This window comes from Actinocrispum wychmicini, from assembly GCF_004345645.1.
Classification (GTDB): Bacteria; Actinomycetota; Actinomycetes; order Mycobacteriales; family Pseudonocardiaceae; genus Kibdelosporangium; species Kibdelosporangium wychmicini.
In genome coordinates, this window is sequence record NZ_SLWS01000001.1 from 398714 (window position 1) to 456384 (window position 57671).

Genomic DNA, 57671 nt, shown 5'->3' on the forward strand with positions numbered 1-57671 from the left:
CGACCAGGGTTACGGCCAGCAAGGTGGCTACGGCCAGCAGCCCGGCGGCTACGACCAGGGTTACGGCCAGCAGGGCGGCTACGGCGGCCAGCAGCCCGGCTACGACCAGGGCTATGGCCAGCAAGGTGGCTACGGTCAACAGCCCGGCGGCTACGACCAGGGTTACGGCCAGCAAGGTGGCTACGGCCAGCAGCCCGGCGGCTACGACCAGGGTTACGGCCAGCAGGGCGGCTACGGCGGCCAGCAGCCGGACCCGTACGGCCAGCAGGGCTATGCGCCGCCTGCCGTGCAGACCGGTCCGCGCCAGCTCGCCGCGAGCCTTCAACTGGACGACGGTTCGAACCGCACGTACTCCCTGAAGCAGGGTGGGAACGTGGTCGGCCGGGGCCAGGACGCCGACTTCCGGCTGCCGGACACCGGGGTGTCCCGTCGACACCTGGAGATCACGTGGGACGGCCAGAGTGCCACACTTGCTGATCTCGGTTCGACGAACGGGACCACGGTGAACGGCACTCCGGTGCAGACGTGGCAGCTCGCGGATGGCGACGTCATCCGCATCGGTCACTCGTCACTGGTGTTCCGCACCCAGGGCTGACGTTCGATCGCTCACGGGACTCGAATACAGTTCGCGTGTTCGAGCGGTGTCGGCTGCGTTTTTTAGGGAGCGGTCACTTCAGGTGCCAGAGCTGGTGATGCAGCTGACCAGAGCAGGGTTCCTCGCCCTGCTCTGGTTGTTCGTGCTGGCTGCGCTGCGGATTGTTCGTTCGGACCTGTACGCGGCCTCCGGCCTCAAGGTGGCGATTCCCGGGTTTCGCCGGCAGAAGGGTGGCCACGGCAAGGCGCCCCGCCAGCTCGTGGTGACGCATGGCGCGCTGGCCGGCACCCGGATCTCGTTGGACGGGCGGCCGATCATGATCGGTCGGGCCGACGACTCCACCCTCGTGTTGGACGACGACTACGCCTCCACCAGGCACGCGCGCATCTCGCTGCGCGGAACGGACTGGTACGTGGAGGATCTCGGGTCGACCAACGGAACTTATCTGGACCGGGCGAAGGTGACGGCGCCGCTGCGGGTGCCGCTCGGGGTTCCCATCCGGATCGGCAAGACGGTGATCGAGCTGCGCTCATGACCCTTGTCCTCCGTTACGCGGCCCGCAGCGACCGGGGTCTGGTGCGTTCGAACAACCAGGACTCCGTGTACGCAGGCCCGCGCCTGCTCGCGCTGGCCGACGGTCTCGGAGGGCATGCCGCCGGCGAGGTGGCGAGCAAGGTGGTTGTCGGCGCGTTGGCGCCGTTGGACGACGACACGCCAGGTGAGGACCTCCTCACCCAGCTCCGCACGGCGACCATCACCGGGAACAACGCCATCTCCGAGCTGGTGGCCACCGACCCGGACCTGGACGGCATGGGCACGACGTTGACCGCGATGTTGTTCGCGGGCAGCCGGATCGGCCTGGTGCACATCGGCGACTCGCGGGCGTACATGCGCCGGGGCGAGCAGTTCTCGCAGATCACCCACGACGACACGTTCGTCCAGTCGTTGATCGACGAGGGGCGGATCACCGCGGAGGAGGCGACCAGCCATCCGCAGCGCAGTTTGTTGTTGCGCGCGTTGACCGGTCACGACGTGGATCCGAGCCTGACCATCCGCGAGGCCAGGGTGGGCGACCGGTACCTGCTGTGCTCGGACGGCCTGTCGTCGGTGGTCAGCTACGAGACGCTGGCCGAGGCGATCACGATCGAGGACCCGCAGGCCTGCGCGGACCGGATGATCGAGCTGGCGCTGAAGGGCGGTGGTCCGGACAACGTCACCGTGATCATCGCCGACGTGGTGGACGTGGACTACGGCGACGACGACCCGATCGTGGGGGGCGCCGCCGGGGACGGCAGTGCCGACCCGCCGCCGCCGGACTCGTCGGCCTCCCGGGCCGCGGCGATGACCGCGCCGAAGCCGGCGGCGCCGCAGAAGGTCGACCCGGTCAAGCCGGAGGACCCGAAGGCCAAGCGCCGCAAGCGCTTTCGCCTGTTCGCGATCCTGGCGGTCGTGCTCGTGCTGCTGGTCGGCGGGCTGTTCGCGATCAGGTACTTCGTGCTGCAGAACTACTTCGTCGGTGAGGGCACCGACAAGTACAAGGGCGAGATCGCGATCTTCCAGGGCGTGTCGGGCAGTGTGCTGGGCATCCGGCTGAACCACGAGGTGGAGGGGTCGTGCGACCCCGCGCTGGGCAAGTGCAACAAGCGCTACGTCGACCAGCTCGACCCGGTCGGCCGGGACACCGTGCTGACCGGCCGGAACACGTATTCGAGCCTGCGTGAGGCGCGGGAGTTCATCAACCGGCTGCGAACCGAGAACGTGATGGACCCGTGTACAGACGTGGCCAAGCAACAGGAGAGTTCGACCTCGGCGACACCGCCGCCGCCGTCGACTCCGCAGTCCACCTCGGCCGACCCGTCCGCGGTTGCTGGCAGCCTGCAGGGCAAACCGGCCCCGATCCCCGGCGTGAACTGCCGTCCCGAGCACAGCGAAGGTGGCGGTGGCTGATGGCGCAACCGGCCCCCGCCGGGGCGGGCCCGGCGGGGGCGACCGGGTCGGGCTCGCCCCCGAACACCGCTCCGACCAGGCGCAACACCGAGCTGGGCATGCTCGGCTTCGCCGCGGTTCTCGTGGTCAGCGCGCTCACGCTGGTGACGGTCAACCAGGAGCAGCAGCTCAGCGTCCAGATCATCTGGTACGGGCTGGCGTTCCTGGGGATGTTCGGCACCGCGCACATGGCGATCCGCCGGTGGGCGCCGTACGCGGACCCGCTGATCCTGCCGTGCGTGGCACTGCTGCACGGGTTCGGTCTGGTGATGATCTACCGGATCGACCTGGCGGCGGCCGAGAACGCGGCGAAGTCGCAGAAGGCGTTCGCGCCCGCGACGCCGAAACAGCTGCTGTGGACCGTGATCTCGCTGGTGCTGTTCCTGGTCGTGCTGAGCCTGGTGCGCAACCACCGCACACTGACCAAGTACGGCTACACGGTCGGGCTGGTCGGCCTGTTGGCGCTGGCCCTGCCGGCGATGCTGCCGGCCAGCCTGTCCGAGGCCGGCGGCGCCAAGGTGTGGCTGAAGTTGGGGATCTTCTCCATCCAGCCGGGTGAGTTCGCGAAGATCCTGCTGATGGTGTTCTTCGCGTCGTTCCTGGTGTCCAAACGCGACTTGTTCATGGTCGCCGGCCGGCGGTTCCTCGGGTTGGAGCTGCCCAGGGCGCGTGACCTCGGGCCGATCCTGCTGGCGTGGGGGGTCGCCATCGGCGTCCTGGTCTTCGAGAAGGACCTGGGCACGTCGCTGCTGATCTTCGGCATCGTGCTGGCCATGCTGTACGTGGCCACCGAGCGCGTCGCGTGGGTCGTGATCGGCCTCGTGCTGTTCCTCGGCGGCGCCTACATCGCGTACACGATCTTCACGCACGTCCAGCAGCGCGTGGCGAACTGGCTCACGCCGATGGACCAGGTGGTCTACGACCGGAAGGGCGGCAGCTTCCAGATCGCGCAGGGCCTGTTCGGCCTGGGCACCGGCGGGGTGGGTGGCACCGGTCTCGGTGCCGGCCGGCCGGACATGGTGCCCGCGGCGAACACGGACTTCATCACCGCGGCGATCGGCGAGGAGATCGGCTTCATCGGGCTGGCCGCGCTGCTGATGGTCTACCTGATCCTGGCCATGCGCGGCCTGCGCAGCGCGGTTGCGGTCCGGGACAGTTTTGGGAAGCTTCTCGGCGGGGGCCTGTCGTTCGCGATCATCATGCAGGTGTTCGTCGTGGTCGGCGGGGTGACGGCGTTGATCCCGATGACGGGCCTGACCGCGCCCTTCCTGTCCTACGGCGGTTCGTCACTGCTCGCGAACTACATCCTCGTGGCCCTCCTGCTGCGGATCTCGGACGCGGCACGACGGCCACAGACCGGGTCGCGGCCGCGGCCGGTTCAGCAGGCGCCGATCGCGGAGGCCAACACGGTGATGGTGGAGCGGCCGACATGAACACTCCTCTCCGGCGGGTCGGCCTCGCCATGTTGGCGATGCTTGTGTTGCTGCTGGGCAACATCACCTACATCCAGCTGTTCGACGCGGACAGCTACCGTGCGGACTCGCGGAACCAGCGCGTGCTGTACGACGAGTACTCGCGGCAGCGTGGCCAGATCATCGCCAACGGCGACGGCCGGGAACTGCTGGCCAAGGTCACGCCGACCAACGACCGGCTGAAGTTCCAGCGCCAGTACCCGATGGGCCCGGCGTTCGCGCCCGTCACCGGCTTCTACTCGACCCGGTACGGCTCCCGTGGCCTGGAGCGGGCCGAGGACGAGATCCTCAACGGCTCGGACGACCGGTTGTTCGTCCGCCGGTTGTCGGACCTGATCACCGGCCGGGACCCGCGCGGCGGCAACATCCAGACCACGATCATCCCGCAGGTCCAGCAGGCCGCGTACGACGCGATGACGGCGAAGGGCTACACCGGCGCGGTGGTCGCCCTCAAGCCGCAGACGGGCGAGATCCTCGCGCTGGTCTCGACGCCGTCGTACGACCCGAACCCGCTCGCCTCGCACGACAAGGACGTGCAGGAGCAGGCGTGGAACAAGATCAGGGACGAGAACAACCCGGCCAAGCCGGTGCTGGACCGGGCGATCCAGGAGTACTACCCGCCGGGTTCGACGTTCAAGCTGGTGGTCGCGGCGGCGGCGTTGGCCGACGGCAAGGACCCGAACTACATGCTGACGGCGGACGCGTCGATCACGCTGCCGGGCACCAGCACCGACCTGGAGAACTTCGCGCACAGCCACTGCGGTCCGGACGCCGGCGCGAGCCAGGTGACGATGGCGACCGCGTTGCAGTTCTCGTGCAACACCGCGTTCGCCACCCTGGCCGACCAGGTGGGCAAGCAGAAGCTGGAGGACCAGGCGGCGAAGTTCGGCATCGGCCAGACCGACCTGCAGATCCCGTTCGGCGTGGTCACGTCCACCGTCGGCAAGCTGCCGGACCGGGCGTCGCTGTTCCAGAGCGGCATCGGCCAGCGGGACGTGCTGCTCACCCCGTTGCAGGACGCGATGATCGCCGCGGCGATCGCGAACAACGGTGTCGTGATGCAGCCGCAGCTGGTGGAGAAGGTGCTCGCGCCGGATCTGCAGGTCATCTCGGACTTCCGGTCGAACGAGCTGAGCCGGGCGATGACCGGGAGCAACGCACAGGCGCTGCGCGACATGATGAAGCTGTCCGAGGACCACACCAAGGGCGACGGCAAGGTGCAGGGCCTGGTGATCGCGTCGAAGACAGGGACCGCCGAGCACGGCAGCGACCCGAAGAACACGCCCCCGCATGCTTGGTACGTCGCTTTCGCCCCGGCGGACAACCCACAGATAGCCGTGGCCGTCGTAGTAGAGAACGGCGGCGACCGCGGGCTGGCCGCGACGGGCAGTTCGGTCGCCGCCGGTGTCGGTCGAGCCGCGATCAACGCGTTGCCAGGACTCGGAGGTAGGTGAGCATGCTGACGTCGGGGCAGCTGCTCGCCAACCGCTACCGGTTGGCGAGGCGCATCGCCGTTGGCGGCATGGGCGAGGTGTGGGAGGCCGCCGACACACGGCTGGACCGCGCGGTCGCCGTGAAGGTGCTCAAGCCGGAACTGTGCGGCGACGCGGAGTTCCTGCACCGGTTCCGGACTGAGGCCCGGACCATGTCGTCGCTGAACCACCCAGGCATCGCGTCCGTGCACGACTACGGCGAGACGGCGGCGATCCCGGACGGCCCGCAGGACACCGCGTACCTGGTGATGGAGCTGGTGGAGGGCGAGCCGCTGGCCGGGATCCTGGCCAGGGAGCGCCGGATCAACGCCGAGCGGGCCCTGGACATCCTGGAACAGGCCGGGATCGCGCTGCAGGCCGCGCACGCGAGCGGGTACGTGCACCGGGACGTCAAGCCGGGCAACATCCTGATCACGCCGGCCGGTGTGGTGAAGCTGACCGACTTCGGCATCGCCAAGGCGGCCGACGCGGCGCCGGTGACCAGGTCCGGCATGGTGATGGGGACAGCGCACTACATCGCCCCTGAACAAGCGCTTGGTCACGACGCCGAGCCGGCCAGCGACGTCTACTCGCTGGCCGTGGTGGGCTACGAATGCCTGGCCGGACACCGGCCGTTCCTGTCGGAGAACGCGGTGACCGTCGCGATGATGCACATCCGCGACATGCCGCCGCCCCTGCCGCCGGACGTCCCGCCGGGCGCGCGCGCCGTCATCGACGCCACGCTGGTGAAAGACCCCCGTCGCCGCTACAGCAACGGCGGGGAGTTCGCTGCCGCGGTTGCCGCGGTACGCGCCGGCCGTCCGCTGCCGACCCCGTCCGGACTGGTCATGGCCGCGGCGCACACGGGTACCCACCCGAGGATCGCCCCGACCGCGATGCCACCGCAGATGGGCCCTGGCACAGGGGCGTTCCCGATGCCACCGCGGCCACGCAGGCGCAGCGGCCGGGCGTGGCTGTGGGCGTTACTGGTGCTGATCCTGGTCGCGCTGGTCGTGCTGGCGATCTGGGCGATCCCTCGGTTGACCGGATCGGGGACGCGGGGCACCCCGACCCCGGCCGGCGCCACGCCGGGGAAGACGGGTGTCAGCTTTCCGAACGGCGAATCGACGTACGGTGAACCCAGCGGACAAGGACGACCGGGCCAGGTTCAGGTTCGACCTGGGGATCTGCTCGACCACCCCGCCGACTACGTGGTCGAGTCGTTACGGAAGTCTGGGCTCCGACCGGACGTGCGGTCGCGCCCGAACGGGCAGCCGCAGGACCTGCGGACTTGCCTCGTCACCAGCGTGCAGCCGATCGGGACACTTGACCAGGGGTCGACGGTGACTGTTGAGTGCGCCCCTGGCGGGCAGCCGCCTGGCTGAAAACGGCCAGACGATCAAGCAAGAGCGGGCATGATGGGATCGAGAAGTTGACTAGGAGCGGGACAACGCAGCGATGACGACACCGCGACTGCTCTCCAATCGCTACGAGCTGGGCGAGACACTCGGCTATGGCGGCATGTCCGAGGTTCACAAGGGTCGCGACGTCCGCCTTGGCCGTGATGTCGCGGTCAAGGTGCTGCGCGCCGACCTGGCTCGTGACCCGCAGTTCCAGGAACGGTTCCGCCGGGAGGCGCAGAACGCCGCGGCACTGAACCACCCCGCGATCGTCGCCGTGTACGACACCGGCGAGACGCGCACCGAGTACGGCCCGCTGCCCTACATCGTGATGGAGTACGTCGACGGGCGGACCCTGCGCGACATCGTCAAGACCGAGGGCCCGCTGCCCGGCCAGCGCGCCATGGAGATCATGGCGGACGTCTGCGCGGCGCTGGACTTCTCCCACCGGCACGGCATCATCCACCGGGACGTCAAGCCGGCCAACGTGATGATCACCAAGACCGGCGCGGTCAAGGTGATGGACTTCGGTATCGCCCGCGCGGTGCACGACGGCCAGGCGGCCGTCACGCAGACCGCCGCGGTCATCGGTACCGCGCAGTACCTTTCGCCGGAGCAGGCCCGTGGTGAGGCCGTGGACGCCCGCAGCGACGTCTACGCGACCGGGTGCGTGCTGTTCGAGCTGCTGACCGGGGAGCCGCCGTTCACCGGTGACTCGCCGGTGGCCGTGGCGTACCAGCACGTCCGGGAGGACCCCCGTAAGCCCTCCCAGCTCAACCCGAGGGTCAGCCCCCAACTCGACGCGATCGTGCTGAAAGCGATGGCCAAAGGGGCGGCGAACCGGTACCAGTCGGCCGCGGAGATGCGGATGGACATCGTCCGCGTGCTGTCCGGCCAGCGCCCGGCCGCGCCGATGGTGATGACCGACGACGACCGCACCGCGATGATGGGCGGCCAGACCCGCTCCACCGAGGTCGTGCCCCGCGGCCGGCACCGCCCGGACGCCATGGCGGACGACTACGACGACTACGACGACGCCGAGGAAGAGCGGCGGCGTAAGCGTCGCCGGACGTGGATCACCGCGATCGTCACGCTGCTGGTCGTCGCCCTGATCGTGCTGGGCATCTACCTGGTCACCACGCTGCTGGGCAACAAGAACAACAGCGCGGACGCCAATTTCGCGACGCTGCCGGACGTGCGCGGCAAGTCACAGACCGAGGCCCGCAAGCAGTTGAGCGACGCCGGCTTCACCAAGTACGACTTCAAGCCGATCAACTGTGAGCCGGGTCCGGCCGGGGCGCCCGCGCCGTGCACGGCCGACCAGGTCGGCAAGGTGATCGAGCAGGACCCGGTGCCGGGCAAGGCGGACAAGACCAAGCAGGTGACCCTGACCTTCGGCGCCGGTGCCAGCCTGGTGCAGGTGCCGGACGTGAAGGGTCTGCCCAAGGACCAGGCCACCACCAAGCTGCAGGCCGCGGGCTTCACCATCGCCCCGCAGGACGGCTCCGAGCCGGTGACCGACTCGAAGCTGGTCGGCAAGGTCTCCAGCACCACCCCGGCGGCCAACAGCCAGGCGCCCAAGGGGTCGCCGGTGACGTTGAACCTCGGCAAGGCCCCGGACCCGGTGAACGTGACGAACGTGATCGGCCAGGACTTCAACACGGCCCAGCAGAACCTGCAGTCCGAGGGCTGGGTGGTCAACCGGACGGACGTCGAGTCCGACCAGCCGGTCGGCATCGTCACCGACTACACGCCGAAGAAGGCCAAGCCGGGCAGTTCGATCACGGTCAAGGTCTCCAAGGGCCCGCAGACCAGCGCGCCGAACCAGGACACGATCCAGATGCCGAACCTGGTGGGCATGAAGCGGCAGGCCGCGATCGACCTGCTGCGCAGCAAGGGCTGGGACGGACAGTTGAGCCCGTCGAACGTGCCGACCACGAACCCGGCCGAGGACGGTCAGATCGTCGACCAGAACCCGGACGCGGGCCAGCAGGTGGGGAAGAACCAGGCAGTGGATGTCAAGATCGCCAAGTTCGGGCCGGGCGGCTGAGTCGCTGTCGGCGCGTGATCCATGGTTTTGTATGTTGTTGCCCCCGGGGAACTCGGCCTGGCAGTACCTGGACGATGAGCGTCCGGAAAGGCGGACAGCAGTGGTTGGGCAACGTGGTGCGCTTGAAGGTCCGCCGCAGACATGACGCTGGCCATCAAGTACGCGGCGCGTAGCGACCGAGGCTTACACCGGTCCAACAACGAGGACTCGGTGTACGCCGGGCCGCACCTGCTCGCGATCGCGGACGGGATGGGCGGTCACGCGGCCGGCGAAGTGGCCAGCAAGGTGGTCATCGCCGCGCTGGCGCCGCTGGACGAGGAGGTCCCCGGCGACGACCTGCTCGGGAAGCTGCATGAGGCGGTGGTGACCGGCAACGACACCATCGCCGAACTGGTCGGCCAGGATCCCGAGCTCGAGGGCATGGGGACCACGCTCACCGCGATCCTGTTCGGTGGCGGCCGGATCGGCCTGGTCAACATCGGCGACTCGCGCACGTACCTGGTCCGGGACGGCGTGTTCAACCAGATCACCAGGGACGACAGCTTCGTCCAGTCCCTTTTGGACGAAGGCCGGATCACCCCGGAAGAGGCGCTGACCCACCCGCAGCGGTCGCTCGTGCTGCGGGCCCTGGTCGGGCACGAGGTGATCGAGCCGACCCTGCAGGTCCGGGAGACCCGGGTCGGCGACCGGTATCTGCTGTGCTCGGACGGCCTGTCCGACGTGGTGGTGTTCGACGCGCTGGCCGAGGCGATCAAGATCCCGGACCGGGAGGCCTGCGCGGACAAGATGATCGAACTCGCGTTGCAGGGCGGCGGCCCGGACAACGTGACGGTGATCGTCGCCGACGTGGTCGACGAGGACCCGAACCTGACCGAGGCGTTCAGCACCGACAACCACATGAAGCCGGTGGCCGCGCCGACCACCGCGGTGCCCCGCCCACCGATGGCGATGGGACCGCCACCGCAGGGCATGCCGATGCAGCAGCAGCCCCAGCAGCAACAACAACCACCGCAGAAGCCGAAGAAGAAGCGCGGCCGGCTGATCGTGATCTCGTGCGTGGTGGCCGTGGTGGTGCTGGCGATCGCCGCAGCGGCCGTCCGCTACCTGGCCTACAACAACTACTACATCACCGTCGCGGACAACTCGGAGATAGCGATCTTCCAGGGAGTCCGCGGCACAGTGCTCGGCTTCGAACTGCACCGCGAGGTCGAAGGCTCCTGCCCACCGGGCCGCCAGCCCTGCGTACCGCTGAAGCTGGCGGACATCAAGGACCCGGCCCGGCAGGAAGAGGTCAAGCAGGGCGTGGCAGTGGCCGACCTGGACTCCGCGCGAGCCACGATCGACGGCTGGCGGCACCCGGAAGACCCCGCCAACCAGTGCCCCACCCCGTCCAGCTCGACCAGCAGTTCGTCGGTGGCGCAATCGTCGATCGCCGGTCCGCCGCCGGAGGGGCAGCAGTCGACCTCCCAGTCCGCCTCATCACCGGTGTCGACGACATCGAGCCCGGTCGTCTCGAGCCCACCGAACCAGACCTGCCCCCGGTGACCCAGGGGGCAGGCCCACGGCCTAACGGATCGCGGCCGCCCGGGTAAGGGTGCGCATTTCCTTCTCCAGCTCGGCCACGGTCACCTCGGGCACCGGGTGGCCGCAGGTGGCCAGCCAGTTCGCCAGCATTCGGTGGCCGCCGTCGGTGAGGACGGACTCCGGGTGGAACTGGACGCCTTCGAGCGGCAGTTCGCGGTGCCGCATGGCCATCACGATGCCCGTCTCGGTCTTGCCGGTGACTTCGAACTCGGCCGGGACGGTCTCGGGCAGGATCGTCAGCGAGTGGTACCTGGTGGCGGTGAAGGGGTCGGGCAGCCCGGCCAGGACGCCGGCGCCGGTGTGGTGCACCTGGCTGGTCTTTCCGTGCAGCAGTTCCGGCGCCCGGTCCACGGTGGCCCCCCAGGCCACGCCGATGGCCTGGTGGCCAAGGCAGACGCCCAGAACCGGCAGTCCGCGCTCGGCGGACCGCTTGACGACCTCGATGCTGCGGCCGGCGCGCTCCGGGGTGCTGGGCCCGGGGCTGACAAGCACGCCGTCGAACCCGTCCAGCTCGTCCAGCTCTGGTGCGTCGTTGCGCCACACCACGCAGTCCGCGCCCAACTGGGCCAGGTACTGGACCAGGTTGTAGACGAAGCTGTCGTAGTTGTCGACCACCAGTACGCGCATGACCTCAATGCTATTCGTGTTCTCATCTCACGCGTGAGCATGCTTGCCAGACGGTTGGGTGTCGTCGACGCGACCACCATCGGGTTGGGGTCGATGCTGGGGGCGGGCGTGTTCGTGGCGTTCGCGCCCGCCGCGGCCGCCGCTGGGTCCGGTTTGCTGATCGCCTTGGTTCTGGCCGCGTTCGTGGCGTACTGCAACGCGTCCTCGTCCGCGAGGCTCGCGGCCAGATATCCGGAGTCGGGTGGGACGTACGTCTACGGCCGTGAACGGCTGGGTGACTGGTGGGGCTTCACCGCTGGGTGGGGGTTCGTGGCGGGGAAGATCGCCAGTTGCGCGGCGATGGCGCTGACCTTCGGCTCGTATGTGGCGCCGGGGTACGAGAAGGCGGCAGCTGTGGCGGCGGTCGTGGTGCTGACGACGATCACCTATCTCGGTGTCACGAAGACCGCGGCGGTGACGAAGGTGCTGCTGGCCGTTGTCCTGGCGGTGCTCGCCGGGTTCGTGGTGGTCGGCCTGCCGAAGGCGCATTGGCAGCCGATCACCTGGGACACAGCGGGAATCCTGCAGGCGGCTGGACTGCTGTTCTTCGCGTTCGCCGGTTATGCCCGGATCGCCACCTTGGGCGAGGAGGTCAAGGAGCCGAGCCGGACGATCCCGCGCGCGATCCTGATCGCCCTGGCCGCCACGGTAGTGATCTACGTGGTGGTGGGTGCGACGGCGTTGGGCGTACTGGGGCCCGCGCGGTTGGCCGGGTCGACGGCGCCGCTCGCGGAGGTACTGCCGGCCGCACGGATCGGGGCGGCCGCCGGCAGCCTGGGGGCGCTGCTGGCGCTCATCGCGGGGATCAGTCGGACCACGTTGGCGATGGCCCGCCGGCGTGACCTGCCGGCCCGGTTGGCCGATGTGCACGTGTCCGAGATCGCGGTCGGGACAGTCGTTTGTGGACTCATCCTGGCGTTCGACGTGCGCGGTGCGATCGGGTTCTCGTCGTTCAGTGTCCTTGTGTACTACGGGATAGCGAATCTGTCCGCGTACACAATGGAGAGAAAGTGGACAGCGGTGGCCGGCCTTGTGGGGTGCGTGGCGCTCGCCGGCAGCCTGCCGCTCGGCTCGGTGGTGACCGGGTTGGCGGTGTTCGCGGTCGGGCTCTGCGGGCGGTGGCTCGTACTGAAGTGGACCCGATAAAAGTGGTGCGGGCGTACCACTTTCCCGCTACTCTTCGGGCCGTGAACAAGGTCCTCATCTTCGACGCGGACGACACCCTGTGGGAGAACAACGTCCGGTTCGAGCGCGTGATCGACGACTACCTCGACTGGCTCAAGCACCCCACCCTGGACAAGACCGAACTCCGGCACATCCTCGACGACATCGAGCATGCCAACGTCCCCGTCCTCGGCTACGGCAGCAAGGCACTCCTGCAGAGCCTGGCGCAGATGTTCGAGCGGCTCTACGAGCGACCCGTCGGCGAGCGGGAGCGCACCGACATCGCGGAGATCGCGCGTGCGCTGGAGAACCACGAGGTCGACCTGGTCCCCCAGGTGTCCGAGACGCTCGCCGAGCTGGGCAGCAGGCACGACCTGCTGCTGCTCACCAAGGGCGACCCGGCCGAGCAGCGGGGCAAGCTGGACGCGTCCAACCTGGGCCACCACTTCCGGAGCGTGCACATCGTCGCCGAGAAGAACGTGGCCGCCTACCGGTCGCTCGTCGACGAGCACAGCCTGGACGTCGCGGTCACGTGGATGATCGGCAACTCACCGCACTCGGACATCCTGCCCGCACGGGCTGTCGGAATGAACGCCGTGTTCATCCCCAACCAGCACACGTGGGTCCTTGAGCAGGGCGAACTCGACCCGGCGGACAAGGGCGTGCTGCACCTGGCCGCGTTCACCGAGTTGCTGGCGCACTTCTAGACCGTGTCGTTGTTGAACCACAGCATGGGCTCCAGCCAGGGGAACACCACGAACAGCAACAACGCGACGATCCCGAGGACCAGGACCACGGCGATGACGATCCGGACGGCCAGCGGCCCGGGGATATGCCGCCAGATCCATCCGTACATCAGTTCTGCTCCTTCAGCTCCGGCGGCGTGTCCGCCTTGGTCGGGTCCTTCTTCCACTGCTTGATCAGCACCGCGTGGACGATCAGCCGTTGCCTGTCGGAGAACTTCGGGTGGCACGTGGTGAGGGTCATCAGCGCGGCCTGGTCGGCCGGTGGCGTGCTGCCGGCCTGGCCGGGCACGGGTGAGATCACGCTGCCGTTGGTCGGCAACACGATCTCCTGGCCGAACACCTTGCTGTACGAGCCGCCGAGCGGATTCACGTTCGCGCACCGCGGGTTGCCCTGCTGCTTGGTGGCCCACTTGGCCACGTCCGCCTGCATCGGCAGCATCCGGTAGACGAACCAGTCGGTCTGGGTCTCGATCACGATCGCGTCACAGGCCCGCAGCAGGTCAAGGTCGTTGAAGGGGGCGCCCATGCCGACCCGGTGGCCGGCGATCGCGAAGTTGCCCGGCTGGCCCGGCAGGGCGGTGCCCTTGTAGTGGCCGGGGCCGGACTCCAGGGTCTTGTCGCTGGTGCCCTCGAGGACGGTGAAGTGCACGTCCGCGCCGAGCGACGGCAGGTAGAGCTTGGCGAAGCCCTTGCCGTCCTCCAGGTCGTACTTGTTGGTCCGCTCGCCGCCGTCGACGGTGTCCTGGCCCTTCTTGTTGTTCCACTGGTCGTCCAGGGCGGCGGTGGCCTCGCGCTGCTTGCCGGCGGACAGCAGGTCTGTGATGTACACCTCGTAGACGACGAACAGCAGCACGACCAAACCGGCCGTGATCAGCAGTTCTCCGATGTTCCGCACGACCGTGCGGGCCCGGTCGGGGCGCTGCGGCGGCCGATCTGAAAGCTCGCCGTACATGCGTCCGGAGTTGTGGTCACCTTCATGACTTCCCACACGCACTCCCCTGGTGGATCGCAGACCTTGTCGACTACGTTAACGTGTTCCTACGGCGGCAGTTGCGCACGTCTCCTGCTCGTCCGTACACGCACGCATAACGCCAGGCGAGGACACGATGCCCAAGTCCAAGGTTCGCAAGAAGAGCGTCTACACGCCGCCGACCGATCGCCGTACCCCGGTGAAGGTGCGTGGCGGCGGCCCTTCGCACCCGGTGTACGTGACGGTGATGCTCGCCGTCATGGTGATCGGGCTCGCGTGGCTCGTGGTCAACTACATCGCCGGCCAACAGATCCCGTTCATGGCCGACCTGGGGAACTGGAACTTCGCCATCGGGTTCGCCCTGATGATCGGCGGGTTGTTGATGACCATGCGGTGGCGCTAGATCGTTGTTCACCCGGTAGAGGGATGCTGGACTGCACCCGTTCAGCCCAGCGTCACTGAACCACAAGGATGTAACTCATCCCCAGTGTGGACAACTTCTGTGGATAAGTAGGACAGACCGTTACGTGACGTCACCAAAGGCTGTTCTCAGCTGGTCGCCGCCGGCCCTGCTGGTCTCCATCGGATGGCTGGCGGCGGTCGGCGCGGTCGTGTTCGCCGTGGTCACGAGCGACCGGGCGGGTCAGGTCCTGCTAGGTGTCGCCGCCCTGGTCCTGCTCCTGCTGACGCTGCACGGCACCATCGCGCGGCCCCGGCTCGCTGCGGACAGTAACGGACTGACGGTCCGCGGGCTCACCAGGCGCCAGCAGTGGACGTGGGCCGAGGTGAACGTCCGAGTGGTGCGCACCCGACGGCTGGGCCGGCAGGTGAGCACCCTCGAACTCGACTTCGACGACACCCTGCTCGTCCTCGGCTGGATAGATCTCGGGGTCGCTCCCGAGGACGTCGCCGAGGCACTGCGTGAGCTACGCACCTAGAGGTCGACGACCTGGAGGCTGCCGAGCCCGGCCATCAGGCCGACGAGCACGACCAGCACCCCGATCACGGTGGCGGTCTGCACCTGGTTGCGGATCCGGGCCGGCGGGTACAGGAACCCGACGCCGACCGCGGCACCCGTGACCAGGCCGCCGATGTGCGCCTCCCACGAGATCGCCAGCAGGCCGGAGAAGCTCAACGCGAGGTTCAGCACGATCACCGCGATCACCTGGCCGAGCGGGAGCTTCAACCGGATCACGGTCACCAGCAGCGCGCCCATCAGGCCGTAGATCGCGCCGGACGCGCCCGCCGCGCCGGACGCGCTCAGGATGTACACCGCCGCGCTGCCACCGAGCAGCGACACCAGGTAGAGGGTCAGGAACCGGAGCCTGCCGAACACCAGTTCCAGTTCCCGGCCGATGATCCACAGCGACACCATGTTCAGCGCCAGGTGCGTGAACCCGATGTGCAGGAACCCGGACGTGACCAGCCGCCACCACTCGCCGTTCTGCACCAGGACGGGCGCCAGCACCCAGTCCACGAACGACTGCGACAGCTCGTTGTGGCTGATGCTCTGCGCCTGGTACGCGTTGAACGCGAACACCGCGATGTTGATGACGACGATGACCGGGACGACCACCAGACGGGAGCCGAGCTCGGCACCGGCGATCGTCACCGGCCGGCGCTGGGTCCGCTGGCCCTCCTGGACGCAGTCCACACACTGGTAGCCGACCGGAGCCTCCCGCAGGCACTCCGGACAGGCCGGCCGTTCACACCGGGCGCATCTCACCCCGGTCGGCCGGTCCGGGTGCCGTACGCAGGTTTCCACTCAGCCTCGCTCGATGACCACTCGGTTGATCACAACGTCCTCGGCCGGCCGGTCGTTGGGGCCGCTGGTCTTGACCCGGGAGATGGCGTCCACGACGGTGCGCGACTCCTGGTCGGCGACCTCGCCGAAGACGGTGTGCTTGTAGTTCAGGTGCGGCGTCGGGCCGACTGTGATGAAGAACTGCGAGCCGTTGGTGTTCGGCTGGTTGATGTTGGCCATGCCCAGCAGGTACGGCTTGTTGTACTGGAGTTCCGCCACGAACTCGTCGGGCACGGTGAACCCGGGGCCGCCACGGCCGGTGCCGGTCGGGTCGCCGGTCTGGATCATGAACCCGTCGATGACGCGGTGAAAGATCACCCCGTCGTAGTACGGGCCGGACGTGCCGCCCTGCGCGTTCTGCGGGGAGTACGCCTTGGTGCCTTCGGCGAGGCCCACGAAGCTGCTCACGGTCTTCGGTGCGTAGTCAGGGAACAGGTTGACTCGGATGTCACCCAGCGTGGTGTGCAGGGTGGCGGTCACCTTGATCCCGACGAGTGATTCGTTGCTGTCTGCCACGCCCTCAATCGTGCCATCCACGGCGGGAACGGGTCAGAAGGGGCAGGATGGGGTACCTGTCAATCAACCATCCATTTCGAAGTACGGACGAGGTGAAGGCGATGAACCGCGCTCCAGAGGCGGTGGACAAGGCCGTGGACGCCGTTCGCCGGGCGGAGCACAAGCTGGTTTCTGGTGCTGAGGACGTGGCGGCCAAGACCCGCGGGACGCGCCGCAAGCTGGCCCGCAAGGCCAAGGCCGCCCGCAAGGACCTGGCGAAGACCGCGCACAAGGCCAAGGGCAGCATCCAGGAGCTGGCCGGCACCGAAACCAAGCGTCGCCGTCGCTGGCCGTGGATGGTCGCGCTGGTCGTCGCCGCGGCCGGCACGGCCGTGGTGGTCAAGTCCCGGTCCGGTTCGTCCGAGGACGTCTTCACGCCGGAGCCCCGGACCGAGGACGAGACGCCCGAGCCGAAGCAGCAGGAGAACGGCCAGCGGGCCAAGTCGGCCGCCCCGTCCGACAAGTAGTCGCGCCCCCGGTGTGGCGTCCGCGCCGCACCGGGGGCGGTCAGAGCCCGAGCGCGGTGATCGCCTTCTCGGCCACCCGCCGCGGCTTGGTGGACTGCGCCTGGTTCGACGTGACGATCACCGCGGTGACGTCCTTGGCGACGGCGTAGACCGAGCTCTTGTCCTGGCCCAGTGAGCCGCCCTTCCAGCCCGGCGGCGAACTGGCCGGGTTCGACGTCGCGATCGGCGCCGCCTGGTCGACCAGGGCCTTCGCGTTCTTCGCGTCCCCCACGTACACCCGGACGGTGAGCTGGACCGTGCCGTCCGGACGGTAGAAGAAGCACGCGGGATGCGGTTTGTCCGCGGAAATCCGGACCTTGGTGACGTGCTGGCCGTTGGCGTCCGCGACAAAGGTGCTGTCGAGATAGGGGCACGGCCCGTCCGCAACCGGTTCCGGAGTGGTCGGCGGCCCTTGATCAGTACTTTGCGGGGTGGCGGTCGGCGGTGTGGACGTGGGTATCGTGACCTGCTGCTTGGGTGGGCTCGTTGAGCATGCCGTGGCGCAGAGCAGCAGGACCAGGGCTGGGGTCGCTCGCTTCATGGCATGGTCAGTTAATCAGACGCCATCACGTGGATCTTGTCGACCTCGCTGAACCGCCCTGGGCCGTTCGGCGTAAGCCGTTGTCGCAACACCTTGCTAATCCTGCAACGGTAAGGGGTTTGGATGGAGACGATCCTGCGGCGTAGGGAAGACCTGCTGTCGTTGTTCCGGTTCGTGGTCGGCGTGCTGTTCGCCTGCCACGGAATTGCCAAGTTGTTCGGAATGTTCGGCGGCAAGACCGTCACGTTCGGTTCGTGGCCGAGTTGGTTCTCGGCGGTCATCGAGTTCGGCGGGGGCCTGGCGGTGATGCTCGGAGTCGGAACGCGCATCGCCGCTCTGTTGTGCTCCGGTGAGATGGCGTACGCGTATTTCACCACTCACCAGCCGAAAGCGCTCTGGCCGATCGAGAACGGCGGCGAACTGGCCGCGGTCTACAGCTGGGTCTTCCTGTTGATCGCCATTGTCGGTCCGGGTAGCTACACCCTGACCAAACTCTGGCAGCGGGCGCACCAGCCCAGTCTGACCGAGTAGGGATCACTCCTGGGTCCTGTCAGCGTCGACAGGACTCAGGGCTCCAGCAACCTTTGCACCTCGTCGGCCGACTGCTCGACGATACTGCGGGCCACCCGTTCGGCGGCCGCCGCGTCACCTCGTCGAATCGCTTCCGCCACAAGGACATGCCAGTCCAGTGCCTCCCGGTTGGCGGTCGCCGGGAGCAGGCTCAGCTCTTTCCGGCCGTTCAGCACCGTCGCGGTCACCTCGCCGACGTGCACGAACAAGTCGTTGCCGCACGCGAGGAACACGATCCTGTGGAACGCCACGTCCGCGGCGATGAACCTGCCCATGTCACCGGCGACGGCATGCGCACGCATCTCGTCCGCGAACCGGGACAACTCCGCTCGCTGTTCGGCAGTGGCGTGCGTCGCGGCGAGACCAGCGGCGACCGGTTCGACCGCGCCACGTAACTGGGACAGCTGGCCGAGCAACCGCCGGCGGTCCGATCCGGCCAGGCGCCACCGGATCAGCTGCGGGTCGAAGAGGTTCCAGTCCGTGGCGGGCAGGACGGTCATCCCGACCTTCGGTCGGCTGCGGACCATTCGCAGTGCCTCCAGCACGCGCACGGCTTCCCTTGCCACGGTTCGGGAAACGCCGTATCTGGTGGTCAGCTCGTCGAGGCGGAGAATGGTGCCGCTCGGATACCGGCCCGAGGCGAGCGCCATGCCGAGTGAGTCGAGCAGGTGCGCGTGCAGGCCGCGCGCGGACGTCACCGAGGCTCCAGGATCCGCTCCGCGACCACCAGGTCGTGTTCGAACGTGATCTTCAGGTTTCGTTGCTCACCTGGAACCCAGTGCACCTGGATGTCGGTGTACCGCTCAACGCACGACGCGGTGTCCGTGCCGTCGAACCCTTCCGCGGTCGCCTGCTCGTACGCGTCGAGCAACGGTTTCGCCAGGAACCCTTGTGGTGTCTGGACCGCGACCAGTTCCTCGTCGACCGGCACGACATCACCCTCGGGCGTCTCGGCTGCGAGATCCTCACTCAGCAGCCCAGGGATCGCACCGCCGTGCTCGCGGGTCGCCGCCAGCACCGCGCCCACAAGGTCACCGCTGGCCAGCGGGCGGGCTCCGTCGTGAATCAGAACGGTGTCGATCTCGCCGGACTCGATCCGCGGGGCGAGATGCCTGAGCGCGGCCAACTCCGAGCCCTGCCGCGTGCTGCCGCCGGAGACCACGTCGACCGCCATGTCGCCGACGACCTCGGCCATGAACTCGACGTCCTGTGGGCGGGTCACCAGAACAAGGACGTCGCAGTGTTCGGCGAGCGCGTGCAGCGACCAGGACAACACCGGCCGACCGGCCAACGGCAGATAGACCTTGTTGACCGACCGGCCGAACCGCGAGCCGGAACCACCAGCCAACACCACTCCGGCCACGTGTGTCACGGCCTCGATCATCCTCGTTGTCCCGTTGCCTGCACCAGAGGGTCACGCGACCAGACGCAGCCAGGCCGCGGTGAGTGCGGCGTGCCCGGCCGGCGTCGGGTGCACGCCGTCCGCGGCCCAGTACTCCGGTCCGGTCGTCGCGGCGAGCAGGCGGTCATACCCCGTTTCGAACTCCTCCACCGGGATCACGTACCCCGCTGGATCCAGCGTGTGCCAGCCCATGTCGTTGACTCCCACGAGGATCGACACCACGTCCGGGCGGGCGTCGAATCGCCGGTGAACACCACGGTGCTTCCTGGGCGCAGGGTGATCGTCATGTGCGCTCCTCGAATTCGGCACTGCCGAACCACTGCCCGACGGCCCGTTCGAACGCTTGCCGGTCGAAGTCGCGATCGCCCGCCCAGGCGACGACGCCGTCCGGCCGGACGAGCACGGCACCCAGTCCGAGGTCGTTCTTGGCCGTGCCGGCCACATAACGCAGCCGGCTCGTCGCCGAATCACGCAGCCGGCGGTCGGTACTGAAATCCAGCACGACGCCTTGTCCGTCCTGCATCTCCTCGCCGAGGCGAGTGCCGTCGCGGAGCTGGAAGTTCGGGGCGTTGCGGCCGACCAGTGGGTGCTCGCTGCCGAGGTCGTAGCGGATCGACGATCCCGACACCTTCTCGAACACGTAGGTCGTTCCGTCCCGGGTCCGGAGCAGGTCGCGGATCAACCCCTGGACCGCCTGGCCATGCGCGTCCGGCCGCAGGGCCACCGCCTGCGCGCGCGTCCAGTCGAGCACCCAGGCCGCGACCGGATGGCGTTCACGGGTGTAGGTGTCGAGGAACCCGTCCGGTCCGTGTCCGTGCACGGTCGCCGCGAGCTTCCATCCCAGGTTCATGGCGTCGCCAAGGCCGGTGTTGAGTCCCTGCCCGCCAAGCGGCGAGTGGATGTGCGCGGCGTCGCCCGCGAGCAGGACGCGTCCCTGCCGGTAGGTCGTGGTCTGCATCGCCCGGTCGGTGAAGGTCGAGACGAGATGGACCTCGCTCAACGTCACGTCGGTGCCGGACACGCGGCGCAGAACCGCCTGGAGGTGGTCGCGGGTCGGCTGCCGCGAGCGGTCGAAGGCGCCGAGGTCGAAGTCCATCATGCCGATGTGCCCTTCGGTGGGCATCTGGATGTACATGCCCGAGGGCGTCAAGTTGAACCCCGGGCTCAGCTTCTCGGGATCGGCGATGGTGACGAGCATGGTGTAGCCGGTGAACTGCGGCTCGGTGCCGACGAACTCGAAGCCCGCGAGCCCACGTACGGCACTGCGTCCGCCGTCGCAGCCGACGACCCAGCGCGCCGCGTACTCGTGCTCACCGGCGTGCACGACCGCGCTCTCGTCGTCCTGCGCGATGGCTGAGACCGTGACGCCGCGCCTGATCTCCACGCCGAGCTTGGCTGCCCGCTCGGACAGCACCGACTCGACCGCTTCGAGGCTGGTCATCAGCGAGTCCGGTGCCGGGCTGGGCAGCCGGAACGCCAACGCGGCGACGTCGACCTTGGCCGGATCGAGCACCATGCCTGCGAAGTGGCCCACGCGGCGCGGCGGTGCTGCCTCGTCCACACCTGGATCGTCGTGGACACCCGACGCGGTCAGTAGCGAGCAAAGCATTCCGCGCCGGTAGAACGTCTCGACCGACGCGGCGGACAGGCCCCGCACCCCGAGCGGGTCCGCCCGCCACGGGGAGTGGGGCTCCGGCTCCCGCTCAAGCACCAGGACCGAGCAGCCCGCGAGGCCAAGCTCACAGGCGAGGAGAAGACCGACCGGGCCGGCCCCCACGATCACTACGTCATACACGAGTAACTCCCCATTCTTCGGACACGCGGAGACTGACGCGAGCCGCTCACACGGGGCGCACACGACGCTCACACCGGGTCTGCGCGAAGATCAGGGAATGGACGGGGGTGCGCGCCTTCGCGTCACGATGCTCGGGGCGTTTCAGGCGTCTCGCGGTGACGCCGCACTACCTGTTCCGGGCGCGCGGTTGCAGGGCCTGGTCGTACGGCTGGCACTCGCCGGCGGGCGCGCGGTCGAACAGACCGTCCTCATCGACGCGATCTGGGCTGAGGAACCGCCAGCAGACCCCGCCCACGCCCTGCAGGCCCTTGTCTCGCGGCTGCGTCGCGCCCTCAGCTCGGCTGGCGACGTCGCCCAGGTCGCGGGCGGCTACCGGCTGGCCGTGGCCGACGTGGACGCGCTACGGTTCGAGCAACTTGCCGCCGCCGGCCGTGACCGCCTACGCGCAGCGGCCGTGCTCGGCGAGGCCGTGGCGCTGTGGGGCGACCGTCCAGGCGTCGAGCCCCCCGGTCGTCGCCGCGGTAGCACCCGCCGCCGCAACCCTGCTGGCCCACACTTCCGTCGAGGCCGTCGCCGACCTCGCTGACGCCGAGCTGTCCCTGGGCCGCGCCGATACGGCCGCTGCCCACCTGACCGCCCTACTCGCCGAGCAGCCGGTCCACGAGCGGGCGGCCGCGCTGCTCATGGACGCGCTCGGCGCCCAAGGTCGTCAGGCCGACGCCTTGGCTCTGTACGAACGAGTCCGCGAAACCCTCGCCGACGACCTCGGCACCGACCCTGGCACCGCGCTGCGTGAGCGCCACCTGAGCCTGTTGCGCGCAGAGCGGCCGGCCCTAACCAGCTCGAGCAATCTGCCCGCGCCGCTGACCAGCTTCATCGGCCGCGACGAGGACCTCGCCCGGATCCACACGCTGCTCGCCGCGGGTCGTCTGGTCACCGTGCTCGGGCCTGGCGGCGCCGGCAAGACACGCCTCGCCGTGGAGGCCGCCCGCCGCCACGAGTACCGCGACGGCGCCTGGATGATCGACCTCGCCTCGGTCATCGAGCCGGCCAAGGTCAGTGCGGCCGTGCTCGCCGGGATACGCGGCGGCGCGAGGTTCGAGGCCCGGATGCGGGTCGTGGGCGACGAGCTGGACGTACTCGTCGACCAGCTCGTCGGCCGGGAGAGTCTGCTGCTGGTCGACAACTGCGAGCACCTGATCGACGCCGTGGCCCACCTGGTCGCGACACTGCTGTCCCGTTGCCCGGGGCTACGCGTGCTCGCCACCAGCCGCGAAGCCCTGGCAGTCGACGGCGAGGCGTTGGTGCCGCTCGGCCCGCTCGCGCTGCCCGGCCCGAACGACGACGTCGAACAGGCCAGGCGGGTGGCGTCGGTGCGCCTGTTCACCGAGCGGGCCGCAGCCGTGCGCCCCGGCTTCGACGTCGACGAGACGACGCTGCCCGAGGTCCGGCGGGTGGTCCGCGGCCTGGACGGGATGCCGCTGGCGCTGGAGCTGGCCGCGGCCCGACTGCGGACGCTGTCCCTGCCCGAGCTGGCCGACGGACTGTCCGACCGGTTCCAACTGCTGACCAGCGGCAGCCGTACCGCGCTGCCCCGGCACCGCACGCTGCGCGCCGTCATCGCCTGGAGCTGGGACCTGCTGAGCGAGCACGAACGTACGGTCGCCGAACGCGTCTCGATCCTGCCCGGCGGCGTCACCTTGGCCTCGGCCGCCGCGGTCTGCGCCGAGATCCCGGCCGCCGAGATCCCCGAGCTGATCGCCGGTCTCGTCGACCGGTCGCTGCTGCAGCTCGCGTCCGACCCGGGCCGATACCGAATGTTGGAGACCCTGCGCGAGTACGGCATCGACCGTCTGCGGGAGACAGGCGACCTCGACACCGTCCGCGACCTGGCCGCCGGCTACTTCGCCGAGCTGATGGCCCGATGCGACCCGCAGCTGCGCGGGCCTGGCCAGCTGGCGGCCATCCGCGTTGTCAGCGCCGAGTACGACAACGCGCTGGCCGCCCTGCGCTGGCGGTGCGACACCGGTGATGCCACCGGCGCGGTCGCTCTCGCCCTGAACCTGACCTGGTACTGGCTGATGTTCGCCCGGCACCCCGACGCGGCCTACTGGCTGGGCGAGGCACTGGCGGTGCCTGGCGGTGAGCCGACGCCCGACCGCGACTGCGCCCAAGCGATCTACCTGGTCAACCGGGTCGACGCCCGGCCAGGGACGACCGCCGAGGCGGCCGAGATCCGTGAGCTGGTCGACCGGCTGCTCGCGTACCCGGTGCTGCCGGTGCGGGTACGCGCGCTCACCGTGCTCCCGCTCGCGATCCTTCAGGAGGAGGAGACCGCGCTCGCGATCCTCGAGGCCCTCGTCGACGACGTCTGGCTGGCCGGGCTGGCCCACATGTTCCGAGCCCAGGTCGCCGAGAACGCGGGCGAGCTCGACAAGATGCGCACCGCCGTGGACGTGGCCCTGGCCTGCTTCCGACAGGCCAGCGACCGCTGGGGCCAAGCCACCCGTACTGCCGTTACGCGCCCAACTGCGGCAGTACGACGACGACCTCGACGGCGCGCTGGCCGACCTGCGCGAGGCCCAGTCGCTGGCCGACGAGTTCGGCTCGCGCAGCCTCAGCGACGAGGTCTTCAGCGACCTCCGCTGGATCGACCTGTACCTGCGGCGCGGCGACGCCGACCTGACGATCGCGATGATCGACTCGGCCGGGAGCGGGCGAACTCGCCGGAGATGCTGGCCCTGGTCAACGCGTGGGAGGCCGTCTTCAGGATGCGGCTCGGCGAGCTGGACCGGGCCAGGAAGCTACTTGACGACGCCGAACGAGGTCTGCACAGCGGCACCAGGTTCCCCGCCGACCACGCCCGGACGCTGGTCGGCAACGTACGAGCCGTGCTCTGCTTGGAAACGGGTGACCTGGCCGACGCGGAGAAGGCTGTGGAGAAGGCATACGCGGCGGCGCTGAAGACCCGGGACCTGCCGATCATGTCGCAGGTGGCGGTCACCACGGCCGCGCTCGCCCAAGCACACGGGCGGCATCACGAGGCCGCTGTCCTGCTCGGCGCCGCCGCCCGCCTACGCGGTACTCACGACCGCACCAATCGGTACGTTCACGAACTCACCTACCGGGGACGGGCCGCCCTCGGCGAGGAAACCTTCGCCACGGCATACGACAAGGGTTGGGAGCTGGATGGGAAAACAGCCGTGACCGAAGTCGACCCGGCCCGACTACGCGCCTGAGCGCCACCCATGTTTCACGTTGAACCAAGTAAATTCAGTTCTGGTTGACCGCCGGGCCGTCGCACACTGTGCGCCATGAAAGAACCAGGACTCGGCGTCGACTTCGGCCGAGTGATCAACGAGGGCTCAGCAGAGCCAGGAGGCGACGACACCACGTTTCTGAGCGGCGGGTACGAGGAAGCCATGCGCACGCCGGCGATGCCGGACGCGATGGACGTCCTGCCGCGGCTGGTCGAGATGTTCGAAGGTCGCGTGTGGATCGTCTCCAAGTGCGGCCCACGCATCCAGGAACGCACCCTACAATGGCTGGACCATCACGACTTCTGGAACAAGACCGGCATTCTCCGTGCCAACACGAGGTTCTGCCGCGAACGTGCCGAGAAAGCAGTGCACTGCAAGCGGCTCGGCATCACGCACTTCATCGACGACCGGCGGGACGTCCTCGGCCACATGCGGGACGTCGTCGAGCACCGCTACCTGTTCGGTCCACAGAAGACACCCGCACCGGACTGGGTCGTCGCGACGCCCACGTGGGCCGACGTTCAGTCCCTGATCTCCTTGAGCAGTTCCCGAACCCGAGCCATGACGACCTCGGTGACCTCGCCTAAGAGTTCCCGGTCGACCGGCCGGTCCCGGTAGGCACTGAGATCCACCGGTTCGCCGACGAGCATTCGCACCCGCTTCGGCGGAAACGGCCGGAAACGCCGCCGCCGTGAGTCGAGGATCTCCTTCGTCCCCCACTTCGCGGCCGGGATGACCGGCACGTCGTTGGCCAAAGCCAGCCTCGCCACCCCGGTCCGCCCTGCACCCGGCCACCCATCGGGATCGCTGGTCAGCGTGCCTTCGGGGTAGATCACCACGACCTTGCCGTCCCGCAGCGCGGCGTCCGCGCCACGCAGGCTGTCGCCAGCCTTGGACGTACCCCGGAAGACCGGGATCTGCCCGGCGCCGTCCAGGACCCGGCCGAGAACCGGGATCTTCCACAACGTGTGCTTGGTGAAGAACCGGGGGATGCGGCCGTACTCATGGATGGAGATGGCGTCGATGATGGGATCGATGTACGACGGGTGGTTGAGCACCACCAACGCGGCGCCCTCACGCGGAATGTTCTCCAGCCCACGCGTGGTGCGGCGGGCGAACAGCCAAGTCACCGGATAGAACACCGATGCCAGCACACCAATGGCAAAAGTCCCCTTTTCCCTCACCGCCCCAACGCTACCGCGAACCCACGCAGCGCGCCCCGGGTTGGCCCGCTGTGAGGTGAGGCGCGCGAAGCGCGCACGTGGGGGGTTTGGGGGGCTCGGCCCCCCAAAATGATGTCGGAGCGAGCCGGCGAAGGTTGCGAAGCAACCGAGCAGGGTACGCCCGAGTGGAGACGAGGGGAATCGAACCCCTAACCCCTGCCTTGCAAAGGCAGTGCTCTGCCAATTGAGCTACGTCCCCGTGTGGGACTTGGCCAAGGTACCTCTGTGGTGGCCGCGCCGGTCGGCACGGCCACCGCCAGGTTGTCGCTGGTTACTTCTTGGCGCCGTTGTTGCCGGCCGGCGCGGTGGCCTCGCGCCACAGGTCGGCCTCGGCCTTCGCGGAACGGCTCCGCCGCACCACCAGGAAGATGGCACCAGCAACAGCCACAAGTGCGAAAAGCTTCTTCACGTCAGGCCTCCTTCAGGCACATGCTTAAGTTCCCCAGGCGCTCCCCAGCCTACGCGAAGCCCACCTTGGCGCGCAGCGCCCATCTGTTCCTGGGGGGTTTGGGGGGCTGGGCCCCTCAAAATAATCCGATCGATCCCGGCCCACGCTCCCCGTGGGCACAGCTCACCCAATCGATCGGTGGGCCCAGGAGGACTTGAACCTCCGACCTCTTCGTTATCAGCGAAGCGCTCTAACCGCCTGAGCTATGGGCCCTTGTGGGAACGAGGAGAAGATTACAGCACACCCGATCGCTCCCCCAAACCGGTATCCCCGGCCTACTCCCGTTCTGCCAGCGTGACTTCGAGGCCGCCGGCCAGGTCCGCCGAGACGTTGTAGACGAACGCGCCGACCGTGGCCAACGCGCTGAACAGCACGATGTTCACCGCGCCGATGATCGCCGCGACGCCGAACACCCGGCCGGCGCTGACCAGTGGCTGGCCGGTACCGCCGCTGTTGGCGGCGAACAGGTCGTTGCCGATGCCGTTGATCTTGTCCCATACGCCCATGCCGTCCAGCACCGCGTACAGCACGCCGACCGCGACCATCCAGACGAAGAACAACGCCACACCGAGCACCAGCGACAGCTTCAGCACCGACCATGGGTCGAACCGTTTGATCTGCAGGTTCGCCCGCCGAGGTCCACGGCCGGGACGACGGAGGGCACTCGGCGGCGCGCTTCCGCGCGGCGCACCAGCGAGCCCCGGGATCGGCGGGGCCTGGCCGCCCAGGTTCACCGTTGTCCGCGCGGGTTGACCGATCGGCGGCTGCGGACCTGTCTGGTGCAGGCCGACCGGCGGGTACTCGCCGAGCGCACGTGGCGCGGCCGTGCCTGTGACCACAGGACGCGGCACGCTCACGGTCTCCTCGTCCACCAGACGGGGGCGGGTGCGCTCTTCGACCACAGGCGGCTGCACGGGTTCGGGTTCTGGGTCGGCCGCGTACTTCGCGTCGCTGGTGACACGCTGCCAAGGTGGCGGCGCGGCAGCCTCGTCCTCGACCGCCACTGATTGGGCTGCCTTCTCGGTTGCCTCGCCCTGCCCATTGGCCTGTTGCTGCGGCTGTTCGGTCGAAGTCGAACGGTTTACGGTGGAGACCGTGACGGTCCGGTCGACCGCCACCTCCTGCGTCTTGTCCGTTCCTCGACCGTCCTGGGTCTCGGGGGGTGTCACGAGCTCGTCCCTCGTCTCGTCGTCGGTTCGGTCCCGACCTCTAGTCTGCGGGCTGTTCGGTTGACGCGCTGGACGGGTCGGTGGTTGTCCCGTCCGCCGGTTCCTCCGCCGCCACTTCGGCGTTCTCCGACTCCGCCGTCTCCGCACTGCGGGCGATGGCGACCAGCAGGGTGCCTTCGCCGATGTTCATCAGCCGCACACCCTTGGTCTGCCGACCCGCCTTGCGGACCTCCGCGGCCGACGTCCTGATCACACCGCCCGCCGAGGTGATGGCGTAGATCTCGTCGTCGGTCTCGACGATGAGCGCACCTACCAGCCTGCCACGCTTCGAGTCCTGCTGGATGGTCAACACACCCTTGCCGCCGCGGCCCTGCACCGAGTAATCCTCGATCGGCGTGCGCTTCGCGTACCCGCCGTCGGTGGCGACAAGGACGAACGTGCCTTCCCTCACAACTCCGAGAGTAAGCAGCTCGTCACCGGAATTGAACCGCATGCCGAGGACACCTGACGTGGCCCGACCCATCGGCCGCAGCGCCTCGTCGTTGGCGTGGAACCGGATCGACTGCCCGCCCGCCGACACCAACAGCAGGTCGTCCTCGGCGGCGCACATCACCGCCCCGACCAGCTCGTCACCCTCACGGAGGTTGATGCCGATCAGGCCGCCGGCCCGGTTGGAGTCGAAGTCGGACAGTTTGCTCTTCTTGACCAGGCCGTCCTTGGTCGCGAGCACGAGATAAGGCGTGACCCCGTAGTCCTTGATCTGGATGACCTGGGCGATGTGTTCCTCGGGCTGGAACGCCAGCAGGTTCGCCACGTGCTGGCCACGCGCGTTACGACTCGCCTCCGGCAACTCGTACGCCTTCGCGCGGTACACCCGGCCCTTGTTGGTGAAGAACAAGATCCAGTCGTGCGTGGAGCACACGAAGAAGTGCGCCACGATGTCGTCCTGCTTGAGGCCCGCGCCCTGGACACCCTTGCCGCCGCGCTTCTGTGCGCGGTACAGGTCGGTCTTCGTACGCTTCGCGTAGCCCGTCCGCGTGATCGTGATCACGACGTCCTCGACCGCGATCAGGTCCTCGACCGACACGTCGCCGTCGAACGGGATGATCCTGGTCCGCCGGTCGTCGCCGTACTTGTCGACGATCTCGGTCAGCTCGTCCCGCACGATCGCCCGCTGCCGTTCCGGCTTGTCCAGAATGTCCTGCAGGTCGGCGATGTACCGCTCGATCTCGGCCAGTTCGTCGATGATCTTCTGGCGTTCCATCGCGGACAGCCGGCGCAGCTGCAGGTCCAGGATCGCGGTCGCCTGAACCTCGTCGACGTCCAGCAACGCCATCAGGCCGGTACGCGCCTCCTCGGTCGACGCCGACCCCCGGATCAGGGCGATGACCTGGTCCAGCATGTCCAGCGCCTTGACGTAACCGCGCAGGATGTGAGCCCGCTCCTGCGCCTTGCGCAACCGGAACCGGGTCCGCCGGATGATGACCTCGACCTGGTGCTTGACGTAGTGCCGGACGATCTGGTCCAGCCGCAGCGTCCGCGGCACACCGTCGACCAGCGCCAGCATGTTGACACCGAAGTTGTGCTGCAACTGGGTGTGCTTGTACAGGTTGTTGAGGACGACCTTGGCGACCGCGTCCCGCCTGAGCGTGATCACGATCCGCATGCCGCTGCGCTTGTTGGACTCGTCGGCGATCTCCGAGATCCCGGCGATCTTGCCGTCCCGCACCAGCGAGGCCATGTTCTCGATCAGGTTGTCCGGGTTGACCTGGTACGGCAACTCGGTGACCACAAGGATGGTCCGCCCCTTGGCGTCCTCCTCGACCTCCACCACGGACCGCATCCGGACCGAGCCGCGGCCGGTCCGGTACGCGTCCTCAATCCCTTGCGTACCAAGGATGAGACCGTGCGTCGGGAAGTCCGGCCCCTTGATCCGCGTCATCAACGCGGCCAAGGTCTCATCATCGCCCGCGTCCCAGTTCTCCAGCGCCCACACCACACCGTCGGCGACTTCACGCAGGTTGTGCGGCGGGATGTTCGTCGCCATCCCGACGGCGATCCCGGAACTGCCGTTGATGAGCAGGTTCGGCACCCGCGAAGGAAGAACGACCGGCTCCTGCGTCCGGCCGTCGTAGTTGTCGCGGAAGTCAACGGTGTCCTCGTCGATGTCGGCCAGCATGTGCATGGCCAACGGCGTCAACCGCGCTTCGGTGTTGTGGCTGACGAAGCCATCGGTGATGAACGCGTGGTCTTCGGTGTCGACCCGAAGGCTGTACACCGGCTGGACGCCGGCATCGGTGATCGACTTGACCTCGGCGTAGTAGAACCGCCCGTCCACCAACGGCTCGACGACCGAAAGCACCTCCGGGTCGGTGATCCGCGAGGTGATCTCGTCGCGGGTGGTCTCCCACCGCTCGACCCGGTCGACGTTGTGCCGACGCAGCCAGTCGCGCTCGGTCCACCGGTCGGCGCCACGCTCGCGGATGTACTCGCCGACAAACGGCACGTGATCGCTGGACATCGAGCGGCTCTCGGTCGGCACCGAGGCGAGGATCGCGATCAGCTTGTCCTGCTTCACGCCGAGGAAGCCGACGTGGTTGGCGAACAGTCGAGCGTCTCGGCGGTTGGTGATGACGACCTTGATCTCGCCGTGCTCGTACCGGACCTGCTTGCTGACGACGCCGAACTGGAGCAGAAGCTGCTGCACCTCGGCGGCGAGCCGAGGGCTGCAAGTCGAGTAGGAGATCTGAACCGTGTTGCGGGGTAGTGCGGAAGCCGAGCCATCACCAGTGAACAACGAACTGAGGAAGGCCCGCTTCACTGTGACGCCGCCGCTCCACACGAACTCCGGCACGAACTTCTCCGCGCTGCGAAGATCCGCAAGCTCGGCGATGACACTCTGGCGCAGCGTGTTCGCCGGGAAACGAAGCTTGTAGAGAGTCTTGCCCGTGACCGTCATCTCGGTGTGGATGCTGCGCGTAGAACCAACTGACTTGTCATAGGCGGCCACGACAGAGTCGAAGAAGTCCTTGTCGGTGTTGTCGAAGCCAGCCTGGCCGTGGACACCGGTCCAGCCTTCGCTGATGAACCCGCCAGCCAGAATCGCAGCGGTGTATTCCTTCATCAGGACGTATTCCTCGTCCTGCGGAGTGCGCTGCATGACCACCCGGTCGCCCGGGCGAATCTCTTCCAGCAGCTTCCAGAGCAGCGTGGGCACACCGAACAGGCTCACCAGGCAGAGCACCGGGTGGTTGTGCGTGCCGGTCAGCTCGTAGCCCTCGCGGGTGGTGAGCTTCAGGGTGGGGTGCTCGCCGGAGTGGAACAGCATCTCGGCGCGAACTGGATCACCGTTGCGGTCCAGAACCTTGAGATCGATCGGGTTGTCCGAGTTGGCCTTCGCGTCCGCAACGATGTCGCCGACCTGGACCGTAGCCCCATCAGCCATCCGAATCCGAGTGTGACCTGCGACGCAATATCTCATCGCGGCTGCTGGATCGTTGCCGGGGGAACCGAAGTTGCCCTGGCCGTCGATCAACGGGTAACGCATCGACCAGCCCTGGGCCAGGCGGACCAGGGTGTCGTAGATGGCCGAGTCGCCGTGCGGGTGGTAGTTGCCCATCACGTCGCCGACGACGCGGGAGCACTTGACGTAGCCGCGGTCGGGTCGGAAGCCGGAGTCGTACATCGAGTACAGCACGCGGACATGCACCGGCTTGAGGCCGTCGCGGACGTCGGGCAGGGCCCGGCCGACGATGACACTCATGGCGTAGTCGATGTAGGAGCGCTGCATCTCCTGCTGGATGTCGACCGGCTCGGTGCGGTCGCCGTCCGGCGGCAGAGTCGTCTCGGTCACGGTTCTTCTTTCGTCTGGCTACCGGATGAATGCCTGCTGTGGACGGATCACACGTCGAGGAAACGAACGTCCTTGGCGTTGCGGGTGATGAACGAGCGGCGCGCTTCGACGTCCTCACCCATCAACACGCTGAACAGTTCGTCGGCGGTGGCGGCGTCGTCCAAGGTGACATGCCCGAGCACGCGGTTGGCCGGGTCCATGGTGGTGTCCCACAGCTCGTCCGCGTTCATCTCGCCGAGACCCTTGTACCGCTGGATGTTGTCGTCCTTGCCGAGCTTCTTGCCGGCCGCCAGGCCGGCCTCGATCAGGCCGTCGCGTTCCCGGTCGGAGTAGGCGAAGTCGGGTTCGACACCGCGCTGCCACTTGATCTTGTAGAGCGGCGGCTGGGCGAGGTAGACGTGGCCGGCCTCGACCAGTGGCCGCATGAACCGGAACAGCAGTGTCAGCAGCAGGGTGCGGATGTGCTGGCCGTCCACGTCGGCGTCGGCCATCAGCACGATCTTGTGGTACCGGAGTTTCGACAGGTCGAACTCGTCGTAGATGCCGGTGCCCAGCGCGGTGATCAGGGACTGGACCTCGGTGTTCTTCAGCACCCGGTCGATCCTGGCCTTCTCCACGTTGATGATCTTGCCTCGGATCGGCAGGATGGCCTGGTACTTCGAATCCCTGCCCTCTTTGGCCGAGCCGCCGGCGGAGTCACCCTCGACGATGTAGAGCTCGCACTCCTCGGGGTTGGTCGAGCGGCAGTCCTTGAGCTTGCCGGGCAGGCCGCCGATGTCCAGCGCGCCCTTGCGGCGGACCAGTTCCTTGGCCTTACGGGCCGCGATCCGGGCCTGCGCCGACGAGACCGCCTTGGTCACGATCGTCCTGGCGTCCGCCGGGTTGCTCTCGAACCAGTGCGCCAACTGCTCGTTGCAGGTGGTCTGCACGAAGGTCTTGGCCTCGGTGTTGCCCAGCTTCTGCTTGGTCTGGCCCTCGAACTGCGGCTCGGCGAGTTTGATCGACACGATCGCGGCGAGGCCTTCGCGGACGTCCTCACCGGTGAGGTTCACGTCCTTTTCCTTCAACATCTTCTTGTCACGCGCGTAGACGTTGACCACCCGGGTGAGCGCGGCCCGGAAGCCTTCCTCGTGGGTGCCGCCCTCGGGCGTGTTGATCGTGTTGGCGAAGGTGTAGACCGACTCGGTGTACCCGGTGTTCCACTGCATCGCGATCTCGACCTCGAGGCCGGTGCCCTTGGCCTCGAAGCCGATCACCTTGCTGTGGATCGGGTCGCGGGCGTGGTTGATGTGCTTGACGAAGTCCTCGAGCCCGCCCGGGTAGTGGTAGGTCCGCTCCTTGATCCGGGCGGCCTTCCCCTCGGCGTCCTCCAGGGTCTCCTCCTCGGAGACGCGCTCGTCCCGCAGCACGATCGTGAGGCCCTTGTTCAGGAAGGCCATCTCCTGCAGGCGCCGGGCCACGGTCTCGGCGTTGTACGTGGTGGTCTCGAAGATCGTGGGGTCGGCCCAGAAGGTGATCGACGTGCCGGTCTCGTCCGTGGCCTCGCCGCGCTGCACCGGCGTGACCGGCTCGGAGGCCGCGTAGTTCTGCGTCCAGATGTAGCCGTCCCGCTTGACGATCACCTCGAGCCGCGTGGACAGCGCGTTCACCACCGAGATGCCGACGCCGTGCAGGCCACCGGACACGGCGTAGCTGTCGCTGTCGAACTTGCCGCCGGCGTGCAGCACGGTCATGACGACCTCGAGCGCGGATCTCTTCTCCTCCAGCTGCTCGGCCACGGGGATGCCACGGCCGTCGTCGACGACCCGCACCCCGCCGTCGGCCAGCAGGGTGACCTCGATCTTGGTGGCGTAGCCGGCCATCGCCTCGTCGACGGAGTTGTCCACCACCTCTTGGATAAGATGGTGCAGACCCCGCTCACCCGTGGAACCGATGTACATACCCGGCCGCAGACGGACCGCTTCCAGACCTTTCAGCACGGAGATGGACTCGGCACCGTAAGTCTTCTGTTCGTCTCCCACGGGCGTGGTTTCTCCTCGTCTCGCCGAGGCCTGGACGGGCCTGTCGCTGATCCCCTCTACATCTTACTGGTCGAGTCCGCCAGAACCGCCCTTAGGACGCCTCTAGATTGCTCACAGAAGCCTCCGCGTGAAGTTGTATGAGGGGCGACTGCTGAGCGGTGGTCTCAGTCGCTCAGGTTAGCCGTACGTGTCACGCGGGCCGCGACCGGACACGTGCCTTGGCCCGTACCGCCAACTGGGTGCCGCCGGACCGTGCACTTTGAGCCGTTTCACCACGTTGGGACCCACCCCCTTGGCGATCTTGGCCAGCAGTTGGCGCTGCAGCAACCGCAGCTGTGTCGCCCATGCGGTTGAAGACGCCTGCACGATCAGTTCGCCATCGCGCAACGCGAGCGGCTTGGCATGCTCGGCGATCTCGGCGCCGACGAGCGCGGTCCACCGGCCGAACACCTCGCCGTTGGCCAGTTGCTCGCTCCAGCCGCGGTCCGTCGCGATCCGGCCGAGGATCTGGCCGAACCGCTGCGGGTCACGGTTGTCGGCACCAGCGCCTGACCAGCGGCGACGCTTCCGGGAGTCGGCATGCGGGGCTTGTCGCTGGGTCTTCTTGCGTCGGCTGTTGGTCCCGGCGGCCTCCTGTGCCGCCTTGAGCGCGGCCCGGGCGAGGTCGGAGCCACGAAGCTCACCCTGCGTGTTGGAATCATCCGATCGGGCGAAGATCGTGGGCGAATTGTCCGAGTCAGTCCCGTTCGAACCCCGCGTAGTCACCGTGTTATCCACACTATCCACAGAGTTGTCCCCAGATGTGGGACGGCTCACACCACCGGGGGTGATCTTCGGTAGCTGATCGTCATCTGGCACGGCTTACCTCCCCGCCTGCGACCGTGAACCGGTTACCAGCCAGTTCACCGGGGACATCCTCCTCCACCGCCGCCGTGATCAGGACCTGTTCGGCCGCGGCGGCCACTTCGGCGAGTCGCGCCCGCCGCCGCCGGTCCAGCTCGGCGAACACGTCGTCCAGCACCAACACCGGCTCCGAGCCCTCCGAGCGAAGCAATTCATACGCGGCCAGCCGCAACGCCAGCGCAAACGACCAGGATTCGCCGTGGCTGGCGTACCCCTTGGCCGGTGCCTCGCCGAGTACCAGCTCCAGGTCGTCCCGGTGCGGGCCGACCAGGCTGACACCCCGCTCCAACTCCGCGGACCGGTTGGCCGCCAGCGCCGCGAGCAACGCGTCCCCCACGATCTCCGGATCGGCCCGGTCACCGCCCGGCACGCCGTAGCCAGGCTCGAGGCTGTCACCGACCGACGACCGGTAGCCGATCGCCGCGGACGTCGGTTTGTCAGTGCCGGCGACACCCGCGTATGCGGCGACCACATGCGGTGCCAGATCGGCCACGAGGTCCAGGCGGGCCGCGAGCAGCTGACCGCCGTGAGTCGCGAGATGTCCGTCCCACACGTCAAGCGTTGCTATGTCGCCCTTTGATCCCGCGCGCCGCGCGGCACCTGACGACTTGAGCAAAGCATTGCGCTGTTTCAGCACCCGCTCGTAGTCCGAACGCACACCCGCGAAACGGGGCGCGCGCAGAACGAGAAGGTCGTCGAGAAACCGCCGCCGCTCACCGGGATCGCCACGGACCAACGCGAGATCCTCCGGCGCGAACAACACTGTGCGCAGGATTCCCAGGACATCCCGCGGCCGCGGCACCGGGCCGCGGTTGATCCGCGCCCGGTTCGCCTTGCCCGCGGTGATCTCCAGCTCGATCGTGAGCTCACGCCCTTCGTTGACGATGGCGGTCCGCACCACCGCGCGCGCGGCACCGTGTCTGATCATCGGGGCGTCGGTGGCCACCCGGTGCGATCCCAGGGTGGCCGCGTATCCGATCGCCTCGACCAGATTCGTCTTGCCCTGGCCGTTCGCGCCGATGATCACGCTCGGGCCAGGCTCGAAGGTCAGGTCCGCCTGCTCCCATGAACGGAAGTCGACGACCTGCAGCTGCCGGACGTACACCTATACCTTGTGTACCGCGTGGCCACCGAACTGGTTACGCAGCGCGGCAACCGCACGCATCGCCGGCGAATCCTCCTGCCGGGAGGCGAATCGCGCGAACAACGCGGCGGAGATAACCGGCGCGGGCACCGCGTGGTTGATCGCCTCCGCGACCGTCCACCTGCCCTCGCCGGAATCCTCGACATATCCCCGAAGATCGTCCAGCTCGGGGTCGGAGTCCAAGGCACGCACCAGAAGGTCGAGCAGCCACGACCGCACGACCGTGCCGCGCTGCCACGCGCGGATCACCGCGGGCACGTCGGTCACAAGGTCAACGGTGTCAAGGAGTTCGAAGCCCTCGGCGTACGCCTGCATGAGTCCGTACTCGATGCCGTTGTGCACCATCTTGGAGTAGTGCCCTGCGCCGATTGGCCCCGCGTGCGCGAAACCCTCCTCGCGCGGCCCTTCCGGCCGCAGCGCGTCGAAGATCGGCATCGCCCGGTCGACATCAGCCCGGTCACCGCCGACCATCAGGCCGTAGCCGACGTCAAGACCCCAGACGCCGCCGGACACGCCGACGTCCAGGTACCGGATTCCTTTCTCAGCAAGGAAAGCGGCGTTCTTCGCGTCCTCGGTGTACTTCGAGTTGCCGCCGTCGATCACCAGGTCGCCCTCGGCGAGCAGGTCGCGCAGTTCGGTGACGGTGTCCCGGGTCGGGTCACCGGCCGGGACCATCACCCAGACGGTCCGCGGCGCCGCCAGCTTCCCGACCAGATCCGCCAGTGACTCCGAGTCGGTGACGTCCGGGTTGCGGTCGAAGCCGACCACCTCGTGACCGGCCTTGCGCAACCGCTCGCGCATGTTGAACCCCATTCGGCCGAGGCCGACGAGCCCGAGCTGCACGGTATCTCCCCTTTGTGCCTTGTGACGACTAACCCGGCAACCGCACGGGCATCAGCAGGTACAGGTAGCCAGGCATGACATCGCCATCCTCACCCACCGGCTTGATCAACGCCGGACGGTTGGGTGTGGTGAAGGACAACTCCGCGCGGTCGGTGTGCAACGCGCCAAGGCCGTCCTGCAGGTAGCCCGGGTTGAACGCGATGGTCACCGGCTCGCCGTCGAACTGCACCGGGATCTCTTCCTCAGCGCTGCCCTCGTCGTCGCCACCGGCCGAGAGCTTCAGACCGCCCTCGTGGAACTCCAACCGGACCTGGGTGCCGCGTTCGGCCACCAGCGACACGCGCTTGATCGCCTCGACGAGCGGGCCGACCTCGATGACCGCGTTCGACGTCTGCTCGGTCGGCAGCAACTGGCGGTACCGCGGGAACTCCGCGTCGAGCAGACGGGTCGTGGTCCGCCGGCCGGTACCCGCCAGACCGAGCAGGCCGTCCCCGGACGCGAGTGCGAGCTCGACGGTTTTGCCTGCGGTGCCAAGGGACTTGGCCGCGTCGGCCAGCGTCCGCGCCGGAACGAGAACGGCCGCGTCCGGAACGTCGCCGGACGGCTTCCAGGCGAACTCCCGCATCGCCAACCGGAACCGGTCGGTGGCGACGAGCGTGAGGGTCTCGCCGTTGATCTCGATCCGAACGCCGGTCAGCATCGGCAGCGTGTCGTCGCGGCCGGCCGCGATCGCGACCTGGGCGACGGCCTGACCGAACACCTCGCCGGTGAGTTCGCCGGCGAGCTGCGGCATCGCCGGCAGCTGGGGGTAGTCCTCGACCGGCATGGTCGGCAGGCTGAACCGCGCGCTGCCGCACGTGATGGTGACGCGGGCGCCGTCGACCGAGATCTCGACGGGCTGGTTCGGCAGCGCCTTGGTGATGTCGGCGAGCAACCGGCCGGACACCAGGGTGCGGCCGCCGTCGGCGATGGTCGCCGGAACCCCGACCGTGGCTGAGACCTCGTAGTCGAAGCCGGAGATGGTCAGCGCCTCGCCTTGATCGTCGGCCGGCGAGCCGGACCCGGCGTCCAGCAACACCCCGCCCAGTACTGGGACGGGAGGCCTGGACGGGAGGCTGCGCGCGACCCAGGCGACGGCGTCGGCGAGACCGTCGCGCTCGACGCGGATCTTCATGGAGGTCCTTTCAGACTCGGCCCGTTGATCCCCCGGCTGCGCCGTGTCCCGAGCCACTCGGCGTGGGGCGGCGAAGCTGTAGAGGTTCAACCGTAGAGCGTGCCGGGCGGTCCCGTCATCCGGGGCCGAGCGCCCGGACTTTTCTCCCGGGCCGGTTGTCCTCAGCCATCCACCGCCCCTGTTTCTGTTTTGGAGATCTCTTCAAGAGAGCAAAACAGCAACAGCAGTAAGGGCTGTGGACTGTGTGGATGGGCCGCGTCCGCCCTGCTCCAGCGCCGCGTCGGACTGTGGGCAAGTACCCGATGTGATCGGTGGATAGACCCGATCGGCGGTGTACAACTCCCGAGCGCCCTCGATCCGTCCACACAATGTGGGAGTTGTCCACAGCCCCATCCCCAGATGTGGGTCGATCCATGCCCAGGGCCTGTGTATGGCGAGAAGTGACGCGAATCGCCCCGTTGGGTGATGGGATCGGCCGGATCCGACCGCGCCGGCGACTTTCTGGGGGTGTGGACAGCCGTCCACAGGCGGGAAAAAGGTCGAGATTCCGGCCGGTCGGACCGACGACGACCGGTGTCCCGACACCGGATCCGCCTGATCGCATGATCGGTTCGGCCGACCCCAGTCCCGGCCGCGACACGCGTGGGACGGGCCAGATGGCCACCTTCGGGTGCGATGAGTTCCGGCCGGTCCGACGGTCTATTTACCTGACGGGTCCGGCCCAAGGTCCGGACCCGTACAGAAAGAACCCCAGTCGGTGCCCCGTTGGGGGTGGGCATCGGCTGGGGTTTCTGGGACCAAGCAGCGGGGTGGGGGGTCGCTCAGGGGAGGCGGGCCGGACCCCGTGGGTCAGCCGCGGGCGCGCTGCTTTATTCGGGATGTGAGTTCTTGGACCTGGTCGTAGGTCCGGCGGCGCTCGGCCATTTCCTTGCGGATCTTCTTCTCCGCGTGCATCACGGTGGTGTGGTCCCGGCCGCCGAAGGTTTGGCCGATCTTCGGCAGGGAGAGGTCGGTCAGCTCTCGACACAGATACATGGAGATCTGTCGGGACTGGGCGAGCGCCTTGGTCTTGCCGGGGCCGCACAGGTCTTCGATCGTCACGCCGAAGAACTCGGCGGTGACCGCCATGATCGTCGAGGCGCTGATCTCCGGGACCTGGGAGTCCGGGATCAGGTCGCGCAGCACGATCTCGGCCAGGCCCAGGTCCACCGGCTGGCGGTTGAGGGAGGCGAACGCGGTCACCCGGATCAGCGCGCCTTCGAGCTCACGGATGTTGTGCTCGATCCGGGCGGCGATGAACTCGAGTACCTCGGCCGGCACGTTCAGCCGGTCCTGGGCGGCCTTCTTGCGGAGGATCGCGATCCGGGTCTCCAGTTCGGGCGGCTGGATGTCGGTGATCAGGCCCCACTCGAACCGGGTGCGCAGCCGGTCCTCCAGGGTCTCCAGCCGCTTGGGCGGCCGGTCCGAGGAGACCACGATCTGCTTGTTCGCGTTGTGCAGCGTGTTGAAGGTGTGGAAGAACTCCTCCTGAGTACCTTCCTTGCCCTCCAGGAACTGGATGTCGTCGACCAACAGGATGTCGATGTCGCGGTAGCGGCGCTGGAACGCCACTTTCCGGTCGTCACGCAGCGAGTTGATGAAGTCGTTCGTGAACTCTTCGGTCGAGACGTACCGGACCCGCATCCCCGGGAACAGTCGCTGGGCGTAGTGGCCGACCGCGTGCAGCAGGTGGGTCTTGCCCAGCCCGGACTCCCCCCAGATAAAGAGTGGGTTGTACGCGCGGGCCGGGGCCTCGGCGACGGCGACGGCGGCCGCGTGCGCGAACCGGTTCGACGCGCCGATCACGAAGGTGTCGAACGTGTACTTCTCGTTCAGCCGGGTCTTCGAGGTCTGCGGCTGGGCCGGCGCGGTGAACGGCTGCTGGGACGTGGGCGGCTGCTTGCCGTTGAACGTCGGCCAGATCTCGTGGACCGCGGCGAGCGCCTCGCCCTCCTCGTCCACTTCCTCACCGTCGGCCTCACCCAACTCGACCGATGCGGCGGAGTCCTCAACTGGCGGGCCCGCGACCATCGGCCCGGTCACCCCGACCGGTTCGGTCGGCGGCCCGTCCACGATCGGCTGGACCGGAGGTGTCGGCGAGCCGACTGTGTCCACCTTCACCGCCAGGGACACTGTCCGCCCGAGCCGGCGGGACAGCGCGTTGGTGATCGGCTCGCGCAGGGCGCGCTCGATCGCCTCTTTCGCGAAGTCGCTCGGCGCGGCCAGCAACGCGGTGCCGTCCAACAGTCCGATCGGTCGGGTCACCCGCATCCAGGCTCGCTGCTGGGGCGACAGGGTCCCAGCGGACAGTTCCCGTACGACCTGTTCCCAGACGAGACCAAGGTTGATCTGGTGTTCGGACACCTGGCGGGCTCCCCTCCCCTCATCGGCACGGTACGTCATGTGAGAAAGCGCCCCGAGGGCATCCACAGGGTTGTCCACAACTGTGCACGAAGATACGGCGTACCGCAGCAAAGCCCACCTGGAGTTCAACGTACCGAGTGGCACATGACACGGCGGGGCTCCCACTCCCCGTGTGACAAACCGGAAGCCGCACGCTAACAAGCGCCGCCGTCGCCCACAAGATGGGACTCTGACTCGCGCCCGCCGCGATCGGCGTGTCGCGTGGACGAGCTGGGGATAGACCCCCGATAGTGGCCGACCCGGTTCGGTGACGTACTCTCGGAGGGTCTCCCGCTAGCGCCGGGTGCCTTCCGCGTGCCTAGAGAAATGGTCACCACGGCGACCCGCGCACTGGTCCGTCGTGGGCCACCTCCGGCTGGAGACCCGAGACCACGCAAGTACAGGAGAACGACAGCCGTGAGCAAGGGCAAGCGCACCTTCCAGCCGAACAACCGCCGTCGCGCCAAGACCCACGGGTTCCGGCTGCGCATGCGCACCCGCGCGGGGCGGGCGATCCTGTCCGCGCGCCGCCGCAAGGGCCGTACCGAACTGTCGGCCTGACAGGCGGCACGACAACCGTGCTGCCCGCAACCGCCCGGCTCACGCGTAGCGGCGACTTCGCCCAAGTGACCCGGCACGGTCGACGAGCCGGGCGACCCCGGCTTGTCGTCCATGCGGTGACCGACCGGCAGCAAGACGTGACTCTGACCCGGACGGGCGACCCCGTCCGGGTTGGCTTCGTTGTGAGCAAGGCTGTGGGCAACTCCGTGGTCCGCCACCGGGTCTCCCGCCGGCTGCGCCACCTGGTGCGCGACCGGCTCGGAACTCTGGCCCCAGGCAGCACGTTGGTCGTCCGGGCGCTGCCGGCGGCTGCCACCGCGTCGAGCGCCGAACTCGGGAGTGACTTCGACGCGGCCGTCCGGCGGCTCAAGCTGGTACCGGCCGACGGCGGTGCGGTGTGACTGAATCGAAGCTGGACCCTGTGGGCGAGCCGGATGGCGCACGACGCCGGACCGGTCCAGTGGCATGGGTGCTCGTCCAGCCGATTCGGGCCTACCAGCGGTGGATCTCACCGGCGCTCCCGCCGAGCTGCCGCTTCTACCCGAGTTGCAGCGCGTACGCCGTCGAGGCGTTGCAGGTACACGGCGCGCTGAAGGGCCTCTGGCTCGCGGTGCGCCGGCTGTTGCGCTGCGGCCCGTGGCACCCCGGGGGTATCGACCCGGTGCCACCCCGTCGTACCCGCGGCCACGCGCCGCCCCAGACTTTGACCCCGGCTCACCACAGCCCCGCCGAGGAGTAGCCCCGTGCTCGATTTCATCAACTACCCGGTGTCCTTCATCCTCTGGTGTTGGCACAAGGTCTTCGGGTTCGTCTTCGGCCCGGCCAGCGGCGTCGCCTGGGTACTCGGGATCATCTTCCTGACGTTCACCGTGCGCGCGATCCTGATCAAGCCGTTCATCAAGCAGGTCCGCTCGATGCGCAAGATGCAGGAGTTCGCGCCGGAGATCAAGAAGCTCCAGGCCAAGTACAAGAACGACCGGCAGAAACTCGCCCAGGAGATGCAGAAGCTGCAGTCGCAGCACGGGGTCAACCCACTCGGCGGCTGCCTGCCGATGATCCTGCAGATCCCGGTCTTCTTCGGCCTGAACAACGTGCTCCGCGGCTTCCACGCCGGCGCCGACAAGAACTACATGTTCGGCGCCGACGAGGTGAACTCGTACATGCACGCCGACCTGTTCGGCGCCCGGCTGTCGAACTTCATCGCGCAGCCGGTCCAGCAGATCACCGAGATGGGCGCGAACCACACGTCCGTGATCATCGTGTCGATCCCGCTGATGATCGTCGCCAGCTTCGCCACGCACCTCACCGCGCGGCACAACGTGGAGCGGCAGAACCCGGCGACGGCCACGGCCCAGACCGGGATCATGAACAAGATCACCCTGTACGTGTTCCCGTTCGGCGTGCTCGTGTTCGGTGCGTTCTTCCCGATCGGTCTGCTCGTCTACTGGTTGAGCAACAACGGCTGGACCCTCGGCCAGCAGCGGTTGATCTACAAGAAGATCGACCGCGAGGAAGAGGAGAAGAAGGCCGCCGTGGTCGAGAAGCGCACCGCCCTCGGCCCGAAGGTCGGCCAGAAGCCCACCCAGGTCAAGAAGCGCCCGGCCACCGCGAAGCCGGCCGGTACCGCCGGCTCCACCGACACGCCCAAGCCGGCGAGCACCACGAACAAGCCGACCGCGTCGAAGCCCGCGCCCGGGGCCAAGCCCGCGCCGGGCGCCAAACCTGCGCCGGGGGCCAAGCCGGTGGTCCGGAAGAACCAGCCGGCCAAGCCGCAGGGCGCCAGGAACCAGGCGGCCCGCAAACAGGACCCGGTCCCCAGTGACCGCAAGCAAGATCCGGCGCCGGACAACAACGGCTCCGGCGACGAAGTTTCCGGTCTGGGTTCAGACCGATCCCCCAGCAAGAAGTCAGGCCGGAAGCGTCCATGACGTCATCCGTGGCCTGGAGAGGAGAGACCGTGACGGCAGCCGACACCGACCTCGGGGCGGAAGGCGCGACCGACACTGAAGAGAAGCCGGCTCGATCCGGCCCAAGCGGAGAGGAGTTGCTGGTTCGCGAAGGCGACATCGCCGGTGACTACCTCGAGCGCCTGCTCGACCTGCTGGACTTCGACGGAGACATCGACCTGGATGTCGAAGCCGGGCGGGCGATCGTCAGCATCGATGGCGGTGACGATCTGGAGAAGCTCGTCGGGCCACGTGGCAGCGCGCTTGAGGCGTTGCAGGAGCTGACCCGGCTCGCGGTGCAGCAGGAGACCGGCGTGCGTAGCCGGCTCATGTTGGACATCGCAGGGTGGCGCGCCGAGCGTCGCGAGGAGTTGCGTGACCTTGGCAAGGCGAGTGCGGAGAAGGTGGTCAGCACTGGAGAGAAGGTCCGGCTCCAGCCGATGACGCCGTTCGAGCGGAAGGTCGTGCACGACGCGGTGGCCGAAGTCGAAGGTGTGCACAGCGAGAGCGAGGGCGAGGACCCCCGTCGACGTGTGGTGATTTTCCCGAAGCCCTGACACGTCTGAGTGACTTTGGACGCGGTCCGCCGAATTTGGCGGACCGCGTTCTTTTTTCGGCCCGGTTATGTGAGAAGCTGAACGCCGTGCCGCGCCACACGTGTTTCACGTGAAACGCCTCCCTGATTTCCGGTGGGTCCGCGCGGGACAAGCCTCGCCGATCGACGACAATCGAGACCGGCACGTTTCACGTGGAACATCGGATGGAGTTCATGACCGACGTGGTGGCTGAGGCGTTCGGCGCTGGTTCGGATCGGGCGACCCGATTCGCTGAGCTGCTGGCGGTGCATGGTGTCGAGCGCGGCCTGATCGGTCCACGTGAGGTCGACCGACTCTGGGATCGGCACCTCCTCAACTCGGTGGCCATCGCCGAGTGCGTGCCGCAGGGCGCCGCCGTGGTCGATGTCGGCTCGGGCGCCGGACTGCCGGGCATTCCGTTGGCGATCGCCCGACCGGATCTGTCCGTGGTGTTGCTGGAGCCGATGGCTCGTCGGATCGCCTGGCTCGAAGAGGTCGTGACGAAGCTCGAACTCACCAACGTAGAGGTAGTCCGCGGTCGCGCCGAGGAGAAGGCGATCCGGCAGCGAGTGAGCGACCGGGATGTGGCGACTGCCCGTGCGGTGGCGCCGCTCGGCAAGCTCGCCGGGTGGTGCCTCCCCCTGCTGCGGGTCGGCGGTCAGCTGATCGCACTCAAAGGATCGAGCGCTGCCGAGGAGATCGAACGAGACCGGGACGAGATCGCCCGTGCGGGCGGGGTCGACCCGGTGGTGCAGACGTGTGGACGCGGGCTGGATGAGCCCGCGACCGTCGTGGTCGTGCGGCGTGCTGAACCAGCTGCCGGGCGTCACCGCAGGCGGCGATGAGGAAAGGATCGAACCGACGCATGTTCCACGTGAAACTTGAGACGGTGCCGCCGGCGCCGAGGAGGTGCAGCCACCCGTGAGTCATCCGATCCCGACCGGCGAAGTGAACTGGACGCCGATCGCCGAGGAGGCCGAGCGCGCAGCGAAGCTCCTCCACCCCGACCGGCAGTTCCCCAAACCCTCCCACCGTCGCGTCATGACCGTCGCCAACCAAAAGGGGGGCGTCGGCAAGACGACCAGCGCGGTGAACCTCGCGGCTGGGCTGGCGATGCATGGGCTCAAGGTGCTCGTGATCGACCTCGACCCACAGGGCAACGCCAGCACCGCACTCGGCGTCGAACACCGCTCGGGCACGCCGTCCATCTACGAAGTGCTGCTGGGTGAGGTCTCGCTGAAGGAAGCCGCTCAGGTCAGCGACCAGTCGCCGAACCTGTGGTGCGTGCCGGCGACCATAGACCTCGCCGGTGCCGAGATCGAGTTGGTCGAGATGCACGGACGGGAGTCCCGGCTGAAGGCGGCACTCACCGACGAGGCGTTCGACGAACTGGGGCCGGACTACGTCTTCATCGACTGCCCGCCATCGCTCGGCCTGCTGACGGTCAACGCGATGGTCGCCGCGCAGGAGGTGCTCATCCCGATCCAGTGCGAGTACTACGCGCTGGAGGGTCTGAGCCAGCTGCTGAAGAACGTCGACCTGGTGCAGAAGCACCTGAACCCGGACCTGGACCTGTCCACGATCCTGCTGACGATGTACGACGGCCGGACCAAGCTCGCCGACCAGGTCAGCGCCGAGGTGCGGACGCACTTCGGTGACGTGGTCCTGCAGACGGTCATCCCGCGCAACGTGAAGGTCTCCGAGGCGCCGAGCTTCGGGCAGACCGTGCTCGCCTACGACCCAGGTTCGCGGGGTGCGATGAGCTACCTGGACGCGTCCCGTGAACTCGCCGAACGGGGTGCGGCGGAATGAAGCCGGAGTCCCCACCGGTGCGCAAGGGCGGTCTGGGTCGTGGTCTGGCCGCCTTGATCCCCAGCGGTCCCGCGGACGACGCGGCGCCGGCCATCTCGAAACGGCCGGTGCCGTCACGGGGAACCGCCGAGCCGGTCGGCGAGGTCGCGGGGGCGGTGTACAAGGAGATCCTCACCTCGGCGATCAGGCCGAACCCGAAGCAGCCGCGCCAGGTCTTCGACGAGGAGGCGCTGGCCGAGCTGGAGCACTCGATCCGCGAGTTCGGCCTGATGCAGCCGATCGTGGTCCGGGATCTCGGCGGCGGTTCGTACGAGCTGGTGATGGGCGAGCGCCGGCTGCGCGCGTCGCAACAGGCCGAGCTGGAGAAGATCCCGGCGATCGTGCGGCAGACGGCCGACGACGCCATGCTGCGGGACGCCCTGCTCGAGAACATCCACCGGGTGCAGCTCAACCCGCTCGAAGAGGCGGCCGCGTACCAGCAGCTGCTCGACGAGTTCGAAGTCACCCACGAGGAACTCGCCAGCCGGATCGGCCGCAGCCGGCCGGTCATCACGAACACCATCCGGTTGCTCAAACTCCCCCTGCCCGTGCAGCGGAGGGTCGCGGCCGGTGTGCTCTCCGCCGGCCACGCCCGCGCGTTGCTCGGGTTGGAGCGGTCAGAGGCGCAGGAAGAGCTCGCGACCAAGATCGTGGCCGAGGGCATGTCGGTCCGGGCGACCGAGGAAGCGGTCACGCTCGCGAAGAACGAGCCGGACGCCAAGCCGAAGGCGGCGCCACAGCGCAAGCCGATGCACGCCCCCGGGCTCCAGGATCTGGCCGAGCGGCTCTCCGATCGGTTCGACACCCGGGTGAAGGTCGAGTTGGGTCAGCGCAAGGGCCGGATCGTGGTCGAGTTCGGGTCGGTGGACGATCTTGAACGGATCGTTGAACTCATGCAACAAAATGGGACAAAACGGGCGTTGCAGGGGGATGTATAACCACCCTACCCAGTTACGTCACGGTGACGATGCTGATTTGTCCGGTTTGAAACGAGGCGGTCGCGCCGGGCTCCCCGCCCGGCCACGCGACCGATCGTCCGACAGAAAGCGCGACCGGTCGCTCTTGTGAAGATCAGGTTCGGGCGATCGCGCGGTCGACGAGTTCGGCGTAGATCTCGCCGAGGGAACGACCTGCGGCCTCCGTCGCCATCGGCAGCAGCGAGGTCTCGGTCAGGCCCGGCGAGACATTCACTTCCAGGAAGTGGACCGTGCCGTTCTCGTCCACGATCGCGTCGGTGCGGGACACGTCACGCAATCCCAGCAGTCGGTGAGCGGACACCGCCAATTCCGCCACCGCGGTCGCCGCCTTGGGGTCGAGCCGCGCGGGGGTGTGGAAGTTCGTCAACCCAGCGGTGTAACGAGCGGTGTAGTCGTACACCCCGCCTTCCGGAACGATCTCCACCGCCGGCAGTGCCTGCGGGCCGTTCGCGCTGTCGACGACAGTGACCGCGACTTCAACGCCTTCGATGAGCTGCTCGGCCAACACCGTGTCGCCGTAGGCCAGGCAGCCGACCATCGCCGCCGGCAGTTCCGCCGCCTCACGGACCACCTGGGCGCCCAGCGCGGACCCACCCTGGTCCGGCTTGAGCATCAACGGCAGGCCCAGCCGGGCCACCATCGCGTCCAACACCGCCTGCGCGCCCAGTTCCCGGAACGTGGTGTGCGGCAGCACGACCCAGTCCGGGGTGGTCAGCCCGGACCGGCCAATCTCACCCTTCGCCCCGGGTTTGTCCCAAGCCCGTCGGCAGGCATGCGAGTCGGCGCCGACGAACGGCAACTCCAGCATCTCCAGGACGGTCTGGATGGATCCGTTCTCGCCTTCGCCGCCGTGCAACGCGACCACGACCGCGTCCGGGCGTTGCTCGGTGAGATGCGTCAGCAGTGAGGCGTCGGTATCCCACTCGTCGACGAACATGCCGACCGAGCGCAGAGCGGCGGAGAGCCGCCGGCCCGAGCGCAAGGACACGTCACGCTCGTGCGACAGCCCACCGGACAGGACGGCAACGGATCGTTCGGACACGTCGTGAGATTATGCCGTGTCCGGCGACGGCGTCTGCGGTCCGGACGTGATCCGGCGCGACGCCGGGCCGAACGTGCGGTACAGCTCCAACTCCTGCTCCAGCACGACCGCCAGCCGCCGGATGCCTTCTTTGATCCGCTCGGGCGTCGGGTAGCAGAACGACAAGCGCATCTGCCGGCTGCCGAACCCGTCGCCATAGAAGCCGGTGCCCGAGACGTACGCGACGCGCGCGGTGACCGCCCGCGGCAACATCGCTTTGGTGTCAATGCCTTCGGGCGTGGTCATCCACACGAAGAAGCCACCGTCCGGCTTCGTCCACGTGCAACCGGCCGGCATGTGCTGCTCCAGGCCGCTGAGCAACGCGTCCCGACGTTCCCGATAGGTCTGCTGGAACGACTTGATCTGGCCCTGCCAGTCGTGCGTCTCCAGGTAGCGGGACACGATCAGCTGGTTCAGCGTCGGCGGGCACAACGTCGTCGCTTCCGCTGCCAGCACAAGCTTTTCGCGCACCGCGTGCGGCGCGAGGGCCCAGCCGACCCGCAGCCCGGACGCGAAGGTCTTGGAGAACGAGCCGAGGTAGACCACGTTGTCCGGGTCCATCGACCGCAGCGCGGGGTACGTCTGGCCGTCGAAGCCGAGCAGGCCGTACGGGTTGTCCTCGACCACAAGGACGCCCGCGCGACGGCAGATCTCCAGGATCTCGGCTCGGCGGGACACCGCGAGCGTGATGCCGGCCGGATTGTGGAAATTCGGGATGGTGTAAAGGAATTTGACCCGCTGCCCACGGCTCTCGGCCACGGACAGCGCCTGCCGCAACGCTTCTGGGATCAGGCCGTCGTCGTCCATCTCGACGTGCACGACATTCGCCTGGTACGCCGCGAAAGTACCGAGCGCGCCCACATAGGACGGTCCCTCGGCCAGCACGATGTCGCCGGGGTCGCAGAAGATCCTGGTCACCAGGTCCAACGCCATCTGGGAGCCGACCGTGACCACGATGTCGTCCGGGTGGCCGCTGATGCCCTCCAGGGCCATCACGTCACAGATCTGCTCGCGCAACGCCGGCACGCCGTGCGCCGAGCCGTACTGCAGGGCGACCATGCCCTCGCGCGCGATCAGGGACGCGACCTCACTGGCGATCGAGTCCAGCGGCAGCGCGGCCAGGTTGGGCATGCCGCCGGCGAGCGACACCACCTCGGGGCGGCTGGCGACCGCGAACAGCGCTCGTACCTCGGATGCCGTCATGCCCGCCGCTCGCGCCGCGTAACGACGCAGATGCGGATCGAGATTCTGGCCGGCCGAAGACGTCAGGGGATGACTCTCCGGTGATTCCTCCGAGTGCATACGCCACCTCGCTCGTCAGTCAAGCGAGTGTAACTCTGGCCTCGATCAGGTCCTGACGCTTCCGGCGCTTGTCACATCGACCTATCCTGTAGGCGGGCCGTTGGCGGATGAGCCATGCCCTTTTTCTACGGTCTCGACGGGCGCGGGGAGGTTGGGTGTCGCGACGTGTCGTCGGCATCACACTGGACAACCTGGACCACCTCCCCAAGCACTCACGGGGTTGTGTGTTCTGGGAGCTGGCCCCGCACCTGAAGGAGCAGGCCGAGCAGTTCGGTGAGACGGAGCTGGAGAAGGAGGCGTGGGTCTCCAGCGTGCTGCTGGAATGGGGCTCATGCGGGCGGCTGGTGTACTCCGACAAGCTCCCGGTGGGCTTCGTCCTCTACGCCCCGCCGAACGCGGTACCGCGGTCCCTGGCGTTCCCCACCTCGCCGATCAGCCCGGACGCGGTCATCCTGACCGGGTTCTACGTGCTGCCGGAGTTCCGTGGCGGCGGGCTGGGCCGGATGCTGGTGCAAGCAGTGGCCAAGGACCTGACGCGCCGGGGAGTCAAGGCCGTCGAGGCGTTCGGCAACGCCAAGCCGGACGACGAGCCCAGCTGTGTCGTGTCGTCCGAGTTCCTGGCGTGCGTCGGCTTCAAGACCGTCCGGCCGCACGCCAAGTGGCCGCGGATGCGCCTGGAGCTGCGGAGCGCCATCACCTGGAAGGAAGACGTCGAGGCGGCGCTGGAGCGGCTGCTGGGGACGGTCCAGGTGACCACCGCCAGCCCGGTCTACCAGCGCTGAGCCGCCTTATTCGGCCTTGGCGAGCTCGTGCCGCATGACGTCGGCGAACGAGAACGTCCCGGTCGGCTGGTCGCCTTCGCCAAGCAGGTACAGGCGCTTGACGGACACGAGGATGCCTTCCGCGACGAGGTCACGGAAGGCCGGGTCGGACAGCCGCGCCCGGTCCTCGGTGTTCGTCAGATAGCCGATCTCGACCCGGACCGCCGGGCAGCGGGTCAGCCGCAGCGAGTCCCACGTCTTGGAGTGCGTACGGCAGTTCTGCATGCCCGTACGGGCGGTCAGCTCGCGCTGGATGAACCCGGCGAGCGCCTCCCCCAGCGTGGACGTGCCGCTGGTGCCGGCGCCGAAGTAGAAGGTCGCCACGCCCTGCGCGCGCGGTGCGGAGTTCTTGTCGCAGTGCAGGGACAGGAAGACGTCCCCGGTGGCCTCGTTGGCGAACTCGGCCCGCTCGGCCTCGGTGGGGCACTGGTCCGGCCCACGGGACAGCAGGGCCTCCATGCCGGTGGCCACCATCCGGCCCTCCAGGCGTCTGGCGAGGTCCCACATCAGGTCGGACTCGCGGATGCCGTCCACCGTCACACCGGTGTCGTCGCCGCCATGACCAGGGTCGATCACGATCCGCTTGCCCCGCAGCCGAGGACCAGCGCGGCGGACCCGTTCCTGCTCACGCAGCAGCACCGGCTGGCCGCCGCGGGCGCGCGGGGACAGCTGCCGCAGAGCACGGACCGTCTCCGCGCCGCACATACCGTCGACCGTCAGGCCGTAGTCACGCTGGAAATTGCGGAGCGCCGCCTCGGTCTGGGCGCCGAAGACCCCGTTCGGCCGGCCGGCGTCGTAGCCGAGCTCCAGCAGGCGTTCCTGCAGGGTCAGCACGTCGTCGCCGCTGACCGGCGCGGACACCAGGTAGGCGAGCGGACGACCGCCGAGGCGGTACGTGGCGTCACGCAGGGCCTGGTACGTCGCCGCGCCCACGACGCCGTCCGTGATCAGGCCGCGCTGCTGCTGGAACGCGCGAACGGCCTGCTCAAGGGGAAGATCGAACTGTGCTTCCGAAGACCTGCTTGCAGGGTCGAGCATCGGTGCCGTAGAACCGCCGGCAAGGTCGAGCGTCGGCGCTGTGGGCGTTCCGTTGGCCGATGGCAACAGGCCCAGCCCGGCGAGCGTGGCCCGCACCTCGGCTACGGCCGGTCCGGCGTCACCGCGGCGAAGTTCCCGCATGCACCCCTCACTCAGGTTCTTGGCAGAAACCGACTAATTCTGCTTGTGCTGCCCGCTATTGTGCCCTGCCGGTGGCCAGATGCCGCGTAGGGTCACGTCCCGCGTCCGACTGGTCACCGGACCCCTGCCTGAAAGGCCGAAACATGACACGACCCGGGGACCTGGTACTCACTCGGAGTGCCGGTCCCCGGGCCGGTGGTGATGATCTTAGCCGACGTAGTCGGCAAGGTCTTTCAACAGAGCCGCCTTCGGCTTGGCGCCGACGATCTGCTTCACTGGACGGCCGCCCTGGAACACGATCATCGTCGGGATGGACATGATCTGGTAGTCCTGGGCCACGGACGGGTTCGCGTCGATGTCCACCTTGGCGATGGTGATCTTCTCCGCGTGTTCGGCGGCGATCTCCTCGAGCACGGGCGCGACCATGCGGCACGGACCGCACCAGGTCGCCCAGAAGTCGACCAGCACGGGCTTGTCGCTCTGCAGAACATCCTCGGTGAAGGAACTGTCAGTGACGGTGACGGGTTTGCCGGTCAACGTTCTCTCCTGTCGGTGTCAGTTGTGGGTCGGGGCGTAACCGCCACCGACGAGTTCCGGGGCCTCGTGGGCGTGCTTCTCGCCGTGCTCGGCGAGCCAGCGCTCCGCGTCGATGGCCGCGGCGCATCCGGAACCGGCCGCCGTGATTGCCTGCCGGTACGTGCGGTCGACCAGGTCGCCCGCGGCGAACACGCCGTCGAGGTTCGTGTACGTGCTCTGGTCACGGACCAGCACGTATCCCTCGGCGTCCGTGTCGACCTGGCCGGCGACCAGCGCGCTGCGCGGGTCGTGCCCGATCGCCACGAACATGCCAGTCGCGTCCACCGTGCTCAGCTCACCCGTCCGGGTGTCACGCAGGCGCACGCTCGTGACCTTGTCGTCGCCGAGCACCTCGACCACCTCGGCGTTGGTGCGCCACTTGATCTTCTCGTTGGCTCGGGCCCGGTCGAGCATGATCCGCGAGGCACGGAACTCCTCGCGGCGGTGCACGATCGTCACCGAGTCGGCGAACTTGGTCAGGAAGGTGGCTTCCTCCATGGCCGAGTCGCCGCCGCCGACCACGATGATGTCGTGGCCGCGGAAGAAGAACCCGTCACAGGTCGCACACGCCGACACACCACGGCCGAGCAGCTCCTGCTCACCGGGCACGTGCATATACCGGGCAGCGGCGCCCATCGCCAGCACGACGGTCTTCGCCGGGTAGCGGACACCGTTCGCGGTGACGTACTTGACCGGGCCGGTCAGCTCGACCGACTCCACGTCCTCGGCCCGCAGCTCCGCGCCGAACCGCTCGGCCTGCTGACGCATCTGGTCCATCAGGTCCGGGCCCATGATCCCGTCGCGGAACCCCGGGTAGTTCTCCACCTCGGTCGTGGTCATCAGCGCGCCACCGAACTGGGTGCCCTCGAACACGAGGGGCGACAGCTGGGCGCGTGCTGCGTAGACCGCGGCCGTGTATCCCGCCGGACCTGAACCGACGACGATCAAGTTACGGACTTCGTCCTGCACGGCCATCTGACCTCCGACCTTCCCGCCGATACACCCTTGTCAACACGATCGTAGGTGTCGGTTGTTCCACACCTGACGGGTGACGGGGCGCACTACGCGAAATCCCGAAAACGGGGACCCTCACTTCGAGGATCCCCACTTTCCAGCCGGATTACGAGACGGTCTTGTCCGCGAGCTTCGCCGGGGTGCCCGGACCGCAGTCCGGACCCACGACCACGAGCCGGAACTGCGTCGCGCTATGGGACAACACGAGCAACGTGCCCGATTTGCCGTCCACCGTGACCTGACGGGCGCCGAGCGGCTGAACCTTCGTCGAGATCCCGTTGGCCGCGAGGCACGCGGTCAGCTTGTCCTTGTCGCTGAACGTGCCGTAGTCGTTGTGGCCACGCGCGGCGTTCAACTGCTCCTTGCCCAACTGATCGGACGTGAAGGCCAACGGACCCGGCGCGGCGCCGTTGTCGTTGCTGCTGGTCTGCTGGGCCACGCCTGGCGTTGACGTCCCCGACGGGACCGCAGCGAAGGCGATGCCTACCGCGGCCGCCGCGGCGGCCAGAAACCCGGCACCCCACCCGAGCCGCCTGTTGCGGCGTTTGCGGGCATCCGCCAGGTTGATCACCGGCGCGTGTCCCGGCGCGGGCGGCGGGACGTGTACGGACTGTGACCGGGCCCGGGACTCGGTCGCGATCGCCTCGTCCAACCGGGCCGCGAAGCGCGCCGGCATCGGCGGGGCGGGCGCGAACGCGAACTCGCGCAGGTCGGCCTGGGTGGCCTCGAGCGCCGCGATGATCTCCATCGCGGCCGGGTCCGCGTTCACCCGCGGCCACAGCTCGGCGGCGGCTTGAGGGTCCAGCGCACCTGCCTGGAGGTCGGCGAGCAGGTCAACCGACCACGGGGGCCCACCGCTCCCCCTCTCGATGCCTGTCATGTCCCCTCCCAGTGACGCCGTGGACGCCCATCGCGCGGATCAGTTGCGTCACCTGGGACGTTCGCATCTGCACCCGGGTTCCGCAGATGCCCGAGAACTTTCGCCAGCTTGGCCCGGCCCCGGGCGCAGCGGCTTTTCACCGTTCCCTCGGCGATGCCGAGCATCTGGGCGGTCTCGGCCACCGAGTAGCCCTCGACGTCGACGAGCAGGATCGGCACACGCTGTTCCTCGGACAACTCGGCCAGCGCGCCCCGCACGACCAGACTGGTCTCCCGGTCGGACATGGCGTCACCCGGAGTGACGGGCTCGGATGGCCCGGTCTCCGGCAGTGGCACAGTCGGGCGCGCTTGACGACGCCGTACGCGGTCCAGACACGCGTTCACCACGATCCGGTGCAGCCAGGTGGTCACCTGCGACTCGGCCCGGAACGAGCTGGCCGCCCGGAACGCCGAGATGAACGCCTCCTGGAGCGCGTCCGCGGCCTCCTCCGGATCACGTAGGGTGCGCAGGGCCACCGCCCACATCCGGTCCCGGTGGCGGCGAACAAGCTCTGAGAACGCGTGCGGATCCCCGGCGGCATGGGACGCGATCAGATCGGCGTCCGAACTAGCTGCGGCGGTCACACCGGAGAATATATCGACAGTGTTTTCCTGGGCTCGCGCGCCTACTGGGCCTGGGCGAACGTTATCTCCCGGAACTGGCTGACGTTCTGGTCGTCGTCGCTCACACCGAGCTTGGTGATCCAGATCAGCACGTACTTGGTGGGGTCCGCGGCCGCGAGCTGGATGTCCGTCTTGCCGTTCACCAGGGTGGCGGTGCCGATCACCTTGGTGTCCTCGAGTTTCGGGTTGGCCGAGGGCGCGGTCCGGATCTCGACGACCGTGCCGTCGCTCGGCGAGTCGACGCTCACCTGCGCGAACTTCGTGTCGTCGTCGAAGGTCGCGATGATGCCGATGCCGCTGCGCATCGCCGGGAACGGCTGCTTGTACTTGCCGGTGTTCCAGGTGGTCTTCGGGTTGTCGTCGATCAGTCGCTTGACCGAGCCGGCGTTGTCCTTGTCGTCGCCTTTCTGCGCGTAGACCAGGACTTTGTTCGGCTTGACCGGCGCGCCGACCTTGGGGGCGGGCGGCGGGTTGGCCTGTGGCTGGTTGCCGCCGCTGCCGGGCGGCGGTGGCGTCTGGCTCACCGAGTACTGCTGGGCGGTGTTGTGAGTCGAGCCGTCGTTGAACAGGCTGATCAGCTGCATGCCGACCCAGGCGAGCACGCCGACCGTGGCCACCGTCAAGGCCGTGACACCGATGGCGAGCTTGCGGCGGCGACCGTCGTCCTTCACCGGCCGGGTGGTCCAGACCGTGGTCGCGTCCCCGCCGCCGCTGCCCGGGATGATCGGGTTCAGCAGCTCGGTCTGCTCCTGGATTTCCGCCCTGTGCGCGACCGCTTCGAGCAGACGCAGCACGGCCGAGCTGGTCCGAATGCCGCCGATGGACGCGTCCGCGATGCTCCGCACCGCCAGCTCGGCCAGTTCGGTCGGCACGTCGTGGCGCAGGAGGCTCGGCAGGACTGGCACGCCGTTCGGGTCCAGCGGGGCCGTGGGGATCGACTGCGGGCCGCCGGGCAGCGCCCAACGACCGGTCAGCAGCAGATAGAGGACCGCGCCGAGGCCTTTCACGTCGTCCTGGAGCGTGGCGCGCGGCAACGGACCGGGGAACGCCAGGCGCAGCGCACCGTCCGGGCCGACCCGGACCCGTTGCGGGTGGTCGACGCCGAGCACCAGGCCGGCGTGGTGGGCCTGGTCGACGGCGATGGCCAGCGGTTCGAGCAGGCGCGCGGCCGTGCCCGCCGGCAACGGGTGTTCGGCGATCAGGTCGACGAGGTCGGTGCCTTGCGCCCAGTCGGCGACCACAACACCCAGGACGCCTTCGCTGGGGTCGACGCCGCTGCCGACGCCCAGGACGTCCAGCACTCGGGAGACCGCGGGGCTGGTGAACTGCGCGGCATGTGCGGCGCGCTCCAAAGTCCGGCGCGCGGCCACCGTCGCGTCCCGGTCCGTCGGATCACCGACGAGCACGGTCAGCGCCACGTCCCGGCGCAGCTGGCCGTCACGGGCGCGCCAAAAATGCGCGTTGCCGCGCACATCCACACCGAAGGAAGCCAACAGACGGTATCGACCATCGCCGATGACCCCGCCCGGAAGCAGGTCACCACCGGTCGCGCGGACGCTCGGTGCGGCCACGCCGTTGGTGTACTCGGTCCTCCTGATCGTCACCGCACTCTCCCGTCTCCGCGCCACCCTTACTCGCGCGACGGATACCTCGCCACGAGACTACGGGAAACCCTCGGCGTGCGACGGTCGTGCCGGCTCACCGGCGGCGAATCAGACGGGTGATTTTCGCCGTGGCCGGTTTCAGCTCCTCCACCTTGAGGGCCGCCAGCACGCCGAACGACACCAGGCCGGCCACCAGGCCTTCGATGATCAGGGAGAGGAAAGCCTTGGCGGCGTTGGAATCCGGCAGTACCCCGCCGAGCAGCCTGGCCACCCCGAGGCCGGCCGCCACCCCCAGGCCGCCGGCGAAGACGGAGAAGAGCGTGACTCCTACCACCCGTCGGGTGCGGAGATGTCCAAGACGTACCCAAAGCCACAATTGTCCGAGTACCGCGCCGACGACGTAACTCAACGAGTTGACCATGAGTACGCCGATGACCACGTGTTCCGGCGACAGCATCGCCTTGCACATGTACAGCAGCGGGATCTTCACCGCGGTCATCACGACCATGATCAACGTCGGCGTCCTGGCGTCCTTCATCGCGTAGAACACCCGCAGCTGCAACATGACCAGTGCGTACGGCAACAGGCCGAACGCGGACACGGCGAGCGCGTCACCCAACCGCGTGGCCTGCGCGATGTCACCACGGCCCCACGAGAACAACACCACGCCGACGGACGTGCCAGTAACCGTCAGCACAGCCGAGATCGGTACCAGGATCACCGCCGACAGGCGGCTCGCGTACGACAGGTCACCGATCAGCTTGCGGTAGTTGTGATCCGCGGCCGCGCGGGACAGCCGCGGCATGATCGCCGTCAGCAACGAGACGCCGATGACTCCGTACGGCAGCTGGAAAAGCAGCCACGCGTTGCTGTAGATGGCCGCGCCGCCGGACGCGCCCGCGGTCAGCACGCGGGTGCTGACGATCAGACCGACCTGGCTGACCGCCACGTAGCCGAGCACCCACAGGCCCAGGCCGCCGAACTCCTTCAGCCGCGCGTCGAACCCCCAGTTCCAGCGGAACCGGAAACCGGACCGGCGCAACGCCGGCACCAGCATCAGCGACTGGACCACGATGCCGAGCGTCACCCCGATGCCGAGGACCAACAGCTTCGGGTCGCTCATCTTCACCGGGTTGAGGGAGATCTCGCCGGGCATCAGCGCGTACAGGCCGATGGTCGCCATCACCACGACGTTGTTCCACACCGGCGCCCAGGCCGTCGGCCCGAAGATCTGCTTGGCGTTCAGGATCGCCGACAGCAGCGCGAACAGGCCGTAGAACAGGATCTCCGGCAGCAGCAGATAGGCGAACGCGGTGGCCAGGTCGGCGTTCGCCCGGCCGGTCGAGTCGTCCACGTACAGCCGGGTGAACAGCGGGGCCAAGGCGACCGCGATCACCGTGCCGACCGCCAGCAGGGTCATGCCGACCGTCAGCAGCCGTTGCGTGTAGGCCAACCCGCCGTCCGGGTCGTCCTGCGAGCGCACCAGCAGCGGCACGACGACACTGGCCAGCACACCGCCGATCAGCAGCTCGAACACGATGTTGGGCAGCGTGTTGGCCACGGTGAACGAGTCGTTGACCGCGCCGAGGGCGGCAACCGCCGCGAGCATCACCTTCCACAGGAACCCGGTGATCCGGCTGACCAGGGTGGCGATCGCCATCGAGCCGGTGGCGCGCGCCAGCGACCCGGCACGCTGGGGGCGCTGCTGCTGGGGATGCACTCGCCTGGTCGGTTGTCGGCCACCACCCGGGGGCACGCTGGTCCTCGCTCTGGTCAAGCCGGGCTCTGCTCCTTGGCACTCTTGGACTGCTTGTTTCGACGGTAGATCCGTCGGCCGACCAGCAGCACCAGCGCACCGCCGGCGACACTGGTCACCGCAACAGTGATGGTGCCGTAAGACGTCGAAGAAAGCTCGAACCGTTGCGTGGTTCCCAGCGAGACGCCACCGCCCAGTGTGGTCAGACTGACGTCGACGGTGAACTTCCCGGCCCGCTGCAGCTCGGGCCGGATGAACACGGTGGCCGAGCCGTTGGCCTGGATCCGCCGCTCCGGGATGTCCACCGGCTTGATGCCAGCGCTCTCCGACACGACGAACCGGACGTACACCGCGACCGGCAGGCCGTTGCCGATCCGGATCGGCAACGGGCTGTCCGACGAGGCCAGGGTGATCGGCGGGCCCGGCGGGCTGACCGTGATCTGGCCGCGCATCGCGTCCAGTTGGTCACCGACGTTCCGTGACATGCGCAGGGCGCCGTCCGGGTTGGCGCGCCACGAGTTCGAGGCAGCCCGCAGCAGGCCGGTCCGGATCGGGCTGATCAGGTCGTCCGGATCCTTGCGGAACGTGTCGTCCAGGCGCATCGTGCCGAACAGGTCGCGCTCCACCGCGTGCGACTGGCTGATGTCCGTCAGCACCGGCCCGGTCAGCTCGGTCGCCGCGTCCTGCTGGGGGTAGTCCACGCCGCTGGCCGTGCCCGCGGGCGATTCGGTCGCCAGGCCCTGGAACACCTGCGGAGCGGCCAGCTTGTCGGTGTACAGGCGGCTGACCGTCTGCAGGAACGTGGTCAGCTCGCTGGCCGGGGCGGTCCACCGGCGCGGCGGCGCGACCAGCACGGACTGGCCGGGCTGCAGCGCCGTGCGGAACACCAGAGCTGCCAGGCCGTTCTGCACCGAGACCGGGCCCGACGCGTTGCCCGCCAGCGCCAGCGAGGTCAGCTGGTCGATCGGCACAGCTCGGTTGCGCTGCCCGAACGCGAACGGCGCCGACCCGGCGACCCCCTTCAACCGGTCCGGATTGGTCAGGACGGTCACCGGGTTGCCCGCTATGTCGGTCAGAACGCGCTGGTCCAGCGTGCCGTCGGCCGGCCACAGCACGTTCTGCTGCGGC

At 68.2% G+C, this 57671-nt stretch carries 56 protein-coding genes and 2 tRNA genes (1 of these 58 cut by a window edge); 26 read left to right on the forward strand and 32 right to left on the reverse strand.

What is annotated here, in order from left to right; translation table 11 throughout:
* The 8 genes from EV192_RS55460 to EV192_RS02030 form a co-directional block, all read left to right on the forward strand.
* Positions 1–595, forward strand: a 595-nt coding sequence (locus EV192_RS55460) for an FHA domain-containing protein (protein WP_132112856.1), incomplete at its 5' end; no start/stop codon positions are given.
* Between the two features lie 82 nt (positions 596–677).
* Complete coding sequence (locus EV192_RS02000; RefSeq protein WP_132110499.1) at positions 678–1130, forward strand: FHA domain-containing protein FhaB/FipA; 453 nt, start codon at positions 678–680, stop codon at positions 1128–1130.
* Complete coding sequence (locus EV192_RS02005) at positions 1127–2542, forward strand: PP2C family protein-serine/threonine phosphatase (protein ID WP_132110501.1); 1416 nt, start codon at positions 1127–1129, stop codon at positions 2540–2542. The genes EV192_RS02000 and EV192_RS02005 overlap by 4 nt, the downstream gene beginning before the upstream one ends.
* Entirely contained in the window at positions 2542–4014 is a 1473-nt protein-coding gene (locus EV192_RS02010; protein WP_132110503.1) for an FtsW/RodA/SpoVE family cell cycle protein, read from the forward strand. Before EV192_RS02005 ends, EV192_RS02010 begins: the two co-directional genes overlap by 1 nt.
* Entirely contained in the window at positions 4011–5507 is a 1497-nt protein-coding gene (locus tag EV192_RS02015) for a penicillin-binding transpeptidase domain-containing protein (protein ID WP_132110505.1), read from the forward strand. The genes EV192_RS02010 and EV192_RS02015 overlap by 4 nt, the downstream gene beginning before the upstream one ends.
* 2 nt (positions 5508–5509) lie before the next feature.
* On the forward strand, positions 5510–6910 hold the full coding sequence (locus EV192_RS02020) for a serine/threonine-protein kinase (protein ID WP_132110507.1): 1401 nt from the start codon (positions 5510–5512) through the stop codon (positions 6908–6910).
* Between the two features lie 73 nt (positions 6911–6983).
* Positions 6984–8975 (forward strand): Stk1 family PASTA domain-containing Ser/Thr kinase, encoded by a 1992-nt coding sequence (gene pknB / locus EV192_RS02025; protein ID WP_132110509.1) that lies wholly within the window; start codon positions 6984–6986, stop codon positions 8973–8975.
* A gap of 141 nt (positions 8976–9116) precedes the next feature.
* The gene (locus tag EV192_RS02030) at positions 9117–10520 is read left to right on the forward strand and encodes a PP2C family protein-serine/threonine phosphatase (RefSeq protein ID WP_132110511.1); all 1404 of its coding nucleotides are present in this window, start codon (positions 9117–9119) and stop codon (positions 10518–10520) included.
* 21 nt (positions 10521–10541) lie between these two features.
* On the opposite strand, the gene EV192_RS02035 is transcribed toward EV192_RS02030, so the two are convergent.
* Positions 10542–11186: an aminodeoxychorismate/anthranilate synthase component II gene (locus EV192_RS02035; RefSeq protein ID WP_132110513.1), complete on the reverse strand. Its 645-nt coding sequence runs from the start codon at positions 11184–11186 to the stop codon at positions 10542–10544.
* Between the two features lie 39 nt (positions 11187–11225).
* Between EV192_RS02035 and EV192_RS02040 the strand changes: the two genes are divergently transcribed.
* Positions 11226–12371 carry an APC family permease gene (locus tag EV192_RS02040; RefSeq protein WP_132112860.1) on the forward strand — a complete coding sequence of 382 codons (1146 nt, stop codon included), beginning with the start codon at positions 11226–11228 and terminating at the stop codon, positions 12369–12371.
* A gap of 41 nt (positions 12372–12412) precedes the next feature.
* Complete coding sequence (locus EV192_RS02045; RefSeq protein WP_132110515.1) at positions 12413–13096, forward strand: HAD family hydrolase; 684 nt, start codon at positions 12413–12415, stop codon at positions 13094–13096.
* On the opposite strand, the gene EV192_RS53575 is transcribed toward EV192_RS02045, so the two are convergent.
* Complete coding sequence (locus tag EV192_RS53575) at positions 13093–13245, reverse strand: hypothetical protein (RefSeq protein ID WP_165960167.1); 153 nt, start codon at positions 13243–13245, stop codon at positions 13093–13095. The two genes, EV192_RS02045 and EV192_RS53575, sit on opposite strands and share 4 nt — an antisense overlap.
* Positions 13245–14123, reverse strand: a complete 879-nt coding sequence (locus tag EV192_RS02050) for a class E sortase (protein WP_243726578.1) — start codon at positions 14121–14123, stop codon at positions 13245–13247. The genes EV192_RS53575 and EV192_RS02050 overlap by 1 nt, the downstream gene beginning before the upstream one ends.
* Before the next feature lie 118 nt (positions 14124–14241).
* On the opposite strand from EV192_RS02050, the gene crgA reads away from it, so the two are divergent.
* Both crgA and EV192_RS02060 read left to right on the forward strand, forming a co-directional pair.
* Complete coding sequence (gene crgA / locus EV192_RS02055) at positions 14242–14508, forward strand: cell division protein CrgA (protein WP_132110517.1); 267 nt, start codon at positions 14242–14244, stop codon at positions 14506–14508.
* 124 nt (positions 14509–14632) lie between these two features.
* Positions 14633–15043, forward strand: coding sequence for a PH domain-containing protein (locus tag EV192_RS02060; RefSeq protein WP_132110519.1), 411 nt, complete (start codon positions 14633–14635; stop codon positions 15041–15043).
* On the opposite strand, the gene EV192_RS02065 is transcribed toward EV192_RS02060, so the two are convergent.
* Complete coding sequence (locus EV192_RS02065) at positions 15040–15870, reverse strand: rhomboid family intramembrane serine protease (protein ID WP_132110521.1); 831 nt, start codon at positions 15868–15870, stop codon at positions 15040–15042. The two genes, EV192_RS02060 and EV192_RS02065, sit on opposite strands and share 4 nt — an antisense overlap.
* Entirely contained in the window at positions 15871–16425 is a 555-nt protein-coding gene (locus EV192_RS02070) for a peptidylprolyl isomerase (RefSeq protein ID WP_243726579.1), read from the reverse strand.
* 101 nt (positions 16426–16526) lie between these two features.
* Between EV192_RS02070 and EV192_RS02075 the strand changes: the two genes are divergently transcribed.
* Positions 16527–16931 carry a hypothetical protein gene (locus tag EV192_RS02075; protein ID WP_132110523.1) on the forward strand — a complete coding sequence of 135 codons (405 nt, stop codon included), beginning with the start codon at positions 16527–16529 and terminating at the stop codon, positions 16929–16931.
* 40 nt (positions 16932–16971) lie between these two features.
* Here EV192_RS02075 and EV192_RS02080 read toward each other — a convergent pair whose 3' ends face one another.
* The gene (locus tag EV192_RS02080; RefSeq protein WP_132110525.1) at positions 16972–17511 is read right to left on the reverse strand and encodes a DUF2020 domain-containing protein; all 540 of its coding nucleotides are present in this window, start codon (positions 17509–17511) and stop codon (positions 16972–16974) included.
* Positions 17512–17634: 123 nt separating this feature from the next.
* On the opposite strand from EV192_RS02080, the gene EV192_RS02085 reads away from it, so the two are divergent.
* Positions 17635–18042: a DoxX family protein gene (locus EV192_RS02085; RefSeq protein WP_132110527.1), complete on the forward strand. Its 408-nt coding sequence runs from the start codon at positions 17635–17637 to the stop codon at positions 18040–18042.
* A gap of 35 nt (positions 18043–18077) precedes the next feature.
* Here EV192_RS02085 and EV192_RS02090 read toward each other — a convergent pair whose 3' ends face one another.
* The 4 genes from EV192_RS02090 to EV192_RS02105 all read right to left on the reverse strand — a co-directional run bounded on the left by EV192_RS02090 (position 18078) and on the right by EV192_RS02105 (position 21278).
* Positions 18078–18779 carry a FadR/GntR family transcriptional regulator gene (locus EV192_RS02090; RefSeq protein ID WP_243726580.1) on the reverse strand — a complete coding sequence of 234 codons (702 nt, stop codon included), beginning with the start codon at positions 18777–18779 and terminating at the stop codon, positions 18078–18080.
* On the reverse strand, positions 18776–19465 hold the full coding sequence (locus EV192_RS02095; RefSeq protein WP_132110529.1) for an IspD/TarI family cytidylyltransferase: 690 nt from the start codon (positions 19463–19465) through the stop codon (positions 18776–18778). The genes EV192_RS02090 and EV192_RS02095 overlap by 4 nt, the downstream gene beginning before the upstream one ends.
* A 30-nt stretch (positions 19466–19495) precedes the next feature.
* The gene (locus tag EV192_RS02100) at positions 19496–19690 is read right to left on the reverse strand and encodes a hypothetical protein (RefSeq protein ID WP_207925860.1); all 195 of its coding nucleotides are present in this window, start codon (positions 19688–19690) and stop codon (positions 19496–19498) included.
* 76 nt (positions 19691–19766) lie between these two features.
* Positions 19767–21278 (reverse strand): FAD-dependent oxidoreductase, encoded by a 1512-nt coding sequence (locus EV192_RS02105; protein ID WP_132110531.1) that lies wholly within the window; start codon positions 21276–21278, stop codon positions 19767–19769.
* Positions 21279–21375: 97 nt separating this feature from the next.
* Here EV192_RS02105 and EV192_RS55465 point away from each other — a divergent pair, with 97 nt between their 5' ends.
* The 3 genes from EV192_RS55465 (at position 21376) to EV192_RS02115 (ending at position 25156) form a co-directional block, all read left to right on the forward strand.
* Positions 21376–21864, forward strand: coding sequence for an AfsR/SARP family transcriptional regulator (locus tag EV192_RS55465; protein WP_243726581.1), 489 nt, complete (start codon positions 21376–21378; stop codon positions 21862–21864).
* Positions 21824–24517, forward strand: a complete 2694-nt coding sequence (locus EV192_RS02110; RefSeq protein WP_243726693.1) for an ATP-binding protein — start codon at positions 21824–21826, stop codon at positions 24515–24517. Before EV192_RS55465 ends, EV192_RS02110 begins: the two co-directional genes overlap by 41 nt.
* Before the next feature lie 75 nt (positions 24518–24592).
* The gene (locus EV192_RS02115; protein ID WP_132110533.1) at positions 24593–25156 is read left to right on the forward strand and encodes a hypothetical protein; all 564 of its coding nucleotides are present in this window, start codon (positions 24593–24595) and stop codon (positions 25154–25156) included.
* On the opposite strand, the gene EV192_RS02120 is transcribed toward EV192_RS02115, so the two are convergent.
* The 12 genes from EV192_RS02120 to dnaA form a co-directional block, all read right to left on the reverse strand.
* Positions 25060–25722, reverse strand: coding sequence for a lysophospholipid acyltransferase family protein (locus EV192_RS02120; RefSeq protein ID WP_132110535.1), 663 nt, complete (start codon positions 25720–25722; stop codon positions 25060–25062). The two genes, EV192_RS02115 and EV192_RS02120, sit on opposite strands and share 97 nt — an antisense overlap.
* A 165-nt stretch (positions 25723–25887) precedes the next feature.
* Positions 25888–25960: transfer RNA gene (locus EV192_RS02125), tRNA-Ala, on the reverse strand.
* A 72-nt stretch (positions 25961–26032) separates the two neighbouring features.
* Complete coding sequence (locus EV192_RS53580; protein ID WP_165960168.1) at positions 26033–26170, reverse strand: DLW-39 family protein; 138 nt, start codon at positions 26168–26170, stop codon at positions 26033–26035.
* A gap of 178 nt (positions 26171–26348) precedes the next feature.
* Positions 26349–26422, reverse strand: a tRNA-Ile gene (locus EV192_RS02130).
* Positions 26423–26484: 62 nt separating this feature from the next.
* A complete protein-coding gene (locus tag EV192_RS02135) occupies positions 26485–27378 on the reverse strand; it encodes a DUF3566 domain-containing protein (protein ID WP_132110537.1) in 894 nt (297 codons plus the stop codon).
* A 40-nt stretch (positions 27379–27418) separates the two neighbouring features.
* Positions 27419–31231: an intein-containing DNA gyrase subunit A gene (gene gyrA, locus EV192_RS02140; RefSeq protein WP_132110539.1), complete on the reverse strand. Its 3813-nt coding sequence runs from the start codon at positions 31229–31231 to the stop codon at positions 27419–27421.
* A 47-nt stretch (positions 31232–31278) separates the two neighbouring features.
* The gene (gene gyrB, locus EV192_RS02145) at positions 31279–33252 is read right to left on the reverse strand and encodes a DNA topoisomerase (ATP-hydrolyzing) subunit B (RefSeq protein WP_132110541.1); all 1974 of its coding nucleotides are present in this window, start codon (positions 33250–33252) and stop codon (positions 31279–31281) included.
* A 177-nt stretch (positions 33253–33429) separates the two neighbouring features.
* Positions 33430–34017 carry a DciA family protein gene (locus EV192_RS02150; protein ID WP_207925861.1) on the reverse strand — a complete coding sequence of 196 codons (588 nt, stop codon included), beginning with the start codon at positions 34015–34017 and terminating at the stop codon, positions 33430–33432.
* Between the two features lie 82 nt (positions 34018–34099).
* A complete protein-coding gene (gene recF / locus EV192_RS02155) occupies positions 34100–35260 on the reverse strand; it encodes a DNA replication/repair protein RecF (RefSeq protein WP_132110543.1) in 1161 nt (386 codons plus the stop codon).
* Complete coding sequence (gene gnd, locus EV192_RS02160) at positions 35261–36142, reverse strand: phosphogluconate dehydrogenase (NAD(+)-dependent, decarboxylating) (RefSeq protein WP_132110545.1); 882 nt, start codon at positions 36140–36142, stop codon at positions 35261–35263. It abuts the gene before it with no gap.
* A gap of 28 nt (positions 36143–36170) precedes the next feature.
* Positions 36171–37316 carry a DNA polymerase III subunit beta gene (gene dnaN / locus EV192_RS02165; protein ID WP_132110547.1) on the reverse strand — a complete coding sequence of 382 codons (1146 nt, stop codon included), beginning with the start codon at positions 37314–37316 and terminating at the stop codon, positions 36171–36173.
* 849 nt (positions 37317–38165) lie between these two features.
* Entirely contained in the window at positions 38166–39719 is a 1554-nt protein-coding gene (gene dnaA / locus EV192_RS02170; protein ID WP_132110549.1) for a chromosomal replication initiator protein DnaA, read from the reverse strand.
* Between the two features lie 456 nt (positions 39720–40175).
* On the opposite strand from dnaA, the gene rpmH reads away from it, so the two are divergent.
* The 8 genes from rpmH to EV192_RS02210 all read left to right on the forward strand — a co-directional run bounded on the left by rpmH (position 40176) and on the right by EV192_RS02210 (position 45629).
* Positions 40176–40319, forward strand: coding sequence for a 50S ribosomal protein L34 (rpmH, locus tag EV192_RS02175; RefSeq protein ID WP_132110551.1), 144 nt, complete (start codon positions 40176–40178; stop codon positions 40317–40319).
* A 17-nt stretch (positions 40320–40336) separates the two neighbouring features.
* Positions 40337–40720: a ribonuclease P protein component gene (rnpA, locus tag EV192_RS02180; RefSeq protein ID WP_132110553.1), complete on the forward strand. Its 384-nt coding sequence runs from the start codon at positions 40337–40339 to the stop codon at positions 40718–40720.
* On the forward strand, positions 40717–41058 hold the full coding sequence (gene yidD / locus EV192_RS02185; protein ID WP_243726582.1) for a membrane protein insertion efficiency factor YidD: 342 nt from the start codon (positions 40717–40719) through the stop codon (positions 41056–41058). Before rnpA ends, yidD begins: the two co-directional genes overlap by 4 nt.
* 4 nt (positions 41059–41062) lie before the next feature.
* The gene (gene yidC, locus EV192_RS02190) at positions 41063–42247 is read left to right on the forward strand and encodes a membrane protein insertase YidC (RefSeq protein WP_132110555.1); all 1185 of its coding nucleotides are present in this window, start codon (positions 41063–41065) and stop codon (positions 42245–42247) included.
* A complete protein-coding gene (locus tag EV192_RS02195) occupies positions 42244–42822 on the forward strand; it encodes a Jag family protein (RefSeq protein ID WP_132110557.1) in 579 nt (192 codons plus the stop codon). The genes yidC and EV192_RS02195 overlap by 4 nt, the downstream gene beginning before the upstream one ends.
* 212 nt (positions 42823–43034) lie before the next feature.
* Positions 43035–43685 carry a 16S rRNA (guanine(527)-N(7))-methyltransferase RsmG gene (rsmG, locus tag EV192_RS02200; protein ID WP_243726584.1) on the forward strand — a complete coding sequence of 217 codons (651 nt, stop codon included), beginning with the start codon at positions 43035–43037 and terminating at the stop codon, positions 43683–43685.
* Positions 43686–43749: 64 nt separating this feature from the next.
* Positions 43750–44652, forward strand: a complete 903-nt coding sequence (locus tag EV192_RS02205) for a ParA family protein (protein ID WP_132110561.1) — start codon at positions 43750–43752, stop codon at positions 44650–44652.
* Entirely contained in the window at positions 44649–45629 is a 981-nt protein-coding gene (locus EV192_RS02210) for a ParB/RepB/Spo0J family partition protein (RefSeq protein WP_132110563.1), read from the forward strand. Before EV192_RS02205 ends, EV192_RS02210 begins: the two co-directional genes overlap by 4 nt.
* 133 nt (positions 45630–45762) lie before the next feature.
* Here EV192_RS02210 and EV192_RS02215 read toward each other — a convergent pair whose 3' ends face one another.
* Positions 45763–46710: a D-alanine--D-alanine ligase family protein gene (locus EV192_RS02215; RefSeq protein ID WP_132110565.1), complete on the reverse strand. Its 948-nt coding sequence runs from the start codon at positions 46708–46710 to the stop codon at positions 45763–45765.
* 9 nt (positions 46711–46719) lie between these two features.
* Positions 46720–48051, reverse strand: coding sequence for an aminotransferase-like domain-containing protein (locus EV192_RS02220; protein ID WP_132110567.1), 1332 nt, complete (start codon positions 48049–48051; stop codon positions 46720–46722).
* 155 nt (positions 48052–48206) lie between these two features.
* On the opposite strand from EV192_RS02220, the gene EV192_RS02225 reads away from it, so the two are divergent.
* Positions 48207–48833, forward strand: coding sequence for a GNAT family N-acetyltransferase (locus EV192_RS02225; protein WP_132110569.1), 627 nt, complete (start codon positions 48207–48209; stop codon positions 48831–48833).
* A gap of 6 nt (positions 48834–48839) precedes the next feature.
* On the opposite strand, the gene EV192_RS02230 is transcribed toward EV192_RS02225, so the two are convergent.
* From EV192_RS02230 to EV192_RS02265, 8 genes are all read right to left on the reverse strand, one after another.
* Positions 48840–50051, reverse strand: a complete 1212-nt coding sequence (locus EV192_RS02230; RefSeq protein WP_132110571.1) for an N-acetylmuramoyl-L-alanine amidase — start codon at positions 50049–50051, stop codon at positions 48840–48842.
* Positions 50052–50258: 207 nt separating this feature from the next.
* Positions 50259–50588, reverse strand: a complete 330-nt coding sequence (gene trxA / locus EV192_RS02235; RefSeq protein WP_132110573.1) for a thioredoxin — start codon at positions 50586–50588, stop codon at positions 50259–50261.
* A gap of 18 nt (positions 50589–50606) precedes the next feature.
* Positions 50607–51602, reverse strand: coding sequence for a thioredoxin-disulfide reductase (trxB, locus tag EV192_RS02240; protein ID WP_132110575.1), 996 nt, complete (start codon positions 51600–51602; stop codon positions 50607–50609).
* 145 nt (positions 51603–51747) lie between these two features.
* Positions 51748–52521, reverse strand: coding sequence for a hypothetical protein (locus EV192_RS02245; RefSeq protein WP_132110577.1), 774 nt, complete (start codon positions 52519–52521; stop codon positions 51748–51750).
* Positions 52518–53144, reverse strand: a complete 627-nt coding sequence (sigM, locus tag EV192_RS02250; RefSeq protein WP_132110579.1) for an RNA polymerase sigma factor SigM — start codon at positions 53142–53144, stop codon at positions 52518–52520. Before sigM ends, EV192_RS02245 begins: the two co-directional genes overlap by 4 nt.
* Positions 53145–53185: 41 nt before the next feature.
* Entirely contained in the window at positions 53186–54787 is a 1602-nt protein-coding gene (locus tag EV192_RS02255) for a protein kinase family protein (RefSeq protein ID WP_243726585.1), read from the reverse strand.
* Positions 54788–54881: 94 nt separating this feature from the next.
* On the reverse strand, positions 54882–56564 hold the full coding sequence (murJ, locus tag EV192_RS02260; protein ID WP_424923329.1) for a murein biosynthesis integral membrane protein MurJ: 1683 nt from the start codon (positions 56562–56564) through the stop codon (positions 54882–54884).
* Positions 56561–57671: the 3' portion of a DUF6049 family protein gene (locus EV192_RS02265; RefSeq protein ID WP_132110581.1), read on the reverse strand. Its footprint extends 1052 nt past the window's final position; 1111 of the gene's 2163 nt are visible here — the last part of the coding sequence; the start codon falls outside the window, past its right edge; its stop codon occupies positions 56561–56563. Before EV192_RS02265 ends, murJ begins: the two co-directional genes overlap by 4 nt.

Bases quoted from the DNA above. Each gene is read 5' to 3' on its own strand.
- EV192_RS02210 (WP_132110563.1), top strand. From the start codon at position 44,649: ATGAAGCCGGAGTCCCCACCGGTGCGCAAGGGCGGTCTGGGTCGTGGT.
- EV192_RS02075 (WP_132110523.1), top strand. From the start codon at position 16,527: ATGAACCGCGCTCCAGAGGCGGTGGACAAGGCCGTGGACGCCGTTCGC.
- EV192_RS02030 (WP_132110511.1), top strand. From the start codon at position 9,117: ATGACGCTGGCCATCAAGTACGCGGCGCGTAGCGACCGAGGCTTACAC.
- EV192_RS02035 (WP_132110513.1), bottom strand. From the start codon at position 11,186: ATGCGCGTACTGGTGGTCGACAACTACGACAGCTTCGTCTACAACCTG.
- EV192_RS02115 (WP_132110533.1), top strand. From the start codon at position 24,593: ATGAAAGAACCAGGACTCGGCGTCGACTTCGGCCGAGTGATCAACGAG.
- EV192_RS02080 (WP_132110525.1), bottom strand. From the start codon at position 17,511: ATGAAGCGAGCGACCCCAGCCCTGGTCCTGCTGCTCTGCGCCACGGCA.
- crgA (WP_132110517.1), top strand. From the start codon at position 14,242: ATGCCCAAGTCCAAGGTTCGCAAGAAGAGCGTCTACACGCCGCCGACC.
- EV192_RS02010 (WP_132110503.1), top strand. From the start codon at position 2,542: ATGGCGCAACCGGCCCCCGCCGGGGCGGGCCCGGCGGGGGCGACCGGG.
- EV192_RS02230 (WP_132110571.1), bottom strand. From the start codon at position 50,051: ATGCGGGAACTTCGCCGCGGTGACGCCGGACCGGCCGTAGCCGAGGTG.
- EV192_RS02020 (WP_132110507.1), top strand. From the start codon at position 5,510: ATGCTGACGTCGGGGCAGCTGCTCGCCAACCGCTACCGGTTGGCGAGG.
- trxB (WP_132110575.1), bottom strand. From the start codon at position 51,602: ATGGCCGTGCAGGACGAAGTCCGTAACTTGATCGTCGTCGGTTCAGGT.
- dnaN (WP_132110547.1), bottom strand. From the start codon at position 37,316: ATGAAGATCCGCGTCGAGCGCGACGGTCTCGCCGACGCCGTCGCCTGG.
- EV192_RS53575 (WP_165960167.1), bottom strand. From the start codon at position 13,245: ATGTACGGATGGATCTGGCGGCATATCCCCGGGCCGCTGGCCGTCCGG.
- EV192_RS02095 (WP_132110529.1), bottom strand. From the start codon at position 19,465: ATGATCGAGGCCGTGACACACGTGGCCGGAGTGGTGTTGGCTGGTGGT.
- EV192_RS02245 (WP_132110577.1), bottom strand. From the start codon at position 52,521: ATGACAGGCATCGAGAGGGGGAGCGGTGGGCCCCCGTGGTCGGTTGAC.
- EV192_RS02005 (WP_132110501.1), top strand. From the start codon at position 1,127: ATGACCCTTGTCCTCCGTTACGCGGCCCGCAGCGACCGGGGTCTGGTG.
- EV192_RS02040 (WP_132112860.1), top strand. From the start codon at position 11,226: ATGCTTGCCAGACGGTTGGGTGTCGTCGACGCGACCACCATCGGGTTG.
- pknB (WP_132110509.1), top strand. From the start codon at position 6,984: ATGACGACACCGCGACTGCTCTCCAATCGCTACGAGCTGGGCGAGACA.
- EV192_RS02220 (WP_132110567.1), bottom strand. From the start codon at position 48,051: ATGCACTCGGAGGAATCACCGGAGAGTCATCCCCTGACGTCTTCGGCC.
- EV192_RS02195 (WP_132110557.1), top strand. From the start codon at position 42,244: ATGACGTCATCCGTGGCCTGGAGAGGAGAGACCGTGACGGCAGCCGAC.
- EV192_RS55465 (WP_243726581.1), top strand. From the start codon at position 21,376: ATGGACGGGGGTGCGCGCCTTCGCGTCACGATGCTCGGGGCGTTTCAG.
- EV192_RS02015 (WP_132110505.1), top strand. From the start codon at position 4,011: ATGAACACTCCTCTCCGGCGGGTCGGCCTCGCCATGTTGGCGATGCTT.
- rsmG (WP_243726584.1), top strand. From the start codon at position 43,035: ATGACCGACGTGGTGGCTGAGGCGTTCGGCGCTGGTTCGGATCGGGCG.
- EV192_RS02085 (WP_132110527.1), top strand. From the start codon at position 17,635: ATGGAGACGATCCTGCGGCGTAGGGAAGACCTGCTGTCGTTGTTCCGG.